Source organism: Stenotrophomonas sp. 2619, from assembly GCF_040548725.1.
In the GTDB taxonomy this organism is placed as follows: domain Bacteria; phylum Pseudomonadota; class Gammaproteobacteria; order Xanthomonadales; family Xanthomonadaceae; genus Stenotrophomonas; species Stenotrophomonas maltophilia_AP.
In genome coordinates this window covers 168,844-215,959 of the sequence record NZ_JBEPSF010000007.1, presented here as the reverse complement: position 1 = coordinate 215,959, position 47,116 = coordinate 168,844, and the positions used below count along the sequence as shown (strand labels likewise).

Genomic DNA, 47,116 nt, shown 5'->3' with positions numbered 1-47,116 from the left:
GGACACGCCGTGAACCCATCCCTGGGGGCTCGTGGGCGCCATCCATGGCGCCCAACGGTCCCGCCACCCCACCCCGACCCACCCCGCCGAGATGGTCGGTGACGGTGGGTCCCGGCCGCTGGCCGGGGCGGAAATCGGCACGGGCGGGATGGTTTCGGTCATTCGGGTTGACCGCGTTCAAATGGGTATTGGGGGAACGGCGGTAGGTCCCGGCCGCTGGCCGGGGCGGAAACCGGCGCGGGCGGGATGGCTGCGGTCATTCGGGTTGACCGCGTTCAAATGGGTATTGGGGAACGGCGGTAGGTCCCGGCCGCTGGCCGGGGCGGAAACCGGCGCGGGCGGGATGGTTTCGGTCATTCGGGTTGACCGCGTTCAATGGGTATCGGGGGAACGGTGGTAGGTCCCGGCCGCTGGCCGGGGCGAAATCCGGCACGGGCGGGATGGTTTCGGTCATTCGGATTGACCGCCATTCAAATGGGTATCGGGGGAACGGCGGTAGGTCCCGGCCGCTGGCCGGGGCGAAAACCGGCGCGGGCGGGATGGTTTCGATCTTCGCGCTGGCTGGGTCGCAATGGCTCCGGGTCGCCGTGGCCTTCTGTTTTCGTTGCCGGACGCCGCGCGGCTACCGGCGTAAAATGGGGCGATGAATACCCCCCAGGACTCCAGCCTCGGTCGCGAGGTTGCTTACCCGTCGCAGTACGATCCCGCGCTGCTGTTTCCCATTCCGCGCCGTGGCGCGCGTGAAGAGATCGGTCTGGACGAGGCGGCGCTGCCGTTCGTCGGGCATGATCGTTGGCAGGCCTATGAGCTGAGCTGGCTGGACCGGCGCGGCAAGCCGCGGGTGGCGGTGGCCACGGTCAGCGTGCCGTGCACGTCGCCCAATCTGATCGAATCCAAGTCGTTCAAGCTGTACCTCAACTCGCTCAACAGCACGCGCTTCGACGATGACGAGGCCGCGCGGCGCCAGATCACGGCCGATCTTTCCGGGTGCGCCGGGGCGGTGGTGACGGTACGGTTCGGGGTGCCGATGCTGGTCGAGGCGGCCGAGGGCGAGTCGCTGGACGAGCTGGATGTGGCGATCGCGTGCTACGGGCCGCCGGCGCCGGCGTTCCTGTCGGCCGACGCCGCCCAGGTAGTGACCGAGACGTTGAGTTCGGCGCTGCTGAAATCCAATTGCCCGGTGACCGGGCAGCCGGACTGGGCCAGTGTGAGCATCCGCTACCACGGGCCGCAGATCGACCGCGAGGGACTGCTGAAGTACCTGGTCAGCTACCGCGAGCACGCCGAGTTCCACGAGCAGTGCGTGGAGCGGATCTTCAGCGAAATCACCCAGCGCTGCGCACCGCAGTGGCTGGAAGTGGAAGCGCGCTACACCCGCCGCGGCGGCCTGGACATCAACCCGTGGCGGGCCAGCCCCGGCATCGAGCTGCCGGCCCGCACCGTCCGCGACCTGCGCCAGTAGAGCGACCCCACGGGTCGCTGCCCCGGAACCCGGCACCGCCCGGTAGAGCGACCCCATGGGTCGCTGCCTCGGAACCCGGCACCGCCCGGTAGAGCGACCCCGTGGGTCGCTGCCCGGGAACCGGGGCATCACGCGCAGCCACCCATGGGGTGGCTCTACCGGAACCGGGGCATCACGCGCAGCCACCCATGGGGTGGCTCTACCGGAACCGGGGCATCACGCGCAGCCACCCATGGGGTGGCTCTACCCCCGGCAATGTGGCCGCCCGTCGCCGTTCGGCGCGTCTTCACATCCACGCCATGCCCTATTAACACGGGCTGTGACAACGTCGCTCCCATGTCGTCAATGAAGACGGGAGTGTGTGGATGAGTACCGATAAGAAGGCCGATTTCTCCGGTGTCACCTCTAGCGTGGACAGCACCGCGCAGAAGGTCGAAAAGGCGGATTTCTCCGGCGTTACCGCTTCGGTGGACAGCACCGCCGAAAAGGTTGGGGGCACCTACACCGTGCAGAAGGGCGACTCGCTGTCGAAGATCGCCAAGCAGGAACTGGGCGATGCCAACGCCTGGAAAAAGATCTTCGAGGCCAACCGAGACGTGCTGGAGGACCCGGACAAGATCTTCCCGGGCCAGACCCTCAAGTTGCCGCCCAAAGCCTGAGTCACCCTTGCTTGTAGTCCACTGAATTCCCAGGGAGGAATTACATGAAGAAGACATCCATCAGTACTGCCGTTCTCGCTGCTCTGCTGGCCACCGTGGCATTGACCGGTTGCAAGAAGAAAGAAGACACCGCCGACAACAATGCGCAACCGGCGGCGGCAACTACTCCGGCTGAACCGGCACCGATGACGCCGGCAGCGCCCGAACCGATGGCCGCTGCGGCCGGCGTCAACGTCACCGCCGTGACGGTGGGCAAGACCGCTGCCGCCGACAAGAGCGTGGCCACGACTGCGCTGTTCGCGCCGAAGGACGACATCATCGTCTCGGTGCGCACCGATGGCGCGGCCAACAATGCCAACATCGCCGCCAAGCTGACCTTCCAGGACGGCCAGGTCGCGGGCGAGCAGAACCAGTCGTTCACCACCACCGGTGCCGAGACCACCAACGTCACCTTCAAGAATGCCAAGGGCTGGCCGGCGGGCAAGTACCGCGCGGAAGTCACGGTAGATGGTAAGGCGGCAGGAACGCCGCAAGAGTTCGAGGTCAAGTAAGCCGCCAGCCGACTCTCTCCCGGCAACAGGCTCACGATGGACGCAGCCGCGAGGCTGCGTCTTTTTTGTTTGAACTAGTGGTTGCGGTCGGAACTGTGTTAAGTGTTGCTCTCAGGTAAGAGCTCTCAGGAAGAGAAAATGAGTGTCGCTAGGTTGCTGCCGCTTCTGATGGTCCCGGTAATTTTTCCGGCAAATGCTCAAAAAGTGACGTACATACATACCGATGCTTTGGGTAGTCCGGTCGCAACTACTGATGAGCAGGGCAATCTGCTCGAGCGATTCGCATATGAGCCTTTTGGCCATTCCGTTGGCGACGGTGATTCCGATGGGCCTGCATTTGCGGGCCATGTACGAGATGGTTCGACCGGCTTAAGCTAAACATGCAACAGCGATATTACGCACCTGACGTAGGACTGTTTCTCAGCGTGGATACTGTTACGCCCCATGGTGGCCGGCCGTCCCAGTTCAATAGATACCGCTACGCGAATGGGAACCCGTATTCCTTCACGGATCCAGATGGGCGCGTTGCGATCGTAACGCGCATGAAGGATGGATCTATAAACATTGATCTTCCTACCAAATTCACCGGCGCTGCCGCGTCGCCAGAGAACGTTGCTACGTTCAAGGAACAGGTGTCTTCGATGTCTGGCACATATAGCGTGGATGGCAAGCAAACCCGCGTCACAGTGGGGGTTTCGGACATCACCAAGAATACGCCGCGCTCAGCTAGAAATGAGGTCAAGCTCGTTGAGGGTGAGACCTCTCACTCAACAGGCAGGAGTTTCGCGGAGCTTGGCGGAAAACGCAGTGAGATCAACGTTCTTGATCGATTTTCCAGGGGTGTAGTTCCTCATGAAGTAGGCCATCTTGGGGGCGTGGATGACCTTTATGACAAAACTACTGGTCGGCCTGACCCCGCCCGAGGAAATGGGGTGATGAATAGAGTTCCTGGAATCGTCGATGATTTCCTGATTAACGGAATGATCGAGTCCAGTTCAAATGTTCAAAAACGGGAAAGATAGGTATGAAGAGCTTCTATCGCTGCGTCAGTCTTATCGCCGTCTTGGCGCCGCTTTCATCCTTCGCGCAAGATGCAAACCTCTGGGCCTACAGTTGCGACCACTTTCTCCATGGCGCCTGCTTGCGAATTCCTAGTGGGATGTCAGTGAATTACGAGGCGCCCGCGGACTTTGGACTCCATCGCGTGCAGGTGGAGGGGCGTGAGGTGGTACTTGTATACGAGGGGGATGCACCCAGTAGACGGCCAGCAGACACCCCCGCAGATCTGAAGCTGACTGCTCCCGGCTATCAGCTCTATGCGTTCAAGGTGAGCGAGGGAAAATCAGTTCGCTACGACCTGCACGTTTCCTCCGCCAAGTCAGAGGTGATGCCGTTGCACTTGGTGGCAAGAACGACAGGCGCAGTGGAGCAAGCTGCCTTGGCTGCAGTGCTTGGTGGCTTCCGTGTATGCAGTTTCAAACGAAATCGCACCGATCAGACGCTTGTGTGCCCCAGGCGCAGTATGTGGGGACAGGCGCTTTCCGAGTGGGCAACTGGCAAAGCTTCCGCGAAGGCGCAGGCGTCGGCGGACTGAGTCTCCGACGATACGCGCGCACATCCAAGCCTGCACCGAACCGGGTCTCACGCCACTTTCGCGCCCGCCGCCATCGGGCCGCCACCCGCCGCGTAGATCGATGTGTTCCAATACGTTTGCGTATGGTCCGGCTTTGCTCCCGAGAGCTGAAAACGCGACAATGCGGGGGTTTCCCGCCGCACGCACCGCTGGGTGGCGCGCTCCTCGGGGAAAGTGCGGGCCACGCTCTGCGGTGCCCTGCGCGCGACACGGTTGCACGCGGCCCGGCATCGCCGTCGGCCATCATTCACGAGATCCGCAAGAGAGCCCTGATCCCCCATGTCCAGTTCGCCCAAGATTCTCTACACGCTCACCGATGAAGCCCCGTTCCTGGCGACCCAGTCGCTGCTGCCGATCGTCGAGGCCTACACCGCCACCGCCGGCATTGCCGTTGAAACCCGCGATATCTCGCTGTCCGGCCGAATCCTGGCGCTGTTCCCGGATTACCTGAAGGACGACCAGAAGGAAGTGGACCACCTGGCCGAACTGGGCCAGCTGGCGACCACCCCGGACGCCAACATCATCAAGCTGCCCAACATCAGCGCCTCGGTGCCGCAGCTGAAGGCGGCCATCAAGGAACTGCAGGACCAGGGCTTCGCCCTGCCGAACTACCCGGACGTGCCCACCGACGACGTCTCGCGCGACATCAAGGCGCGCTACGACAAGGTCAAGGGCAGTGCGGTGAACCCGGTGCTGCGCGAAGGCAACTCCGATCGCCGCGCACCGCTGTCGGTGAAGAACTACGCGCGCAAGCACCCGCACCGCATGGGCAAGTGGTCGACCGAGTCCAAGTCGCATGTGGCGCACATGGACGGCGGCGATTTCTACGGCAGCGAAAAGTCGGCCACGCTGGCCACCGCCGGCAGCCTGAAGATCGAACTGCAGCAGGCCGATGGCACCACCGTCGTGCTGAAGGAAAAGACCGCGGTCAAGGCCGGTGAGATCGTCGATGCCGCCGTGATGAGCCGCAACGCGCTGGCCAGCTTCGTGCAGGCGCAGATCGCCGACGCCAAGGCCAAGGGCGTGCTGTTCTCGCTGCACCTCAAGGCCACCATGATGAAGGTCTCCGACCCGATCATGTTCGGCGTGGTCGTCGAAGAGTTCTACAAGGACGTGCTGGCCAAGCACGCCGACGTGCTCAAGCAGGCCGGTTTCGATCCCAACAACGGGATCGGCGACTTGTATGCGCGCCTGCCGCAGCTGCCCGAAGCCCTGCAGGAAACCATCAAGGCCGACCTGGCTGCCGAGTACGGCAAGCGCCCGGGCCTGGCGATGGTCAACTCCGACAAGGGCATCACCAACCTGCACGTGCCCAGCGACGTCATCGTCGACGCCTCGATGCCGGCGATGATCCGTGACTCGGGTGGCATGTGGAATGCCGACGGCAAGCTGCAGGACACCAAGGCCGTCATCCCCGACCGCTGCTACGCCGGTGTGTACCAGGCCGTCATCGATGATTGCCGCACGCACGGCGCGTTCGATCCGGCCACCATGGGCTCGGTGCCCAACGTCGGCCTGATGGCGCAGAAGGCCGAGGAATACGGCTCGCACGACAAGACCTTCCAGATCCCGGCCGACGGCACCGTGCGCGTCACCGACGAGGCGGGCAGCGTGGTGTTCGAACACGCCGTGCAGACCGGTGACATCTGGCGCATGTGCCAGACCAAGGATGCCCCGATCCAGGACTGGGTGAAGCTGGCCGTCAACCGTGCCCGCCTGAGCAACACCCCGGCGGTGTTCTGGCTGGATGCCGCGCGTGCGCACGACGCGCAGGTGATCGCCAAGGTGGAAACCTACCTGAAGGACCACGACACGTCCGGCCTGGACATCCGCATCCTGACCCCGGTGGAGGCCACGGCCTTCTCGCTGGACCGCATCCGCAAGGGTGAGGACACCATCTCGGTGACTGGCAACGTGCTGCGCGATTACCTCACCGACCTGTTCCCGATCATGGAGCTGGGCACCAGCGCCAAGATGCTGTCGATCGTGCCGCTGATGGCCGGTGGCGGCCTGTTCGAGACCGGTGCCGGTGGGTCGGCGCCCAAGCACGTGCAGCAGTTCGTGGAAGAGGACTACCTGCGCTGGGATTCGCTGGGCGAGTTCCTGGCCCTGGCGGCCTCGCTGGAGCACCTCGGCAACCGTTACGACAATGCCGGCGCCACGGTGCTGGCCAAGACCCTGGACCAGGCCAACGGCCAGTTCCTGGACAACGACAAGTCGCCGTCGCGCAAGCTGGGTGGCATCGACAACCGCGGCAGCCACTTCTACATCGCGCTGTACTGGGCCCAGGCCCTGGCCGCACAGGACGACGATGCCGCGCTGAAGGCCCGCTTCGCCCCGCTGGCCAAGGCACTGGCCGACAACGAGCAGAAGATCGTCGAAGAGCTGGCTGCGGTGCAGGGCAAGGCCGTGGATATCGGCGGCTACTACCGTCCGGACGTGGCCAAGGCCTCGGCCGCGATGCGCCCGAGCACCACCTTCAACGGCGCGCTGGCTGCGCTGTAAGGTCTCGATGCCGCACCTGCGGTGATCGACAAAAACCCGCGCTTCGGCGCGGGTTTTTTGTTGGGCGTCGCTGCGCCCGGCCCGCGCCCTGGAACCCGCCGGACTGTGATGTTGGTCGAGGGGCGCGCCCCGGGGCATGAAGGCCGCGTCAACGCCAGTGGTACGGAACTTGCCTTGTCGCCACAGCGTCTGCCCGCCCTCGCACGGCGCACAAACGTCAGTTCAATCTGTGCGATGCATCACTTAAGCCCCGGTATTGATGGCATAGCCTATCGACGATCTTTTCTGCAGTAAGTGTGATCTCTCACAACGCAGGGGAAGGCGATGGCCAGGGTGCTGGTGGTCGGATCGGATATCCAGGGGGAGCACGCCTTGTTGCAGCGCCTGCGCTCGGCCGCTGCACTGCCGGCCGACACCGTGCGCAGTTGCCGCGACCTGGATGACTGCGATCTATTGGTGATCAAGGACACACCCGCGTTGCGCAATGCCGCGCTGCGCATGGTGCGCGAGCGGCCGAAGATCCAGTTCTGGATCGAAGACCAGCATGGCCACCTGCGCCATGGCCAGGGCGATGAGCACGCGGTGCTGGACGACCATGCCATCGAGCACGCACTGCGCCAGATGCCGCCCGCACCGGAACCGATCGAGGAGCCCATCGCCGCCCGCAGCGCGAAGGCGATCACGCGCGTGCTGCGTGAGAGCCTGCAGTCGCGGCATGGCCACGCCGTGCTGGCGCTGGACGGCCTGCCGCTGCTGCTGGTGGATTTCGAACAGGACCAGATGGTGGTGCCCGACGGCAGCGACAACGTGGCGATGGCGCAGGCCCTGTCGGACAGTTTCGAGCACCTGGCCCTGCACGGCATCGCCGCCAAGCGCTACCAGCAGCTGGCCGGCGAGTTGCCACGGCAACCGCTGCGCCCGCTGTTATGGCAATGGGGCCAGCATCCAGCACACTGGCACGATCTGGATGCACGCCTGCGCCAGCAAGCCCGCGTGCGCCTGCTGCGCTGGCCCGACTTCCGCGTACTGGGCCACCAGCACGACAGTTTCCGGTTGTGTTCGTTGTTGCTCAAGCGCGCCTGTAGCGTCGATGAGTGCGCCACGCTGCTGGAGATCCCGCGCGAGGCTGTATGTGCCTTCGTGCACCCGGCCTATCTGTGCGGGTATGCCGCGCTGGAAGCGCCGACCGCAGGCATGCGCATGGCGGGCGGCGCGGGCGATACCGGCGGCCTGCTGGCCCGCATGTGGCGCAGCGTGCGCCAGCGCAGCGGAGGCTGACGTGCGCGAACACAAGATCGTGGTGCTGGGCAGCATGGGATGTGGAAAGTCGACGCTGGTGCGTGCCATCGCCGCCGGTGCGGTGATCAACACCGACGTGCACAACAGCGACCGCCAGGGCGCGGACAAGGCATCGACCACGGTGGCGATGGATTACGCCGATATCGACCTCCCCAATGGCGACCGTCTGCGTCTGTACGGCACGCCCGGGCAGCAGCGCTTCGATTTCCTCTGGCCGATCCTGCTGCAGGGGGCCAGTGGCGTGGTGCTGCTGCTGGATGCCACCCGCGATACCGTTACTGACGAGCTCGCCGCGTACTTGGCCGTATTGCATCAGCACGCCGCGCAGGTGCCGGCGGTGATCGGCGTGTCGCGGCTGGACCTGGCCCCGCAGTTCGATCTGGAGGCCTGCGCCGTACATACCGGCCAGCAGGGCCGTTGGCTGCCGGTGGTGCCGGTGGATGCACGTGATCGCGAACAGGGACTGTGCCTGATGGACGTACTGATGAGCGAAATGGAAGCCGGCGCCCTGGTGGCCGCGCATGGCTGATGGACACGATGCGCGCCGCCTGGACCCGGCGTTGCGCGAGCGACTGGGCAGCCACCTGCAGGGCTTTGCCGATGACATCAACGGGGTACGCAGCGTGGTGCTGGCCAGCGTGGATGGCTTCGCGCTGGTGCCGGCCGCGGGCACGCACGGCAACGGCGAGCGCCTGGCCGCGATGACCAGCGCGATGCTGGCGCTGGCCGCCGCGGTGGGTCGCGAGCTGGCGCTGGGGGAACTGGAAGTGCTGATGCTGGAGGCCGGCGAGGGCAAGGTGCTGATGCTGGCCCTGCCCGCCATGCCGGCGCCGCTGCTGCTGATGACCGCCTGCGACGCGCGCTGCGTGATCGGCAAGGTGCTGTGGAGTGCGAAGGAATGTGGCCGCAACATCATGGCCGAACTCAGCGGATCACGAGCCGATCCGCAGGGGAACACGGGGCTCGACAACCAACGGGGTGCAACATGGCAGGACTCGACGATACCTTGAACGCGCTGATGACCATCGATGGCGCGCAGGCAGTGGCACTGGTCGATTACGAAAGCGGCATGCTGCTGGGGGAGGCCGGTTCGGGGATGGACATGGAGGTGGCCGCAGCAGGCAACACCGAGGTGATCCGGGCCAAGATGAAGACGGCCGCGTCGCTCAATCTCAACGACACCATCGAAGACATCCTGATCTCGCTGGGCAAGGCGTACCACATCCTGCGCCCGGTCTCGCGCAAGAAGGGCCTGTTCCTGTACCTGGTCCTGGACCGCAACAAGTCCAACCTCGCCCTGGCGCGCCGCAAGGTGCAGGACGTGGAAGCCGAACTGGCGCTGTAAGGTTCCCTCCGCCGTCGGCCGCGCCGTGGTGGCGGCCGGCGGCGTTTTTTTGGGTCTTCGCCGCCATGTGGGGCAATCAAAAGCGTGCTTTCGACCCTTTCCAGGCGCGGCCGTTGGTGGGTCGGGCGCTGGGTCCCTATGCCCTTTCCGGCGAATGTCCTCCGGCGTCGGCCTGCGGCCGCCACCTCATCCTTTACTTCGCCTCCAAGGGCATAGGGACCCAGCGCCCGACCCACCGACCAGCGCCAGAAAAGCCTGGCTTCCCCTGCTTGCCGCAAGCCGAGCCCCGTAGCGGCCGGTAGGCTCCTGGGCAAAATAAAGGAGGAGGCCGCTTCGCGGCCGGGGGACATTTGCACCAGGGGCCCATCGGCTGCTACGGGGCCCTCACGCTCGCGATCGGCCCGATCGGAGACCGAAGCCGATCCAAACAGCGCCTGCGCACCCGGCCACCCGCGTAGCGTCGTGCTCGCTCTGCGACGGCACTTGCAACAAGACGCTCCCCCCTCAGATGGGAGAAGAACCTCTTTTTCCCGCTACCGCAGGCAGCGGCGGCTGTCGTATGGTGACCGCTGGTCCCTTCGGTGCGATGGCATGGCTGCCGCCGATATTCCCGATCCGGGCGCGCTGGCCACAACGCTGGCGCTGCTGATCCGCGATGGCTTCGAGCATTACCACGCGCGCTTTGCGGCCGTCACCCAGCGGGCGCGGCTGCGCTTTGGAACGCGTGACTGGGCCGGTGCCCGGCAGGACGCCGTCGAGCGCATCGGCCTGTACGACCAGTGCATCGCCCAGACCGTGGATGCCCTGCGCCGCGGCGCCGGCGAGCAGGTGGGCACCCGCACGCTGTGGCTGCACGTACGCCAGGCCTACGCCACGCTGCTGGAGGGCCTGATCGACGCCGAGCTGTACAAGACCTTCTACAACACTCTCGCGCGGCGGCTGTTCGCCACCCAGGGCGTCGATGCGGCCATCGAGTTCATGGCCATGGATGTCGAACCGTCCGACGCGATCACCCACCCGGTGGCCCGGCACAGCTACACCCTGTCGGCCACGCGCCCGGCCGAAGCCTTGCTGCGGGTGTTGGGCGACTACCGGTTCGACGTACCGTATGCGCACCAGTTGCGCTGCGCGGCGGCGATCGCGGTGCGGCTGCAGGATGACCTGGCGCATTGGGGGGATTACCCGGTGCGCAGCATCGAACTGCTCGATACCGTGTTCTACCGCGAACGCCGCGCCTACCTGGTGGGCCGCGTGTTCGGCGAACATCGCTTCTCGCCGTGCGTGATCGCCTTGGTCAACGATCAGCATGGCCTGCGCGCCGAAGCGGTGCTGACCCGACGCCGCGACGTGGCGCACCTGTTCGGCGTGTCGCGCAGCTATTTCCAGGCCGACCTGGCCACGGTGGGCGATGCGGTGGTGTTCCTGCGCAGCCTGCTGCCGGGCAAGCCCATCGATGAAATCTACACCGTGCTGGGGCGCGCCAAGCAGGGCAAGACCGAGCGCTACCGCACCTTTTTCCGGCATTTCCAGGACCATCCCACCGAACAGCTGGTGCATGCCGACGGCACCCCGGGCATGGTCATGGCGGTGTTCACGCTGCCCAGCTATCCGCTGGTGTTCAAGCTGATCCGCGACCGCTTCGCCTGGCCCAAGACGATGTCTCGGCAGCAGGTGGAAGAGAAGTACGCGCTGGTCTTCAACCTGGACCGCGTAGGCCGCCTGCTGGATGCGCAGCCGTACCGCCACCTACGGTTTCCGCGTGCGCGTTTCGCCCCGGCGTTGCTGGAGGAACTGTTGACCCAGTGCCGCAGCAGCGTCAGCGAAGACGGAGACGACGTGGTGGTGACGCTGTGCTACGTGCAGCGCCGGTTCCGCCCGCTCAACCTGTACCTGCGCGAGCAGGCCAGCGAGGCCCGGCGCAACGCGGCGCTGGACTACGCGCAGGCGATCACCGACATGGCGCGCAACAACATCTTCCCCGGCGACATGCTGCCGAAGAACTTCGGCGTGTCCCGGCATGGGCGCGCGGTGTTCTACGACTACGACGAACTGTGCCTGGTCAGTGACTGCAGCTTCCGCGCCTGGCCCACGCCTCGCAATGCAGAGGAAGCGCTGGCCGACGAGCCCTGGTTCCAGATCGGCCCGCGTGATGTGTTCCCCGAGCGCTTCTGGATGTTCATGGGTCTGCCGGGTCCCGAACTGGCAGCGGTGCGCGAGCACTCCGCACATCTGTTCGATCCTGCATGGTGGCAGACCCTGCAGGCGCGGTTTGCCGCCGGTGATTTTCCCGATACGCCGCCTTACGCGGAAAGCCATCGGTTGGCTTGATTGGAAACGGCACGAATGCTGCGCTAGGCTCGACGCATCCACAAGGAGCAGGTGCGATGCGTTCATCCCATATTCTTGCGTTGGCCCTCGCCGTCGGTGGCGTCGGCCTGTCGATGCTGCCCGACGCCCAGGCGCAGTCCCGGCGCGCGGTGCGTGAGCAGGCCGAAGCGGCCATGGTGCTGACGGGCCAGATTCAGATCGGCACCGAAGGCCAGGTTGAGCGGTTCCAGCTCGACAAGCGCGATCAGGTCGACGAGGCCATTGCGCGCTTCGTCGAAGGCGCCGTGCAGAGCTGGCGATTTGCGCCGGTGCAGGTGGATGGCCGCGCCGTTCCCGCGCGCACGCCGGTCAGCATCCGCCTGGGGGGCAAGAGCCTGCCGGACGGCAAGCAGCAGATCACCCTGCTGGCCGCCAACTTCGAGGAGTACAAGGAGGACGCCGTGGACCGCGTCACCAAGCGGCAGGTGCGCGCACCGGCCTATCCCGAGGACGTCTATCGCGCAGGCGGCCGTGGCGACGTGCTGCTGCTCGTGCAGGTGGGGCGCGACGGCAAGGTCATGGACGTGGCGACCGAGCAGGTCAACCTGCGCGTGGTGGGTACCGAGGCGCAGATGCGCAGCATGCGCGAGAAGCTGTCCCGCGCCTCGATGGCCGCGGCACGCACGTGGACCTTCAAGACGCCTACGGCCGGTGAATTCAAGGATGCGCCGAGCTGGACACTGCGGGTGCCCATCCACTTCGCGTTGCACGACGAGCGCGAGCGTTATGGCAGGTGGGATGCGTACATTCCGGGCCCACGCCAGCAGGCGCCGTGGCGTGCCGACAAGGCCCTGGGTGCCGATGCCAATGCCGACCTGCTCCCGCAGGGCGGCGTGTTCATGGCAGATGCGGCGCGCCAGGGGCCGCAGCTGCTCACCCAGCTGGGCGGCTGACCCGCACGGCAGCGGCGGCGGGCCCCGCCTGTCGCCCGCCCGGTGCCCTCATGCGCCGCCGCGCTGGGGGACGTCCGGATACACCACGACCCGGTTGCGGCCCTGTTCCTTGGCCATGTACAGCGCTTTGTCGGCCAACCGCAGCGCCTGCTGCGGGTCGTCGTGGTAGCTGGGGTAGTGGGCCACCCCCAGCGACACGGTCACCGTACCCACGTCCTCGAACACTTCGGCGGCCACCTGCACGCGCAGGCGTTCGGCGATCCGCGCGGACGCCTCGGCGTCGATGCCCGGCAGCAGGATCAGGAACTCTTCGCCGCCATTGCGGCAGAGCAGGTCGGTGTCGCGCGAGTCGTCACGCATCCGCTGCGCGATGCGCAGGATCACCGCGTCGCCCACCGCATGCCCGAAGCGGTCGTTGATGGTCTTGAAGCGGTCGATGTCCAGCGCGATGATCCCGAACGGCTGCCCGCGCGCCTGCCAGTCTTCCAGCCCCTGCTGCAGGCCGCGTCGGTTCTGCAGCCCGGTGAGCGGGTCGGTCATGCTGGCGCGGTTGAGCTTGCCGATGCGGTCCTGCAGCAGGTTGAAGCTGTACAGCAGGGCCTGCTTGAGGTGGGCCACCTCGTAGTACCAGGCACGGATGCCGGTGACATGGCGGATGGCAATGCCGGTGTCGCGGTTCTGTACGTTGCGCGCCAGCTGCCACAGCGGCAGCGAGATGCGCCGCGCGAACCACCAGGTGATCAGCAGCGACAGCACGCCGAGCGGAATCGCATTCCAGATCACCGACTTCATCAGCGTGGCCAAGGCCGCCAGCGTGGCATCGGTGGGACGCTGGGCCACCACGCCCCAGCCGACGATCGGCACCGGCGCATAGCCGGCCAGCATCTGCACGCCGTGGCTGTTGCGCACCTGCTGGGCGCCGGTGTGGCCCTGGGTGACCGCCAGCACTGCCGGGTTCTCCAGCGCGAACTGGCCCACCCGGTTGGGTTCGATGTGGTACAGGATGCGGCCGTTGCGGTCGACCACGTACAGGTAGGAGCCGTCGCGGTAGTAGTGCTTGCCCAGCAGCGTCTGCAGGATGCTGCGCTCGCGCAGGTAGATGGTGCCGCTGACGTAGCCCTGGTATTGGCCCTGCGCGCTGAAGATGGGATGGGAGATGGCGACCAGCAGGCGCCCGGTGGCCGACTGGTAGGGGTCACTGATGAAGGGCTCGCGCCGTTCCAGCGCGTCCTTGTTGCCGCGGCTGTTAAGGGTGATGCCCTGCAGGGCCAGGCTCTGCGGCGAGGTGGCCAGCACGGTGCCGGCCGGATCGACGATCAACACCGAATTGAAGCTGTTGGTCTGCAGCTGCAGGCGCGCTGCTTCGGCTTCCAGTTCGCGGCGGTCGTGCGGGCGCTGGCCGAGTGCGGTGGCGCTGTAGGCCAGCTGCTGCTGCGCGGACTGGATGAAGTTCTGGGTGGTTTCGGCCAGCTTGCTGGCATAGACCCGGTTGGCTTCCAGGGTGGTACCGATCAACTGCTCGCGCTGCACCCGGTAACTGGCGTGCAGGGTATTGGCCAGCGCCACCAGGGCACTGAGCAGGGCCAGGCCAAGGATCAGCTTGCCAAGGTTGAGGCGGGTGGAAAACGGGCGCATGCGGGGCTTCGGACTGGCAGGGTGCAGCGCCAGCCGGGATGCGGATGGAACGGCAGCGGCGGAGCAATCAGGAGCGCAACATCCCACCCCCGGGCGGACTACGGGTCACGCCGCGGATTATTGCGGATTACGGCCCGCCGTGGGTGAAGCGCGCGGCCGCAGGCCTTCAGCGTTCCAGTCGTCTGCGCAGTACGCTGCGCACCTGCGCGGCCGTGTTGGCATCCAGCGCGCCCAGCACGCCGCGTGCGTGGGCGGGCACATGCGCGGCGGTGTCCGGGTCGGCGTCGAATACGTAGTGGTCGAAGAGGGTGCGCCAGTGTTCACGCTGCGGCGGCGGAAGCTCGCGCAACGCCAGCATGGCCAGCATCAACGCGTTCATGGGCGCATCCATCCATGCCGGCACCGGGCGCCACCAGTAGTTCACCAGCACGTTGAAGGTGTCCAGCCCTTCCATGTGGTGCCACCACAACGAGGGGATGAACACCGCATCGCCCGGTCCCAGTTCGGCCACCTGCGCATGTGCCAACGCCTGGGCAAAGCGCGGAAAGCGGTGCAGGTCCGGCGCGGCGAAGTCGACCAGGCTGATGGCCTGACCGGCAGGGGTGAAATCCAATGGGCCGACGTACAGGTTGTCGATCTGTTCCGGAGCAAACAGGGTCACCCGGCGTCGGCCGGCGGCCACGCAGGCCAGGTTGTCCGGTACATCCTGGTGGGCGGCAATGCGCGAGCGGTTGCCTATCCAGATGCTGGCCAGCGGGTCCTCGACGCCGAGCGCCAGGGGGTTGCACGCGCCGAAGCCGGGCAGGAAGCTGTCCAGCGTGGTCGAGGCCACATAGATGCCAGGCGGGTCGGGGTCGGGCTGGTACTTGAGCAGGGTATCGAGCACCACCTTCAGGGCGATCTGCTCACGGCGGAAATTGAAGCCGCTCATGTCCGCGTTGTAGAACAGCCGCCCCTGCGCCTGTGGCGGCGCGGTGGTGGCGGTGACCGGCATCTGGCCGTGGTCGAACTGCTTGAGGTGTGCCACCGCTGCGGCCGCCGATGTGCGTGCCGCAGCCACCATCGGCCAGTGCGCCACCAGCCCGCGCAGCACCTTGGGCGTGGTCCAGCCGGGCAGCTGCGTGTGCAGCTGCGCCGGGTCCAGCCCCTGCACTTCCTCGATCCGGCCTGTCATCGCGCCGTGGTTCCTGTGCTCAGAACTTGTAGCGTACCCCGAACATGTAACGCGGCCCGGTCTGGGTGGCGTAGCGCAACATGTTGGTGTGGCGCGCATAGGTGCGCATGGTTTCGTCGGTCAGGTTGATCGCCTCCAGGCTCAGCGTGAGCTGGTCGCTCACCGCGTAGCTGATGTTGAGGTCCAGCTGGCCGTAGGCATCGGTGTAATTCGGGTTCGGGCCCTGCCCGCCGATGCCGTTGAGGAACGTGTCGCGCCAGTTGTAGGCCGCACGCACCTGCCAGTTGTACTTCTCGTAGAACAGCACCAGGTTGGCCGAGTCGCTCAGGCCGATCATCGGGTACTGGTCGCCCAGGCTCAGGTTGTCGAAGGTCAGCCCGGATTTCACCTTGGTGTAGTTGGCCGCCAGGCCGAAACCGGTCTGCCCGAACAGCTGCTGCACGCTCAGTTCCCAGCCGTCCAGGTGGTCCGAGCGCTGGTTGGCCGGCACGGTGATGTCGAACCCGGCAACCGGGTCGCCGGGCTGGCCGACGATGGTGCCGGTGCGCTGGCCGGCCGAGTTGGTGCCGGTGGCGGTCACGCCCGGGTCGCCGTCATGGTTGGCGAAGATGTAATCGCGGATGCAGGGCATGTCGGTCACGCCGCACCCGGAGGCCAGCGCCTCGTTCCAGTAAGTGCCGCCCACCGGGGTATGCAGCCCGGCGCTGTTGTCGCGCACGATGGTGTTGCTGATGAAGTTCTTGATGTTCTTGCGGAAGAAGCCCAGCGAGGCATAGCTGGATTCGCCGTAGTACCACTCCAGCGACAGGTCGAAGTTGTCCGCCAGCAGCGGCTCCAGCCCGGGGTTGCCGCGCGAGCCGGTGCCGCCCTGGGTACGCACGATGTTGTCGAAGCGACGGCCGCTGTCGATCTGGGTCCAGCCGGGGCGACCAATGCTGCGGCTGTAGCTGCCGCGCAGCGCCAGCGCCTCGGTGATGTCCAGTTTGAGGTCCACGTTGGGCAGCACGTAGTCGTACTTGCCCTTGCCACCAATGAAGGTGCCCTCGGCCGCGTAGCCCAGGTTGAACTCGTTGGCCGAGCCCCAGTTGATGCTGGTCGGCACGCGCACCAGCGCGGTCGATTCCACCTCGGTCTGCTCGTAGCGCACGCCGGCCGCCACGTGCAGCGGCATCGACCAGTCGAACGTGGTGCGGTACTGCAGGTAGGCGCTTTTGGAGGTTTCGGTGGTGCGGATGTCTTCGGTGTATTCGGTGGGGGCCAGGTAACAGGTGGGGCAGGGCGGCTCGCCATTGGCGGCCACCTGGCCGGCACGTTCGCGCAGGCGGTCGAAATCGAACACCAGGAACTGGCCGGTCAGGCGCGGGTCGCCGTGCCCGGAGAACGCATCGAAGTACTTGGCCATGTCGTCGGCGTACCAGATGCTGTCGTCATAGTCGGCCGGGTTGCCCAGCCCGCCCCAGCTGTCGCGCTGCATGATGGCCGAGGCCGAGCGGTTTTCCACCTTGGTATGGCCGACGCCGAAATCCAGGGCCGAGTAGTCGGCGAACTTGAACGTGCCGCTGCCCTGGTACTGCTGCACCTTGGACTTGTTGTAGCTGTTCTGGAATACCGAACCGGTGACCAGCGCCTGGTTGGCCTGGACACCACCCGGTGGCAGCGCGATGTTGATGATCGGCAGGTCGCCACTGTAGTCCACGGTGGTCTTGCCACGCACGAAGGCCGCCACGCCGAGCACGCCGGCCGAGCCATACGGGCTGTCCGGCTGCGATTCGGCGGTGGCATTGTGGGCGTCGAAGGACAGGCTCAACGCGTCGTTGACTTCCCAGGCCACGTTGAAGCCGAGCGCGTCCATGCTGTTTTTGGTGGCCAGCTTCATGCCGCCCATCGACACGTCCGAGTTGACCATGTCTTCGCTGTAGATGATCGGCGCCGCTATCGGGCCATTGGTCCAGGTGCTGTCGCCGGGGCCGTAGTTGAACCACACCGACAACTCGCTGCGCTGCTGCTGCACCTTGTTCTCCACGTAGGTGTAGTCCAGCGTGGTGGTGACATTGTCGGCCGGCTTCCACTGCAGGGTGGCCTGCGCGTTGGTGCGTTGGCGCTGCACGCCGTTGACGTTGTAGGCGGTGTTCTGCGGGCGGGCGTAGATATCGGTGGCGTCGGGGCGGTTCTGGATGCGGTCCGAATAGCCCTGGCCCGGTTGCGGCAGCGCACGCCAGTCGCTGCTTTCGCTGCCCTGGAAGGTGGCCCAGCCTTCGGCCACGGTGGCCTGGTTGAAGCCCGAATCGCGCTCCTGGTGACTGGCGCTGAGGGTGACGCCGAAGCGGTCGTCGGCGTAGCGCTGGCTGAAGATGCCCGACAGCTCGCCGGTGATGTTGGCGCCCTGCAGGGTGCGCGGCAGGTTGTCGTTGGAGCTGTCGTTGACCGCCTTCAGGCCCAGGCTGATCACCGGTTCGGCGTCCAGCGGGCGCAGCGTCTTGATGTTGATGGTGGCGCCGATGCCGCCGGTGGGGTTGTCGGCGCGGGTGGTTTTGTACACCTCCACTGCCGAGATCGATTCGGAGGCGATGTTGGCGAAATCGAACGAGCGCGAGCCGGACAGCCCGCCGCCGCCGTTGCCCAGGTTCGACGCGGGCATCTGGCGGCCGTTGAGCAGCACCAGGTTGAAGTCCGGGCCGATGCCGCGCACGGTCACTTTGGAGCCTTCGCCGCTGGATGTGCGGTCGATCGACACGCCGCTGATGCGCTGCAGCGATTCGGCCAGGTTGGTATCGGGGAACTTGCCGATGTCCTCGGCGACGATGCCATCGACCACACCCTGGCTGTCGCGCTTTAGGTTCATCGACGAGGTAAGACTGCCGCGGATGCCGGTGACCTGCACCGCGTCCAGCGTAGTCGGGTCGGGCGCTTCGCCCGTGGCCGGGCGGGCCGGATCCTGCGCCCAGGCGGGGCTGGCCAGCACGGCCAGCAGCGCGGAAGTGAGCATCGCCTTGCGGGGTACGACCTTGTACGTCTTCATGAAAGCTCCCTCCCCAGGGAAATCGATAATGGCGTCCTACGGCGTGATGGCGTGGTTCAACAGCACACGGGCCGGATTGGGAGCTATGGTTGACAGCGTTGTCAACAAACGCCCCTGCCTCTGTACATCCCGCCGTTCTGGAAGGTACGTCCAGCGCTGTCATCCGGGCCGTATCGGCGACCGGTAAAGCACCGTGGCGCAGGGCCTGCGGTGTGTTTGATGGCTTGCTCCGTGCTGCCGCTGCAGCATGCAGACGGCGTTGTGCAGTGCAGAACGAAACTGCGCGGATGCCCGAAGCAGGCACGCCTGTCGCTGTCGTGCAGGCCATGTCCTGTCTGCTGACAGCGCTGGACAATCGATGGCGAAGCGGGTTCCATGTGTGGCCGCCGAATGGCTGGCATACCCTTCAACAAGGACATGCAATGGACAACCCTGCTGCAGTGCGCGGGCAACACGTGCAAAGCAACCGCGTGGCCCTGACGGTCGTCACCGCGATCTTCTTCATGTGGGGCTTCCTGACCTGCCTCAACGACATCCTCATTCCCCACCTCAAGGCGGCCTTCGCGCTCACCTGGGTGCAGGCGATGCTGGTGCAGTTCACCTTCTTTGGTGCGTACTTCCTGATGTCGCTGCCGGCGGGCCGGCTGGTGGCGGCCGTGGGCTACAAGCGCGGCATCGTGGCCGGGCTGGCCATCGCCGGCGTGGGCGCGCTGCTGTTCTGGCCGGCCGCGCACGCGCATGTGTACGGGTTGTTCCTGGCGGCGTTGTTCGTGCTCGCCACCGGCATCACCGTGCTGCAGGTGGCGGCCAACCCGTACGTGGCGCTGCTGGGGCCCGAGCAGACCGCGTCCAGCCGGCTGACCCTGGCGCAGTCGATGAACGCACTGGGCACCACGCTGGCCCCGCTGTTTGGCGGCCTGCTGATCCTGTCGGCCGAACCGCGCACCGATGAAGCACTGGCGCTGCTGCCGCAGGCCGAGGCGCTGGCCTACCGCGCCGCCGAAGCGCAGTCGGTGCAGCTGCCGTACTTCGGCCTGGCGGTGGCGCTGTTCGTGCTGGCCGCGGCCATCTGGATGTTCCGCCTGCCGGCGATCCCGGGCGTGGAGGAAGGGGCCACCGGTGGGCGCATCGGCGACGCGCTGCGGCATCCGCACCTGCGCTACGGCGTGCTGGCGATCTTCTTCTACGTGGGTGCCGAAGTATCCATCGGCAGCGTGCTGGTCAACTTCCTGTCGATGCCGGGCATTGGCGAAGGGCTCACCGAGCAGGAAGCCACGCGCTATGTGTCGTTGTACTGGGGCGGCGCGCTGGTGGGGCGCCTGGTCGGTACCGTGCTGCTGGCCCGGCTGGACCCGCGCCGCCTGCTGGGCATCTTCGCGCTGGTGGTGATGGCGCTGCTGGCGGTCACCATGCTGGCCGGTGGCGGGTTGGCCAAGTGGGCGGTGGTGAGCATCGGGCTGTTCAACTCGATCATGTTCCCGACCATCTTCGCGCTCGCCATCGCACGGCTGGGCGCGCTGACCGGCAAGGGCTCCAGCCTGCTGGTGATGGCCATCGTGGGCGGGGCGGTGGTACCGCTGGCGATGGGCTGGGTGGCCGACCACCACGGCCTGCAGCTGTCGTTCCTGCTGCCGATGCTGTGCTACCTGTACATCGTGTTCTACGCGTGGCGGGGCTCGCGCCACGCCGCGTAAGTACGCGTCTCAGCGTCGCCGCGGCGCGTGGGTCGATTCGCGCACCAGCACCGCATGGTCCACCGTGACCATGCGGCCGGCGTCGGGCGACCGGATGTGGTCGATCAGCTGTTCGGTGGCCAGCCGGCCCATGTGCGAGGTGGGCTGCCGCACCGTGGTCAGCGCCGGGTAGATATGCCCGGCGATGGGCGTGTCATCGAAGCCGCATACCGACAGGTCGCGCGGCACACGCAGGCCACGCTGGCCGGCCACGCGGTAGACCGCGGCGGCCATGTCATCGTTGGCCGCGAAGATGGCCGTCGGCGGTTGCGCCAGGTCGAGCAGCGTGTTGGCCGCCTCGATCCCGGACTCGAATGAAAACTGCCCGTTGACCACCAGGGCCGGGTCGTAGGCGATGCCGTGCTCACGCAGCGCCTGGCGGTAGCCGGCCAGGCGCCACTGGCAGGCACCGTGCGCGCGCGGGCCCTTGATGTGGCCGATGCGGCGGTGGCCCTGCGCCACCAGGTGGCCAATCAGTTCCACCACGGCCGTGGTTTCATCCATGCGCACGCCGATGCGGCCCTCGGGGTGGCGCGGGGCGATGCTGGCGAAGGGAATCTCGTGCTCCTCCAGGTAGGCCAGCACCACCGCATCGTCGGTCAACGGTGGAATCAGCACCACGCCATCGGGCCGCGAATTCTCGAACAGTGCCGCCAGGTCAGGCAGGGTGCTGCGGCCAACGCCGACCGGACCCAGGATCAGGTTGTAGTGGGTGGCGTGGCAGGCTTCGAGCATGCCGTTCTGGATTTCCATCAGGTAGTTGCGCGACGGATTGTTGTAGACCAGCGCCAGTGCATAGGAGCGCTGCCCGGCCAGGCTGCGTGCCGAGAGGTTGGGCTTGTAGCCCAGCCGCGCCACGGCGGCGGTGACCCGCTCGCGCGTTTCGGCGCGCACGTTGGGCTCGTTGTTGAGCACGCGGGACACGGTCTTGATCGAAACGCCCGCGACTGCGGCGACATCCTCGATTCGACTACGCATGGTGCGGTGGATCCTATGTGGGGGCAGGTCGGCAACTGCCGATGGTAGTGCGGCAACGTCGCGTGGAGGTTGCCGAGGCAGGCCGATGGTGCCATGCCGCGATGGCTTGTGGCGCGCCGTTGAATTTCGTGCGGCGTTGCAACACCCCGCGGCGGATCGATGCAGGCCGTCGTGCGGTAATGCCTGTCGTAGCGGGACACACGCCCTGCGCGGGCCTTCCAATGGTTGACAGCATTGCCGGGTGTTTGTATGACAGCGCTGTCAGACGGGGGCGTTGAACCGATCCAAATGCTCGCCGGCACCCCGTCGTCGCCCATCGCGCGTGGTTGTCATCCGCGCGGCGCCCACCCCGATCGCGCGTCATTCCACCGGAGGTAGTTGTCCGTGAACAGCCCCAACAAGACCCTTCTTGGCAGCTGCCTGCTGCTGGCCCTGGCCGCACCGGTGGCCGCTGCGCCCGCCAGTGGTGAGCGCCTGCAGGACTGGCCGCGGGTGACCAGCGCGATCGCCAGCGATGCGGCCATCGAGGCGCGGGTGAAGCAGATCGTGGCGCAGATGACACTGGCGCAGAAGGTGGGGCAGATGACCCAGCCGGAGATCAAGACCATCACCCCGGCGCAGGTACGCCAGTACTACATCGGTTCGGTGCTCAATGGCGGTGGCTCGTGGCCGGGCATGAACAAACACGCCAGCGTGGCGGACTGGTTGACGCTTGCCGACGCCTACCGTGCGGCCTCGCTGGCCACCGATGCGCGCACGCCGGTGCCGGTGATCTGGGGCACCGACGCGGTGCACGGCCACAACAACGTGTACGGCGCCACGCTGTTCCCGCACAACATCGGCCTGGGCGCGGCCGGCGATGCAGAACTGATCGAGCGCATCGGCGAAGCCACTGCACGCGCCACCCGCGCCACCGGCATCGACTGGGTGTTCGCGCCTACCCTGGCCGTGGCGCACGACCCGCGCTGGGGCCGCACCTATGAAAGCTTCTCGTCCGACCCGGCACGCGTGCGCGAATACGCCCGCGCCTACGTCAAGGGCGCGCAGGGCCGTTTCGGCGATGACGGCAACGTGGTGGCCACGGCCAAGCATTACATCGGCGACGGCGCCACCGACAACGGCCGCGACCAGGGCGAGGCGCTGGTGGACAAGGCCACCATGGTCAACGTGCACGGGCAGGGCTACTACGGCGCGCTGGGCGAAGGCGTGCAGACGGTGATGGCCTCGTTCAACAGCTGGAACGACCGTACCGGTCGCGTCGACTACGGCAAGATGCACGGCAACAAGGCACTGCTCACCGACGCCCTGAAAGACACGATGGGCTTCGACGGGTTCGTCGTCTCCGACTGGAACGGCATCGCCCAGGTGCCGGGCTGCCGCAACGACAGCTGCGCCCAGGCGATCAACGCCGGCATCGACATGGTGATGGTGCCCGACGACTGGAAGGCGTTCATCGCCAACACCATCGCGCAGGTGGAAAAGGGTGAGATCCCGATGGCGCGCATCGACGATGCGGTCAGCCGCATCCTGCGGGTCAAGCTGCGCGCCGGCCTGTTCGAGCACAGGCCGTCGGACAGCCGCCATGCCGGTGACGCCAACGCCGTGCAGCACCGCGCGCTGGCGCGCCGGGCGGTGCGGGAGTCGCTGGTGCTGCTCAAGAACGAGGGCAGCGCGCTGCCGCTGCGCCGCAATGCGCGGGTAATGGTGGTGGGCAAGAGCGCCGACAGCCTGTCCGACCAGGCCGGTGGCTGGTCGCTGACCTGGCAGGGCACCGAAAACACCAACGCCGATTTCCCCAACGCCGATTCGGTGCTGGGCGCACTGCGCGCCGAACTGGGTACGCAGCAGGTGGCCTACAGCGCCGACGGCAACGGCCTGGATCCGACGCAGTTTGACGTGGTGGTGGCGGTGGTGGGCGAGACCCCCTATGCCGAAACCAACGGCGACATCCTGGCCTCCGATTCGGTCAGTCACAGCCGCGCCTACCCGCAGGATCTGGCGGTGCTGCGCGCGGCCCAGGCCAGTGGCAAGCCGGTGGTCACCGTGTATTTCTCCGGCCGCCCGATGTACACCAACGACCTGCTCAACCTGTCCCAGGCGTTCGTGGCCGCGTGGCTGCCGGGCAGCGAGGGCAAAGGCATCACCGATGTGCTGGTGGCCGGCAAGGACGGCAAACCGGCGCACGACTTCCGCGGCCGGCTGAGCTTCCCGTGGCCGGGCGTGCCGTGCCCGGCACCGATTGACCGGCCGGACCCGAAGCGCCCGCCGCTATTCGCGCTGGGCCACGGTTTGGCCTACAACGCGCCCGGTGCGCTGGCGCGCCTGCCCGAAGCCAACCCGGACAACTGCGGCGAAGTGACCACGCTGCCGATCTTCAACCGCGCCGATACCCCGCCGTTCGCGCTGCACGTGGCCGCCAACGGTGCCACCCAGCCGCTGGGCAACGACCTCAACGCCACGTTGCGCTGGCCGACCGCCACGCCGGTGGTGCAGGTGCGCACCGTGCAGGTGAACACCCAGCAGGATGCCAAGGAAGTGACGTGGCTGGCACCGGCGCAGTTGATCGCGCGCAGCACCTCGCGGCGCAACCTGGGCGCGCTGGCCCGCAACCACGGCGCGCTGCAGTTCGACGTGCAGCTGGTGCAGCGCCCGGCATCGCCGGTGACGGTGAGCATGCAGTGCGGCACCGGCTGCGAAGGGGGCGTGGATATCGCCCCGCTGCTGGGCAAACTGGCGCCCGGCCAGAAGCAGACCGTGACCGTGCCGCTGGCGTGCTTTGCCAAGCGCGGCGTGGACCTGGGCGCGGTGGAAGCGCCGTTCGTGGTGAGCGCCGACGCACCGTTCGCGGCGGCATTCACCCAGGTGCGCGTGTCGGTGGATGCAGACAAGGCGGCGGGCGTGGTGCGCTGCCCGTAACGCGCCACCGTCGAATTCTGGTCAGCACCGCGTAACTCTGCGGCGCTGGGCCGGGTCCTGGTGTTGGTGCGGCGGTGTATTGCAACTTCTTGCATGGCCCGCACGGGATGCCGCCGTTCAAAATCGTGGGTTTCGAAGAGACCCACCGTTCATGCGACGCCTACTGAAAACGCTGCGGGTCATGCCCTGTGCGGTGCACCGCCCGCATTTCATCGAGCCGCACCTTGCACGAACGCAGCAGCTCCTGCAGGACGGTGACTTCGCTTCTGCCGATGCCGTGCTGGCGAGCCTGCCGGCCGAGACTTACGAGTCTCTGGTGTGGCGCATATGCCGGGATCGCCGCGCCCCTCACTGGATGACGACGTGGTCTGCGCAGCAGCCATGCTCCCCTCACCCCCCGCTGATAGCGGCGTACATGGATGTGTGGGGCGCGTGGGTGGTGCGGGGCGAGACCTATGCGAATGCCATTTCTTTCCTGCGCCGAAGACGCTATCCGAAGATCATGGCACAGGCCTACGAGAAGTTTGTCCGGATCGTCGAGCACGATCCTGACAACGCCATGGCGTTGGCGGGTTTGATTCACTGTGACGTCGTCATAGGCATCGGTGAAGGACAGCGCGATGCCTGGCTCAACGGGCTGCTTGAGGCGGGGCACTTTCACGGTCCCGCCATTCGTCAGTATGCCCGGGGAACCCTTCCCAGGTGGGGTGGATCGCATGACGAGCATGTGCAGTTCGCCGGGTGGATCGTGGAGCACGCACCTGCCGGGAGCTGCTCGCATGTCGTGGCGGCGCAGGCCATACTGGATGACGCGTTCACTGCGTCCGAAGAGATCACCGATATCCGGAAGATCGCCGGACACCTTGCCGACGATGCGGTCGCGGCGTGGTTGCGCCGCGCCCTCCTGAAATGGGCCGACGCTACTCCGGCTACGCTGGCTGCCCGCATCGGGGAAATCGGCACCCGCAGTGACGATGACTACGATGGAGTATGCCTTGAAACATTCGCGCTTGCCGCGTACTTCGCCGGTGCGAACGAGGAATCACGACTGCTGTTCAAGGCGCTGCGCGGACGGTTGCAGATCGACGACTGGGAGAACTTCATTCCGCCCATGCCGATGTGGTTGTACGCCATCACGTCGAAGCGACGCGGTGCGCGACGGGTTCATGATCGCGTGTGCCGCGCCTTGGGGCTGGACCCGCGCGAGGTATGCATGTAATGCGAAAAAGGCCCCGCGATGCGGGGCCTTTTTCTGTTCGCCTGAAACGCGTATCAGCGCTTCATCGAACCGAAGAACTCGTCGTTGGACTTGGTGTTCTTCATCTTGTCGAGCAGGAATTCCATTGCGGCCATTTCATCCATCGGATGCAGCAGCTTGCGCAGGATCCAGATCTTCTGCAGCAGTTCCGGTTCGATCAGCAGGTCTTCGCGACGGGTGCCCGAGCGGTTGATGTCGATCGCCGGGAACACGCGTTTTTCAGAGATGCGACGGCTCAGGTGCACTTCGCTGTTGCCGGTGCCCTTGAACTCTTCGTAGATCACCTCGTCCATCTTGCTGCCGGTATCGACCAGCGCGGTGGCGATGATGGTCAGGCTGCCGCCTTCCTCCACGTTGCGCGCGGCGCCGAAGAAGCGCTTCGGACGGTGCAGGGCGTTGGCGTCCACACCACCGGTGAGCACCTTGCCGGAACTGGGCACCACGTTGTTGTAGGCACGTGCCAGGCGGGTGATCGAGTCGAGCAGGATCACCACGTCCTTCTTGTGCTCGACCAGGCGCTTGGCCCGCTCGATCACCATTTCGGCAACCTGCACGTGGCGCGCAGCCGGTTCGTCGAAGGTGGAGCTGATGACCTCGCCGCGCACGGTGCGCTGCATTTCGGTCACTTCTTCCGGGCGCTCGTCGATCAGCAGCACGATCAGGTGCACGTCCGGATGGTTGGTGGTGATCGCCGTGGCCACCTGCTGCATCATCATCGTCTTACCGGCCTTGGGCTGGGACACGATCAGCGAACGCTGACCCTTGCCCTGCGGTGCCATCAGATCGAGGATGCGGCCGGTGATGTCTTCGGACGAGCCGTTGCCGCGTTCCAGGGTGAAGCGCTTGCGCGGGAACAGCGGGGTGAGGTTTTCGAACAGCACCTTGTTCTTCGACGCTTCCAGCGGCTCACCATTGATGGTGTCCACGATCGACAGCGCGAAGTAACGCTCGCCGTCCTTCGGGAAGCGGATGCGGCCGGACAGGTGGTCGCCGGTGCGCAGGTTGAAGCGGCGGATCTGGCTGGGCGAGATGTAGGTGTCGTCCGGGCCGGCCAGGTAGCTGGCTTCGGCGGCACGCAGGAACCCGAAGCCGTCCGGCAGGATTTCCAGCACGCCGTCGGCGGCAACGCCGTCGCCGTGGCGGGTGAGCACCTTGAGCAGGGCGAAGATCACGTCCTGCTTGCGGGCACGTGCCACGCCTTCGGAGATCTGCAGCTGCTCGGCGATTTCCAGCAGCTTCTGTGCCGGCATGCGCTTGAGATCGCTCAGCGAATAGACCGGGAAGCCTTCGGGCACGTTGGCCTGCTGGCTGCGCACGAACGGCTGCTGTTCGCCGTTGTCCTGCGGCATGCCGTCGTCGTTGTAGCGATCGCCACCGCGGTTGCGGTCACGGCGATTGCGGAAACGATCACGGCGGTTGCCCTGACCCTGACCCTGACCCTGGTTCTGGCCTTGGCCTTGACCCTGCTGGTACGGGTTCTGCCCGCCCTTGGGGGTGTTGTTGTTGTTGCCGTTCTGGTTGCGCTGGCCACCGTCGCCGGTGTCCTGCTGCGCATTGCCCTGGGCAGAGGAGGCGTCGCCCGTAGATGCGGCCGGTGCCTGCTGCGGCGCCGACGGAGCGGCGACCGGCGCCGGCGCGTCAGGCGCGGCAGCCAGGGGCAGGGCGGATTGATGTGCGGGGGGAGAACCCGCCTCGGCACCGGTGTTGGCGGCGGCCTTGGCGACGCGCGGCTTGCGCACGCGCTTCTCGGCGGGCGCGTCGGCGCTCCCGGGTTCGGAAGTAGTGATATCGGACAAGTGCTGGATTCCTCGCTAGAAGGTGCGAGCGCCCGGCAGGGCAGCGAACGTTGGGAAAGGATTCTGGAAAGAACGTCGTCCAGAAGATGCGGCGCGCGAATGCGGCCGGATGCTGCCGACACTAACACCGGCTCGCGGCGGTGCGCAAGCCGGGTGGGGCAGGGTCATTCATGCGGGGCAGGGCCCGCGGGCAGCCGGCAGGGACCGGCTGCCTGCTGCGATCAGGCCAGCGCCTTGTCCAGCATGCCGGCCAGCTGGGCCTTGCCGACCGCGCCGATCTGCTGCGCCTGGACCTGGCCGTCCTTGAACACCAGCAGCATCGGGATCGAGCGCACGTGGTACTTGGCGGCCAATGCGCGGTTCTGGTCCACGTTGACCTTGGCGATCTTGGCGCGGCCGTTGTAGGCGTCGGCCAGTTCGTCCAGGGCGGGGGCGATCATCTTGCACGGACCACACCACTCGGCCCAGAAATCGACCAGCACCGGTTCCTTGGAATTCAGCACTGCGCTATCGAAGTCGGCATCGCCGACATGTACAACCTTGTCGCTCATCTTGGTTTCTCGTCTGGAAATGCACCCGGCGGGGCCGGAGGAGGTTGAATTTGGACGCCACCGGAGGGTGCCGTCCGCGTCTGCTGCCTCGTGGCCGCGAGGGCGGCCAGCGGTGCGCCAGGTGGATGCCTGGTCGCTCACGGCGGGCAGTGTACCCCTATCGTCGCGGCCGGGCAGGTGCTGCCTGAAACCCAGCATCCTGTGATCGGCGCCCTGCATTGACGGGGCAGTCCTTCTCTATATGCGGCCGCGCGCGACCGCCTCCAGTGGGCCGGACGCCTCCGTTCAACTGGCGGCAGGCGCGGTGAAAACGCGTGAAATCCGGAGGGCTGGCGCAGGGCAACGGCGGAGACAGCCCGCCTCCGACCGGCTGTCTCAGCCGTCCTTGCGACGGCGGAGGCCGGTTTGCCGCCGACATTGCGCTAAACTGCGCCATTGTGCGGCGCCCCTGGACCGGTAGGTCCGGCCCCGTCCAACCCCGGCGCAGGGCCCGCAATGGCGACGGTGCCCCCCAAGATTGCAAGCCTCCCGCGCACCGCTGCCGGGGCGGCCTTACCAAGACGGACACATGAGCGACAAACCGCTGACCGATTTGACCTTCTCCTCCTTCGAGCTGCACCCCGCCCTGCAGGCGGGCCTTGAAGGAGCCGGATTCACCCGTTGCACGCCCATCCAGGCGCTGACCTTGCCGGTCGCGCTGCCCGGCGGCGACGTCGCCGGCCAGGCCCAGACCGGCACCGGCAAGACCCTGGCCTTCCTGGTCGCGGTGGTGAACCGCCTGCTGACCCGCCCGGCACTGGCCGACCGCAAGCCGGAAGACCCGCGCGCGCTGATCCTGGCCCCCACCCGCGAACTGGCCATCCAGATCCACAAGGATGCGGTCAAGTTCGGCTCGGACCTGGGCCTGCGCTTCGCGCTGGTCTACGGCGGTGTGGATTACGACAAGCAGCGCGAGATCCTGCAGCAGGGCGTGGACGTCATCATCGCCACCCCGGGCCGCCTGATCGACTACGTCAAGCAGCACAAGGTGGTCTCGCTGCACGCCTGCGAAATCTGCGTGCTCGACGAAGCCGACCGCATGTTCGACCTGGGCTTCATCAAGGACATCCGCTTCCTGCTGCGCCGCATGCCCGAGCGCACCACGCGCCAGACGCTGCTGTTCAGCGCCACGCTCAGCCACCGCGTGCTGGAGCTGGCCTATGAGCACATGAACGAGCCGCAGAAGCTGGTGGTGGAAAGCGAGTCGATCACCGCCGCGCGCGTGCGCCAGCGCATCTACTTCCCGGCCGACGAAGAAAAGATCCCGCTGCTGCTGGGCCTGCTGTCGCGCAGCGAAGGCGCGCGCACCATGGTCTTCGTCAACACCAAGGTGTTCGTCGAGCGCGTGGCCCGTTCGCTTGAAAAGGCCGGCTACCGCGTGGGCGTGCTGTCCGGCGACGTGCCGCAGAAGAAGCGCGAGAGCCTGCTCAACCGCTTCCAGAAGGGCCAGCTGGAAATCCTGGTGGCCACCGACGTGGCGGCCCGCGGCCTGCACATCGACGGCATCAAGTACGTCTACAACTACGACCTGCCGTTCGACGCCGAAGACTACGTGCACCGCATCGGCCGTACCGCGCGGCTGGGCGAAGAGGGCGATGCGATCAGCTTCGCCTGCGAACGCTACGCGATGGGCCTGCCGGATATCGAGGCCTACATCGAGCAGAAGATCCCGGTTGAAGCGGTCACCAGCGAAATACTGACCTCGCTGCCGCGCCCGGAACGCGCGCCGGCCGAAGCGGGCGAGGACGGCGACGAGAACGAGAGCGTCGGCCAGATCTTCCGCGAGGCACGCGAAGCGCGTGCGGCCGAAGAACAGCGTCGTGGCGGTGGCAGCAGCGGTCGTGGCGGCAAGCCGTCGGCCGGTGGCCGTGGCGAACGCCGCGCGCCGGGCGAGCGCAGTGCCGATGGCAAGCCGCGCCGCGAGCGCAAGCCGCGCGTGGAAGGCGAGGCCCCGGCCGAGGGTGAGGTCAAGCCGCAGGTCGCCGTGGCCCAGGCCGCCGTCGCCGTCGCTGCGGCCGACGCGCCGAGCGCCGCGGGCAGCCCGGCCGTGGAAGGCGAGCGCGCACCGCGCAAGCGTCGTCGTCGTCGCCACGGCCGTCCGGTCGAAGGTGCCGAAGGTGCCGCACAGCCGGTGACCCCGGTGCAGGTAACGGCCAAGCCGATGCGCGCTGCCGCACCGGCCGCCGATCCGGGCGCGTCGTTCCTGACCCGCATCGGGCGCAAGATCCGCCGGATGCTGTCCGGTAGCTGATCGGCATTGACGATCAGCGGGTGGCACCCGACCGTGGGTCGGGTGGCATGCCCGGCGTGCCGACCCACGGTTGGCACCTTCCGGCCACCCCTACCTGCACGCCGCCATCCTCGTCCTGCATAATCAGGGGATGAGCGTCCTGCGTTTTGACAATGTCAGCAAACAATATGCCGGCGGCCACCAGGCACTGGTGGACGTCAGCTTCGATGTCGCCCCTGGGGAAATGCTGTTCGTCACCGGTCACTCCGGTGCGGGCAAGAGCACCCTGCTCAAATTGATCCACCTGGACGAGCGGCCCAGCCGCGGCGCGGTGATCTTCAATGAGCGCAACCTGCTCAAGGTACGGGGCGGCAACATTCCCCGGCATCGTCGCGAGGTGGGCGCGGTCTACCAGGACCACCGCCTGCTGATGGACCGCAGCATCGCCGAGAACGTTGCCCTGCCGCTGATCCTGCGGGGCACCCGCCGCGCCGATATCGGCAAGCGCGTGCGCTCGGTGCTGGAGCGGATGGGCCTGGGTCACCGCGAAAAAGCGCTGCCGTCGCAGCTGTCGGCGGGTGAGCAGCAGCGCGTGGGCATCGCCCGCGCGATCGTCAGCGAACCCCGGCTGCTGGTCGCCGACGAACCCACCGGCAACCTCGACCCCACCCTGGCGGCAGAAATCATGGCGCTGTTCGCCGAGCTTCCCGAGCGCGGTACCAGCGTGCTGGTGGTCAGCCACGACCTGGCCCTGCTCCGGCACATGCGCAAGCGCGTGCTGATCCTGGACCACGGCAAGCTGATCGACGACATCTCGCCGCAGGACCTGGCCGAATGAACGCACCCACCAACAAGGAAGCCGCGGCACCGTCGCGCCTGGGCGTGTGGCTGCATCACCACGGCCACAGCGTGGTGTTCAGCCTGGGCCGTGCCTGGCGCAAGCCATGGGCCACGCTGCTGACCATCATGGTGATGGCGCTGGCCCTGGCCCTGCCGTTGGGCCTGTCCATCGCGCTGGACAACCTCACCCATTTCGCCGGCAGCGTGCAGCAGTCGCGCGACATCAACCTGTTCCTGAAGACCGACATCGACGCGGCCGCCGCCGGGCAGGTCGCCGATTCGCTGCGCGGCCGGGCCGACGTGGCCAACGTCACCCTGCAGACGCCGGATCAAGGCCTGCAGGAACTGCGCGAGGGGGCGGGGCTGGGCGAGGCGATCGATGCGCTGCACGACAACCCGCTGCCCACGCTGTTGATCGTTACCCCGAAGGCGGGCGCCGATGACGCGCGCCTGGCGCAGTCGCTGGAAGGCCTGCCGCAGGCGGACCTGGTGCAGCACGATGCGCTGTGGCGCAAGCGCCTGGACGCCTGGCTGGGCTTCGGTGCGCGGCTGGTGCAGGTGCTGTCGGTGCTGCTGGGCCTGGGCGCGGCCCTGGTGGTGGGCAATACCGTGCGGCTGGACATCCAGGCGCGCCGCGAGGAAATCGGCGTGCTGCAGTTGCTGGGCGCCAGCGACGGTTTCATCCGCCGCCCGTTCCTGTACCTGGGCGCGTGGTACGGGCTGGGCGCCGGCGCGGTGGCGCTGGCGCTGATCGGCGTGGCCGGGCTGGCCTTGCGCCTGCCGCTGGCCGCGCTGTCTGAAAGTTATGCCAGCCCGTTCGTGTTGCACGGGTTGGACCTGCTGCATTCATCGTTCGTGCTGGTCGGCACCGTGGTGCTGGGCTGGCTGGGCGCGTGGCTGGTGACGGGGCATTTCCTGCGCCAGACCCGACCGACCGAAACCTGAGGCCCGCATGCGCCCGCAAGCCCTGAAGCACCTGGTCGACGATGCACCGCGCGTGATGGTGGTCGACGGCTCCAAGCTGGTCCGCAAGTTGATTGCCGATGTGCTGCAACGCGAACTGCCGGCGGTGGAGGTGGTGGGCTGCGCGAGCATCGAAGAGGCGCGCAACGCGCTTGAAGCCGGGCCGGTGAACCTGGTCACCACCTCGCTCACGCTCAGCGATGGCGACGGCCTGGCGCTGGCGCGGCTGGTCCGCGAAACCGCCGGGCAGGCCTACGTGCCGGTGATCGTGGTGTCCGGCGACGCGCAGCAGCACCTGGAACAGCGCCGCTTCACCGACTACGTCACCGATTATTTCGACAAGGCGCTGGGCCATGAGGCGCTGGCCACGTTCATTCGTGGCTATGTGCAGCCGGAAACCATTCCCGGCGCCACCATCCTGTATGTCGAAGACAGCCGCGTGGTGGCCGAGGCGACCAAGCGCATGCTCGAACGCCAAAGCCTGCGCGTGCTGCACGTGATGACCGCCGAAGAAGCCTTCGCGCTGCTCACCGCCGAATCGCTGGGCCGCAGCAGCCACCGCATCGACCTGGTGCTCACCGACGTCACCCTCAAGGGCGAGCTGAGCGGGCTGGACGTGGTCGAGCGCGTGCGCGTGGATTTCGGCTATGGCAAGCGCCGCCTGCCGGTGCTGGTGATGACCGGCGACGGCAACCCGCTCAATCAGTCCGGCCTGCTGCAGGCCGGCGCCAACGACCTGGTGCAGAAGCCGATCGAAGAGCGCCTGCTGGTGACCAAGGTCCTGTTCCAGCTGCGCCTGTCGCGGCTCAATGAAAAACCCGTGGTGCGATGAACGACGAGGCAACCCCCAGCATCCAGCTTGAACCGAGCTGGAAGGCGCGTATTGGCGAATGGCTGCTGCGTCCGGACATGCGTGACCTGTCCAGTTTCCTGCGCCAGCGCAAGGCGGCCGGCGCGCAGGTGCTCCCGCCTGGCCCGCAGATCTTCGCCGCCTTCGATGCCACCCCGTTCGATCAGGTCAAGGTGGTGATCCTGGGGCAGGACCCGTATCACGGTCCCGGCCAGGCCCATGGCCTGAGTTTCTCGGTGATGCCCGGCGTACCGGTGCCGCCGTCGCTGCTCAACATCTACAAGGAAATCGAAGCCGACCTGGGGATCCCGCGCCCGGACCACGGCTGCCTGCTGCCGTGGGCGCGCCAGGGCGTGCTGCTGCTCAATGCGGTGCTGACCGTGGAGGCCGGCCAGGCCGGTGCGCACCAGAAGCGCGGCTGGGAAGGGTTCACCGACCATGTCGTGGACACCCTCAACCGCGAACGCGACGGGCTGGTGTTCATGCTGTGGGGCAGCTACGCGCAACAGAAGGGCAAGGTGATCGACACCGCCCGCCACCGGGTATTGAAGGCGCCGCATCCGTCGCCGTTGTCGGCGCACCGCGGTTTCCTCGGTTGCCATCATTTTTCGATGGCCAATGACTATCTGCAGCGCCGCGGCCAGGCCCCCATCGACTGGTCGCTACCGCCGCGCGCGGCACTGTAATCCGGCGCGGCCACTGACCGGCCGCCGCCCGTTACTCGGTCAACATTTCCATGATCGCGCGCGCCACCTGGCGTTTGCGCGCGGGCATGCGCCGCAGCAACGAGAGAATCTCGGTTTCCTGGGCGGTACGTGCCGCTTCCACCGGCAACGCGTCCGGCAAGGGCAGGTCCACGCCGTCCTCCGGACGCCCGGGACCGCGCCCCGTCGCCAGCCATTCAAAATGGACTTGCGTCACAATTGCGATGCAGGCAAGGTGTTGCACGCTCGGGAATGTTCCGCCTTCCCGTTCCCACTGCGCCACGGCGCTGCGTCGCACGCCGGCCGCCAACGCCAACTGCGCCTGTGACAGGCCAGCCGTTAGTCGGGCTCGCCGGATTCTGTCGCACATGACCTGCATTTAATGCCCCCTTTCCCTGTTCGGTAAGCCGTGCTTCCCTGGAAGTGATTCTTTTCCCGCGTGTACAGAATTGCTGTCGTCGACTGCTGCATCAGGGGTATTCGTCCGACGCCGGCCCGCCAGCAAGCGCCACTGTCCCCCTATTTCACGCCGTCTTGTTTGACGGAATTTTGGTTGCCCCGCATTAATCGGCCCGAACCGGACATAAACGCATTCCCAAGCGGGAAACGGCACCGGCAGGGCACGATCAGAACGACGACGGAGTAACTCCGCCGTCACGGTCGAACTCTGCCAAAAATCGGCGGAGACGCATGTATGGTTAATGTGAAAGGCGTGAACGTTCCGTCAGTGCGTTGGCAGTCATGGCTGCTCCTTGCACTACTGGCGGTGCTTTCATGCCTGGGCCAGGCCCGGGCGCAATCGGCCTGTACCGCCGGTGCCTGCGTCAGCGCCGGTCCGCGTCTGGCTTCGATCGATTCCACCCAGAGCCCGGTACTCAACCTGCTGTTCGGCGCGCTGTTGCCAGGCACCAGCCTCAACCTGAGCGTGGCCGACTGGAACAACCTGGCTGGCGCCAACATCAATCTCAACGCACTGCTGACCCAGCTCAATGGCGGGGTGGTGGTGAGTGATCCCAGCCAGGTGCTCAACGCCAACATCACCCTGGGCCAGCTGCGCGCGGCGATGGTGCAGGTGCTGCAGGCCGACGGCCAGACTGCGGCGGCCAACGTGCTCAACGCACTGCCGCTGGGCGTGGCCGGCACCACCGGCAACATCCGCCTGGCCGACCTGCTGCAGATCGCACTGCCCACCGGGTCGCTGGCGACCGTGCGCCTGAACGTGCTGGACCTGCTCACCGGCGGCGTGCAGCTCTACAACTTCCGCAACGTGCTCACCACGCCCACGCCGATCACGGTCAACACCGCGGCGCTGGGTCTCAACGGTGTCACCAACGTGCGCCTGTGGCTGCAGGTGATCGAACCGCCGGTCTACACCTGCGGCACGGTGGGGGCGGCGTTCCACAGTGCAGCCATCCGCATCAAGCTCGACCTGGATCTGGTGCAGGGGCTCAACACCGGCACGCTCAGCGCCGCGCTCAATGGCCTCAACCTGCTGGGGGTGTCGCTGTCCAACACCAGCATCAGCGCCGACGTACTGCACCTGCAGCTGTATGCCGACGTGGCGCGCGCCGAAGGCTCGATCTCGGCGGTGAACCTGGTGGGCAACGCAGTCACCCTGCAGGCGCGGCCGGGCCTGGTGAACCTGTATGTCGGCCAGATCAGCGACGCCACCTTCTTCAACCGCAGCACCGTGCTGACCGAGACGGCACTGACCGCTGCCACGCTGACCTCGCTCAGTGTGAAGGTGCGGGTGGCGGCCAACGTGCTGGGCCTGCTCACCCCGATCGCCGACATCACCGTCCCGCTCACGGTCAGCGTGCGCAGCTTCGCCACCGCCACGCCCGGGCTGCAGAGTGCCAGCTTCACCGGCCCCTACCCACAGACCCGCACCCTGACCGCCGGCACGGTGAGCGCGGCCACGATGGTGTCCACGCTGGTCAACTCACTGAACATCCAGGTCACCAGTGGCAACCCCACTGTGACCCTGCTCGGCGGCATCGCGCTGCCGCTACCGGTGGCCGACCTGGTCAACGGCATCGTCAACACGCTGCTGACGCCCATCCGCTCCGCCGTCAACGTACTGGTCACCCCCGTGCTCACTGCCGTGCTCGGGGGCCTGGTCGACAACCTGCTGGCGCTGCTGGGCATCCGCATTGGCCAGGCGGTGTTCACCGTGGAGGGCATCACCCAGGCCTGCGCGGCGACGCTGCAGCTGGTCAAGGACCTGCAGCCCACCAGCGACACCGGCCGCTTCAACCTGTCCATTACCTACAACGGCAGCACGGTGGGTTCGGCCAGCAACGTGGGCAACAACGGCGCCACCGCGGCGGTGACCACCGTGCCCGGCGGCAGCTATGCGTTGGCCGAAGCGGCCGCCGCCGGCACCACGCTGGCGCGCTACGCCAGCAGCTGGCAATGCACCGACCAGAACAACACCGTGGTGTCGTCCGGCAGCGGTGGCAGCTTCACCCTGCAGGCACCGGCGATGACCGCCACTGCCGTGACCCTGGTGTGTCGCATCACCAACCGCACGCGCCAGGCCGAACTGTCGATCACCAAGAGCGACGGCAGCGGCACCTACACACCCGGCGGTACCGCGACCTACACGCTGCTGGTGCGCAACGACGGGCCGGACCCGGTCACCAACGCGGTCGTGGCCGACAGCCTGCCCAATGGCATCACCCTGCGTGGCGCCTGGACCTGCAGTGCCACCAGCGGCAGCACGTGTGCGGCGGCCAGTGGCGGTGCGGTGGGCGGCAACGCGGTCAGCGTGGGGGTGAACCTGATCAATGGGGGCCAGGCAACGATCAGCGTGCCGGTCAGCTTCAGCAGCAACCCGGGCGCGTACTAGCACCCGGGCCGTAGCGCAGTGGGCGTGGGGATGACCCCGCGCCGGGGATGGACACGATCACCGCTTCGAGGATGAGCGCATGGCAGCAACCCGCAGGCAGGGCAGGGCACGCAGGGCATCGGCGGGCATCGCGCACGCGGTGGGGCTGTTGGCGTTGCTGCTGTCTCCCACGCTGCTTGCGCAGAGCTACCCGAACCCGCTCAACAACACCGCCACGGTGACCGCGCCGGCCGACGTGGGCGACCCGACCCCGGGCAACAACACTGCCACCGATACCAACGCGCTGGCCCTGCAGGCGCAGCTGAGCGTGACCAAGACGTTGCTGAGTGCCAGCCCGGTGGCCGCCGGCGGCGCGGTGCAGTACCGCATCCAGGTGAGCAATGCCGGCCCTTCGGCGGCGCAGGGCGTGGGCGTGGTCGACACCGTGTCGGCGCTGCTCACCAACGTGGCCTGGAGTTGCCAGCCCACCACCGCGGCATCGTCGTGCGCGCAGTCCAGCGGCACCGGCAACGCCGTCAACGTGCAGGTCAACGTGGGCGTGGGCGACAGCGTGGTGCTGCTGGTCAACGGCGCCGCGCCCAGCGCCACCCCGGCCACGGTGCCGGCCAACAGCGTCACGCTGGTGCTGCCCACCGGTACCACCGACCCGACCCCGGGCGACAACAGCGCCACCACCCCGGCCGTGCCGGTGCAGGCCAACGCGCTGGTGGCCAACAACGATGTGTTCGCCACGGCGATTTCCTCAGCCACCGGTGGCACGACGCCCACGGTGCTGGGCAATGACACGCTCAACGGCGCGCCGGTGGTCGGCACCTCCCTGATCATCGCGCTGCAGAACGCGCCGGCGGGATTCACCATCAACAGTGCCGGCGTGATCACGGTGCCGGCCGGCGCCACCGCCGGTGCCACCAGCCTGACCTACCAGATCTGCGAGAACGCATCGCCGACCAACTGCGCCACCGCCACGGCCAGCGTTGTGATCGGCCCGACCGCCGTGAACGACAGCTTCAACGCCACCGGCGGCGCGCCCTCGTTCGCCGGCAACGTGGGCAGCAACGACAACGCACCGGCCGGTGCGGTGTTCAGCGCCATCGGCACGCCGCCGGCCGGGCTCACCGTCAACAGCGACGGCACCTTCACCTACGCGCCTGCCGGTGGCATCGCCGCGCCCACGTCGTTCCAGTACCAGGTCTGCCTGCCCGCGCCGAACGGCAGCGTGTGTGCCACCGCCACGGCGGCCATCGTGGTCAATGCCAACGCACTGGTGGCGGTCGATGACACCTTCGCCACGCCGATCCCGGCCGGCACCGGCGGGCTCACCCCGACCGTGCTCACCAACGACACGTTCAATGGCGGTGCCGTGCCGCTGGGCCAGGTGGCGCTGAGCCTGGTGGGCGCGCCGACGGGCTTTGCCATCAATGCCAACGGCACCGTGCAGGTGCCGGCCACCGCCGCGGCCGGTCCGCTGGCGCTGACCTATCGCTTCTGCGAAACCGCCTTGCCCGCCAACTGCGCCACGGCCACGGCTACCCTGGTGGTGAGCCCGGATGCGGTGAACGACACGGTGACCACGCCCGGCGGCGGTCAGCCGGCCACCGGCAGCCTGGCCGGCAACGACAACATCGCCAGCGGTTCCACCTACACCCTGGCCACCGCACCCGCCCGTGGCACGGCCGTGGTCAACGCCGACGGCACCTTCAGCTACACCCCGTCCAACGCCAACACCGGGCCGGATTCGTTCACCTACCAGGTGTGCCTGCCGGACCCGAACGGCAGCGTGTGCGACATCGCCACGGTCAGCGTGAACGTGCAGGCCAACCAGATCGCCGCCGTCAACGATGTGTTCACCACGCCGCTGTTGCCGGGCGCCACCACCGCGGTGAGCGTGCTGGGCAACGACACCCTCAATGGGGTGGCGGTGCTCCCGGCCTCGGTGCTGCTCACCCTGAGCGGTGCGCCGGCCAACTACACCGTCAACGCCAACGGGCAGGTGCAGGTGCCGGCCGGTGCGGCGGCAGGCGCGGTGAGCTTCGATTACCAGATCTGCGAGATCGCCACGCCCACCAACTGCGCCACTGCCAGCGTGCAGCTGGTGGTCGCCCCCGATGCGGTGGACGACACGTTCGTGGCCACGGCGGGCATCGCACTGACCGGCTCGGTGGCGGGCAACGACAACGTGGGCGTGGGCGCACAGTTCAGCCTGTTGGCCGTGGCCGCGCATGGCACGGTGACGGTCAACGCCGATGGCACCTTCAACTACACCGCGCAGCCGGCCTACATCGGTCCGGACAGCTTCCGCTACCAGGTGTGCCTGCCGGCGCCGAATGCGGGCGTGTGCGATGCCGCCACCGTGACCGTCAACGTGGGTGCCGCCGTCATCGTGGCTGGCAACGACGACTTCACCGCCGCGCCGCTGACCAGTGCCGGTGGACTCACCGCCAGCGTGCTGGTCAACGACACCCTCAACGGTGCCGCCATCCTGCCTGCACAGGCCACGCTGTCGCTGATCAATGCACCGCCCGCCGGTTACACACTGACCGCCAACGGCCAGCTGCAGGTGCCGGCCGGCGCGCCGGCCGGGCCGATCAGCCTGACCTACCAGCTGTGCCAGGCCGGCACCGGCAACTGCGCCACCGCGAGCATCGCGGTCGTGATCGCGCCCGACGCGGTGGCCGATGCGTTCACCACCCAGGTGGCGCGCGCGGTCAGCGGCAACGTGGCGGTAAATGACAGTGTCGCTGCGGGCACCACCTATGCCGTGACCGGTGCCACGCCGGCCGGGTTGCTGTTCAACCCCGATGGCAGCTTCACCTACACCCCGCTGCCGCAGTACACCGGCACCACCACGTTCACCTACCAGGCGTGCCTGGCCGCGCCGTTCGCTGGCGTCTGCGATACCGCCACGGTCACCCTCAACGTCAACGCCGGCACGCTGGTGGCCAATGACGATGACTTCCGCGGCGCGATCATCAACCCGACCAGCGGCGGCACCACCAACAGCGTGCTCGGCAACGACACCATCAACGGCGCGGTTCCGCCGGCCCCGGCCGATGTGATCCTGAGCCTGGTGGGCGCACCGGCCGGCTATGTGATCAACAGCAACGGCACGGTGTCCGTCCCCGGTGGCGCGGCCGCCGGTGCAGTCACCTTCTCCTACCAGCTGTGCGAAGCGGCCCTGCCCAGCAACTGCGCCACCGCTGCGGTGCAGTTGCTGCTGGCGCCGGTGGCGGTCAATGACACGGTGAGCACGCAGGTGGGCGTGCCGGTGACCGGCAACGTGGCCGGCAACGACAACGTACCGGCCAACGCCAGCTTCAGCCTGAGCGGCACCGCGCCGGCCGGGCTGGTGTTCAACCCGAATGGCACCTTCACCTACACGCCGCCGGTGGGTACCCAGGGCGCGGTCACCTTCGCCTATCAGGCCTGCCTGCCCGCACCGGACACCACCGTGTGCGCCGGCGCGTCGGTCACGGTCAACGTCAATGCCGGCACGCTGGTGGCCAACGAAGATGACCTACGTGCCACGCCGATCAATCCTGCCGTGGGCGGCAGCACGGCGTCGGTGCTGGGCAACGACAGCCTCAATGGCACCGTGCCGCCGGCGTCGGCCGATGTGCTGCTCACCCTGGTGGGGGCGCCTTCGGGCTATACGCTGGGCAGCGATGGCGTGCTCGCCGTTGCCAGCGGCGTGCCGGCCGGTGCGGTCACGCTGACCTACCAGCTGTGCGAAGCGGCGCTGCCGGGCAACTGCGATACCGCCCAGATCCGCCTGCTGGTTGTGCCGTTGGCGGCGGCCGATGTGTTCTCCACCCCGGCCGGGCAGCTGTTGGCCGGCAATGTGGGCACCAATGACAACGCACCGGCCGGTGCGGTGTTCCGCGTGCCCGGCGCGGTGCCGGCGGGCCTGCAGTTCGGTGCCGATGGCAGCCTTCAGTACACCCCGCCGGCCAACTTCACCGGCCCGGTCACCTTTACTTATGAGGTCTGCCTGCCCGCGCCCGACAGCGCGCAGTGCAGTACCGCCACCGCCACCATCAACGTCAATGCCGGCACCCTGGTGGCACGCGACGACGACATCAGCGCCACGCCGCTCGCCCCCGGTGGCACCAGTGCCAGCAGCGTGCTGGTCAATGACACGCTCAACGGTGTGACCCCGCCGGCCGCCGCCAGTGTGCTGCTGAGCCTGATCGGTGCGCCGGCCGGTTACGCGCTGGATGCCAACGGCCTGTTGCAGGTGCCCGCTGCCGCCACCAGTGGCGCGGTGGTGCTCACCTACCAGGTCTGCGAAGCGGTGCTGCCCAGCAACTGCGCCAGTGCCACCCTGCGCCTGGTGGTGACGCCGTCGGCCAGCAACGACGCCTTCTCCACCGCCGCCGGGCAGCCCCTCAACGGCAGCGTGGGCGACAACGACAACGTGCCGCCCGGCGCACTGTTCAGCGTGGTCGGCCCGGTGCCGGCCGGGTTGAGCTTCACCGGCTCGGGCAGCTTCACCTATGTGCCGCCGGTGGGCGTGACCTCGCCGGTGACCTTCGATTACCAGGTCTGCCTGCCGGCGCCGAACGCGGCGCTGTGCGCCACTGCCAGCGCCGCCATCACCCTCACCGTGGGCAGCTTGGCCGCCACGGGCGATGATTTCAGCAGCACCCCGATCAGCCCGGTGAGCGGCGGCAGCACCACCTCGGTGCTGGCCAATGATTCGCTCAACGGCATCACCCCGCCGGCGGTGGCCAACGTGCTGCTGTCGCTGGTGGGCGCACCGGCCGGCCTGGCCATTACCGCCGAAGGCGCGGTGACCGTGGCCGCCGGCACCCCTGCCGGGGTCAAGAACCTCACCTACCAGCTGTGCGAGGCCGCCGCGCCCGGCAACTGCGATACCGCGACGATCCGCCTGGTGGTGGCGCCGTCCGCGCTGGACGATGCGCTGTCCACCGCAGCCGGGCAAGTGCTTACCAGCAGCGTGGCCACCAACGACAACGCGCCGGCCGGTGCGGTCTTCCAGGTGGTGGGCACTGCGCCCGACGGCCTGGTGCTGGCCAGCGATGGCAGCCTGGTCTACACCCCGCCCGTCGGCTTCAGCGGCGCGTCCACCTTCGCCTACACGGTCTGCCTGCCGGCACCCGATGCGGGCGTGTGCGCCACCGCGAACGCAACGCTCAACGTCAACAGCGGCACGCTGGTGGCGGTGGCCGATACCTTCGCCACGCCCATCGCGCCGGGCACGGCGTCGCCCACCGTGCTGGCCAACGACACCCTCAACGCCGCCACGCCGTTGCCGACCGACGTGGTGCTGTCGCTGGTGGGCGCGCCTACCGGTTTTGCGATCGCCGCCGACGGCACCGTCAGCGTGGCCACCGGCACCGCATCCGGTGCCACCACGCTCACCTACCAGATCTGCGAGGCCGCCGCGTCGGCCAACTGCGCCACCGCCAGCGTGGCCCTGGTGGTCGCTCCGGCACCGGCCAACGATGCCTTCGCCGTGCAGGCCGGGCAGACCCTGAGCGGCACTGTGTCGGGCAACGACAACATGCCGATCGGATCGGTGTACGCGCTGCAGGGCACGCCGCCGGCCGGGGTCACCTTCAACGCCGATGGCAGCTTCACCTATGCACCGCCGGCGGGCACCACCAGCCCGGCCAGCTTCACGTACCAGGCCTGTTTGCCTGCGCCGAACAGCGCCGTGTGCGGCACCGCCACGGCCACGTTGAACATCAACAACGGCCTGCTGGTGGCGGCCGATGACAGCTTCGGTGCGATCGCACCGGGTGCCAGTACGCCCAGCGTGCTCGGCAACGATGCGCTCAACGGGGTGACCCCGCCGGCCGCGGCCACGGTGTCGCTGTCGCTGGTGGGCGCACCGGCCGGTTTCACCCTTAACCCCACCGGCACGCTGTCGGTGGCAGCCACCGCGCCCACCGGCGCCATCGTGCTGGTCTACCAGGTCTGCGAAACCGCGGCGGCCAACAACTGCGCCACGGCCAACATCGCGCTGGTGGTGCGCCCGGTGCCGGTCAACGACGTGATCGCGGTGCAGTCTGGCCAGCCCAACTCCGGGAACGTGTCGGGCAACGACAACATGCCGGCCGGCTCCACCTGGAGCGTGGCCGCGCCGCCGCAGGGGCTGGTCTTCAACAGCAACGGCAGCTTCACCTATACGCCGCCGGCCGGCACCCTCGGACCGGTCACCTTCAGCTACCAGGCCTGCCTGCCGGCGCCGGATGCCGCGGTGTGCGGCACGGCGACCGCCACCTTGAACATCGCGGTGAACGCGGTGGAGGCCAACGACGATACGTTCGCGGCGCCGATCACCGGTGGTTCGGCCACGCCCAGCGTGCTCAGCAACGACGCCCTCGATGGGGTCACCCCGCCGGCCTCTGCCGATGTGCAGCTGTTGCTGGTGGGCGCGCCGCCCGGGTTTGTGATCAACAACGACGGCACCGTGCAGGTGCCAGCCGGTGCTGCTGCCGGTGCCACCGTGCTGAACTACCAGCTGTGCGAGGCCGCGTCGCCGACCAACTGCGCCGCCGCCGTGATCCGCTTCGTGATCACCCCGGCACCGCAGAACGATGCATTCGCCGTGCAGGCCGGTGGCACGCTTGCGGGCGTCAGCGTGGCTGCCAACGACGGCATGCCGGCCGGGTCGAGCTGGGCGGTGCAGGGCACCCCGCCGACCGGCCTGCAGTTCAACGCCAATGGCAGCTTCACCTACACCCCGCCGGTGGGCACCACCGGGGCGGTCACCTTCACCTACCAGACCTGCCTGCCCGCACCCAACGGCGGCGTGTGCGGCCTCGCCACGGCCACGGTGAACGTCAACCTGGGCACGCTGGTGGCTGGCGATGACAGTTTCGTCGGCATCGTGCCCGGCACCGCCACGCCCAGCGTGCTGGCCAACGATGCGCTCAACACGATGAGCCCGCCGGCAGCGGCGAGCGTGCAGCTGAGCCTGGTCGGTGCGCCGGCCGGCTACGCCATCGCCGCCGATGGCACCATCACCGTGCCCGCCGGCGTCACCTCCGGCCCGGCCACACTGACCTACCAGATCTGCGAAACCGCCGCGCCGTCCAACTGCGATACCGCCACGGTGTCGCTGGTGATCAGCCCGGCCGCGCAGAACGACGCGTATGCGGTGCAGGCCGGCGGCTCCATCAGCAACGGCAACGTGGCCGCCAACGACAACCTGCCGGCAGGCTCGACCTGGGCGCTGCAGGGCGCCACGCCGGCCGGGCTGACCTTCAACGCCGATGGCACCTTCACCTACACCCCGCCGATCGGTACCCCCAGCCCGGTGGTCTTCACCTACCAGGCATGCCTGTCGGCGCCGAACGCCGCGCTGTGCAGCACCGCTACCGTCACCCTCAACATCAGCAACGGCACCCTGGTGGCGGTGGACGACACCCTCAGCGGCGTCGCCGCAGGCGGCACCACCAGCGTCAGCGTGCTGGCCAACGACACGCTCAATGCGGTGAGCCCGCCGCTGCCGGCCAGCGTTGTACTGAGCCTGGTCGGTGCGCCGGCCGGTTACACCCTCAATGCCGACGGCACCCTGAGCGTGGGCAGCACCGTGACATCGGGCACCACCACGCTCACCTACCAGATCTGCGAAGCCGCCGCGCCGACCAACTGCGATACCGCCAGCATCACCGTCATCGTCAGCCCCACGCCGCTGAACGATGCCTTCTCGGTGCAGGCCGGGCAGACGTTGAGCAACAGCGTGGCGACCAACGACAACCTGCCGGCGGGGTCGACCTTCACCGTGCAGGGCACCGCGCCGGCCGGGCTGACCTTCACCCCCGACGGGTCGTTCACCTACGCCCCGCTGCCCGGCACGCCGAGCCCGGTGACCTTCACCTACCAAGCCTGCCTGCCGGCACCGAACGCGTTGTGCGCCACCGCCAGCGTCACCCTCAACATTGCCACCGGCACGCTGCTGGCCGGCAACGACACGCTCAGCGGCGTCGCACCGGGCACCACCTCGGCGGCCAGCGTGCTGGCCAACGACAGCCTCAACGGGGTGTCGCCGCCGGCCGCGGCCAACGTGCTGCTGACGTTGGTGGGTGCACCGGCAGGCTTTGCGATCACGCCCACCGGCACCGTGTCGGTGGCCACCGGCGTCAGCGCCGGGCCGACCACGCTCACCTACCAGATCTGCGAAGCCGCCGCGCCGGGCAACTGCGCCACCGCCAGCGTTACCGTCATTGTCAGCCCGACCCCGCAGAACGACGCGTTCTCGGTGCAGGCCGGGCAGACGCTGAGCAACAGCGTGGCCACCAACGACAGCATGCCGGCCGGCTCCACCTGGGCCGTGCAGGGCATGCCGCCGCCGGGCCTGACCTTCAACCCCGATGGCAGCTTCACCTATGCGCCGCCGGCCGGTGCGGTGTCGCCGGTGGGCTTCACCTACCAGACCTGCCTGCCGGCGCCGAACGGCAGCCTGTGTGCCACCGCCACGGTGGCGCTGAACATCAACAACGGCACCCTGAGCGCAGGCGATGACACGCTGGTCGGTGTGTTGCCCGGCGCCACCACCGGTACCAGCGTGCTGGCCAACGACAGCCTCAACGGCGTGTCGCCGCCGGCCGCGGGCGATGTGCTGTTGAGCCTGGTGGGTGCGCCGGGTGGCTTCACGCTCAACCCCGACGGCACCATCACCGTGGGCAGCGGCGTGGGCTCCGGGCCGACCACCATCACCTACCAGATCTGCGAAGCAGCTGCGCCGTCCAACTGCGATACCGCCAGCGTCACCGTGGTGGTCACCCCGGCGCCGCAGGACGACGCCTACGCCGTGCAGGCCGGGCAGACCCTGTCCAACACCGTGGCCGCCAACGACAACACGCCACCCGGTGCGCAGTTCACGCTGCAGGACACTGCGCCGGCCGGCATGACGTTCAACGCCAACGGCAGCTTCACCTATACCCCCGCGATCGGCGTGGTCGGCCCGGTCAGCGTGGCCTACCAGGTCTGCCTGCCGGCGCCGAATGCCAGCCTGTGCGGACGCGCCATCGTCACCATCAACATCAACAACGGCCAGCTGGTGGCCGGCGATGACACGTTCACCGGCGTGGCCCCGGGCAGCACCTCCGGGCCCAGCGTGCTGGCCAACGACAGCCTCAACGGGGTGTCGCCGCCGGCCGCGGGCGACGTGCTGCTGAGCCTGGTCGGTGCGCCGGCGGGCTTCAGCATCGGCACTGACGGCAGGATCAGCGTGTCCACCGGCGTCACCTCCGGTGCAACTGCGCTCACGTACCAGATCTGCGAAGCCGCCGCGCCCGCCAACTGCGACACCGCCAGCGTGACCGTGGTGGTCAGCCCGGCCCCGCAGAACGATGCGTACTCGGTACCGGTCGGGCAGACGCTGGCCAACACCGTGGCTGGCAACGACAACATGCCGGCCGCGGCGGTCTATACCGTGCTGGGTGCAGCACCGGCCGGCCTGACCCTGGCCAGCACCGGTGCGTTCACCTACACCCCGCCGGGCGGCACGCCCAGCCCGGTCAGCTTCACCTACCAGGCCTGCCTGCCGGCGCCGTATGCGGCCAGCTGCGGCACCGCCACGGTCACCATCAACATCAACAACGGCACGCTGGTGGCCGGCGATGATGTGCTCACCGATGTGCTGCCCGGTGCCACCTCGTCGGCCAGCGTGCTCGCCAACGACCGCCTCAACGGGGTCAGCCCGCCGCCGCCCGGCGACGTGATCCTGAGCCTGGTGGGCGCGCCGGCCGGCATCACCATCAACCCCGATGGCACGATCAGCGTGGGTACCGGCGTTGCCTCCGGCGCCACGCTCATCACCTACCAGGTCTGCGAAGCGGCCGCGCCGGCCAACTGCACCACCGCCGGCGTCACCCTGGTGATCACCCCGGCCCCGCAGAACGACAGCGTCACCGCCCCGGCCGGGCGCCCGACCCTTGGCAACGTGTCGTCCAACGACAACACGCCGCCGGGCGCGCTCTACACCCTCACCAGCGGCGCGGTGGCCGGCCTGGTGTTCAACGCGGATGGCAGCTTCAGCTACACGCCGCCGTCGGGCACCACCGGGCCGGTGATCTTCACCTACCAGGTCTGCCTGCCGGCGCCGTACAGCGCACAGTGCGGCACGGCCAGCGTCACGCTCACGCTGTCCGGGTCGGCCAACGTGGTGCTGTCGGTCAACGACGATTTCACCGCTACGCCGGTGGACCCGTCGGTGGGCGGCACCATCGCGCGCTCGGTGCTGGACAACGACAGCTTCAACAACGTGTCGCCGCCGCCGGTGGGCAGCGTGGTGGCCAGCCTCACCGGCAGCACGCCGGGCTACACGATGAACAACCAGGGCCAGATCATGGTGGCCGCCGGCGTGCAGCCGGGCCAGGTGCAGCTGGCCTACCAGCTGTGCGAGAACGGCGTGCCGACCAACTGCACCACCGCCATCGCCACGGTGCTGGTGCAGGGGCCGGTGGGTGCGCTGCTGGCGGTGGATGACAGCGCCGGTCCGATCGGGCCGGCCGGGCAGGCACGCGTGGTGAATGTGTTTACCAACGACACCTTCAACACCGCGCCGCTGGACCCGGCCCAGGTGAGCTTCGCGCCGGTGACCACCAATGCGCTGACCTTCAGCGCGGACGGCTGGGTGGACGTGGCCGCCGGGCTGGCACCGGGCAGCTACAGCACCACCTACACCCTGTGCCTGCTCAACCAGCCCACCGTGTGCGACACCGGCACGGTGAGCGTGACCGTCATCGCCGCCGCGCCCGGCGTGGATGCCGAGGATGACCAGGTGCAGGTGCCGCAGGACGGCGTGATCGAAATCGACGTGCTGGGCAACGACCGCGTCAACGGCACGCCGATCGATCCGGATACGGTGACGGTGACCATCACCGCGCCGC

29 protein-coding genes and 3 pseudogenes (1 of these 32 cut by a window edge) are annotated in these 47,116 nt (G+C 67.6%); 24 read left to right on the top strand and 8 right to left on the bottom strand.

Going from position 1 to position 47,116, the window contains the following annotated elements; all coding sequences use genetic code 11:
• Positions 1-643: 643 nt before the first annotated feature.
• The 14 genes and pseudogenes from queF (at position 644) to ABIA71_RS09375 (ending at position 12,714) form a co-directional block, all read left to right on the top strand.
• Positions 644-1,462 carry an NADPH-dependent 7-cyano-7-deazaguanine reductase QueF gene (queF, locus tag ABIA71_RS09435; RefSeq protein ID WP_354284994.1) on the top strand — a complete coding sequence of 273 codons (819 nt, stop codon included), beginning with the start codon at positions 644-646 and terminating at the stop codon, positions 1,460-1,462.
• A gap of 365 nt (positions 1,463-1,827) precedes the next feature.
• Entirely contained in the window at positions 1,828-2,121 is a 294-nt protein-coding gene (locus ABIA71_RS09430; RefSeq protein WP_038685816.1) for a LysM peptidoglycan-binding domain-containing protein, read from the top strand.
• Between the two features lie 44 nt (positions 2,122-2,165).
• A complete protein-coding gene (locus ABIA71_RS09425) occupies positions 2,166-2,672 on the top strand; it encodes a hypothetical protein (RefSeq protein ID WP_159498142.1) in 507 nt (168 codons plus the stop codon).
• Positions 2,673-2,810: 138 nt separating this feature from the next.
• The gene (locus tag ABIA71_RS20860) at positions 2,811-3,050 is read left to right on the top strand and encodes a hypothetical protein (protein WP_502961223.1); all 240 of its coding nucleotides are present in this window, start codon (positions 2,811-2,813) and stop codon (positions 3,048-3,050) included.
• Positions 3,051-3,052: 2 nt separating this feature from the next.
• Positions 3,053-3,133 (top strand): annotated as a pseudogene (locus ABIA71_RS20855) (hypothetical protein); the annotation flags it as partial.
• Positions 3,134-3,214: 81 nt separating this feature from the next.
• On the top strand, positions 3,215-3,694 hold the full coding sequence (locus tag ABIA71_RS09415; protein WP_236546121.1) for a hypothetical protein: 480 nt from the start codon (positions 3,215-3,217) through the stop codon (positions 3,692-3,694).
• 2 nt (positions 3,695-3,696) lie between these two features.
• Positions 3,697-4,266, top strand: coding sequence for a hypothetical protein (locus tag ABIA71_RS09410; RefSeq protein ID WP_236546120.1), 570 nt, complete (start codon positions 3,697-3,699; stop codon positions 4,264-4,266).
• Positions 4,267-4,584: 318 nt separating this feature from the next.
• The gene (locus ABIA71_RS09405) at positions 4,585-6,810 is read left to right on the top strand and encodes an NADP-dependent isocitrate dehydrogenase (protein ID WP_159498140.1); all 2,226 of its coding nucleotides are present in this window, start codon (positions 4,585-4,587) and stop codon (positions 6,808-6,810) included.
• A gap of 324 nt (positions 6,811-7,134) precedes the next feature.
• Positions 7,135-8,088 (top strand): hypothetical protein, encoded by a 954-nt coding sequence (locus ABIA71_RS09400; RefSeq protein WP_354284993.1) that lies wholly within the window; start codon positions 7,135-7,137, stop codon positions 8,086-8,088.
• A 1-nt stretch (position 8,089) separates the two neighbouring features.
• On the top strand, positions 8,090-8,638 hold the full coding sequence (locus ABIA71_RS09395) for a GTP-binding protein (RefSeq protein ID WP_354284992.1): 549 nt from the start codon (positions 8,090-8,092) through the stop codon (positions 8,636-8,638).
• Positions 8,631-9,044, top strand: a pseudogene (locus ABIA71_RS09390) (roadblock/LC7 domain-containing protein); the annotation flags it as partial. The gene ABIA71_RS09395 and the pseudogene ABIA71_RS09390, both read left to right, overlap by 8 nt.
• 50 nt (positions 9,045-9,094) lie before the next feature.
• Positions 9,095-9,454 (top strand): hypothetical protein, encoded by a 360-nt coding sequence (locus tag ABIA71_RS09385; protein WP_038685821.1) that lies wholly within the window; start codon positions 9,095-9,097, stop codon positions 9,452-9,454.
• Positions 9,455-10,045: 591 nt separating this feature from the next.
• Entirely contained in the window at positions 10,046-11,782 is a 1,737-nt protein-coding gene (gene aceK, locus ABIA71_RS09380; protein ID WP_354284990.1) for a bifunctional isocitrate dehydrogenase kinase/phosphatase, read from the top strand.
• Between the two features lie 56 nt (positions 11,783-11,838).
• A complete protein-coding gene (locus tag ABIA71_RS09375; RefSeq protein WP_354284989.1) occupies positions 11,839-12,714 on the top strand; it encodes an energy transducer TonB in 876 nt (291 codons plus the stop codon).
• A gap of 48 nt (positions 12,715-12,762) precedes the next feature.
• On the opposite strand, the gene ABIA71_RS09370 is transcribed toward ABIA71_RS09375, so the two are convergent.
• From ABIA71_RS09370 to ABIA71_RS09360, 3 genes are all read right to left on the bottom strand, one after another.
• Positions 12,763-14,349 carry a sensor domain-containing diguanylate cyclase gene (locus tag ABIA71_RS09370; RefSeq protein ID WP_354284988.1) on the bottom strand — a complete coding sequence of 529 codons (1,587 nt, stop codon included), beginning with the start codon at positions 14,347-14,349 and terminating at the stop codon, positions 12,763-12,765.
• Between the two features lie 166 nt (positions 14,350-14,515).
• Positions 14,516-15,523 carry a cupin-like domain-containing protein gene (locus ABIA71_RS09365; protein ID WP_354284987.1) on the bottom strand — a complete coding sequence of 336 codons (1,008 nt, stop codon included), beginning with the start codon at positions 15,521-15,523 and terminating at the stop codon, positions 14,516-14,518.
• A 19-nt stretch (positions 15,524-15,542) separates the two neighbouring features.
• Positions 15,543-18,542: a TonB-dependent receptor gene (locus tag ABIA71_RS09360; protein WP_354284986.1), complete on the bottom strand. Its 3,000-nt coding sequence runs from the start codon at positions 18,540-18,542 to the stop codon at positions 15,543-15,545.
• 422 nt (positions 18,543-18,964) lie between these two features.
• Here ABIA71_RS09360 and ABIA71_RS09355 point away from each other — a divergent pair, with 422 nt between their 5' ends.
• Positions 18,965-20,236, top strand: a complete 1,272-nt coding sequence (locus tag ABIA71_RS09355) for a sugar MFS transporter (protein WP_354284985.1) — start codon at positions 18,965-18,967, stop codon at positions 20,234-20,236.
• Between the two features lie 9 nt (positions 20,237-20,245).
• Here the strand turns inward: ABIA71_RS09355 and ABIA71_RS09350 are convergent, their stop codons facing one another.
• Positions 20,246-21,253 carry a LacI family DNA-binding transcriptional regulator gene (locus ABIA71_RS09350; protein WP_354284984.1) on the bottom strand — a complete coding sequence of 336 codons (1,008 nt, stop codon included), beginning with the start codon at positions 21,251-21,253 and terminating at the stop codon, positions 20,246-20,248.
• Positions 21,254-21,637: 384 nt separating this feature from the next.
• Here ABIA71_RS09350 and ABIA71_RS09345 point away from each other — a divergent pair, with 384 nt between their 5' ends.
• Both ABIA71_RS09345 and ABIA71_RS09340 read left to right on the top strand, forming a co-directional pair.
• Entirely contained in the window at positions 21,638-24,169 is a 2,532-nt protein-coding gene (locus ABIA71_RS09345) for a glycoside hydrolase family 3 protein (protein ID WP_354284983.1), read from the top strand.
• Positions 24,170-24,320: 151 nt separating this feature from the next.
• Positions 24,321-25,388 carry a hypothetical protein gene (locus ABIA71_RS09340; protein WP_354284982.1) on the top strand — a complete coding sequence of 356 codons (1,068 nt, stop codon included), beginning with the start codon at positions 24,321-24,323 and terminating at the stop codon, positions 25,386-25,388.
• Positions 25,389-25,441: 53 nt separating this feature from the next.
• Here ABIA71_RS09340 and rho read toward each other — a convergent pair whose 3' ends face one another.
• The gene (gene rho, locus ABIA71_RS09335; protein WP_354284981.1) at positions 25,442-27,223 is read right to left on the bottom strand and encodes a transcription termination factor Rho; all 1,782 of its coding nucleotides are present in this window, start codon (positions 27,221-27,223) and stop codon (positions 25,442-25,444) included.
• A gap of 221 nt (positions 27,224-27,444) precedes the next feature.
• Positions 27,445-27,774 carry a thioredoxin TrxA gene (gene trxA, locus ABIA71_RS09330; RefSeq protein ID WP_038685830.1) on the bottom strand — a complete coding sequence of 110 codons (330 nt, stop codon included), beginning with the start codon at positions 27,772-27,774 and terminating at the stop codon, positions 27,445-27,447.
• A 568-nt stretch (positions 27,775-28,342) separates the two neighbouring features.
• Here trxA and rhlB point away from each other — a divergent pair.
• From rhlB to ung, 5 genes are all read left to right on the top strand, one after another.
• Positions 28,343-30,064, top strand: a complete 1,722-nt coding sequence (gene rhlB, locus ABIA71_RS09325; protein ID WP_354284979.1) for an ATP-dependent RNA helicase RhlB — start codon at positions 28,343-28,345, stop codon at positions 30,062-30,064.
• Positions 30,065-30,194: 130 nt separating this feature from the next.
• A complete protein-coding gene (ftsE, locus tag ABIA71_RS09320; RefSeq protein ID WP_038685832.1) occupies positions 30,195-30,881 on the top strand; it encodes a cell division ATP-binding protein FtsE in 687 nt (228 codons plus the stop codon).
• A complete protein-coding gene (ftsX, locus tag ABIA71_RS09315; protein WP_354284977.1) occupies positions 30,878-31,828 on the top strand; it encodes a permease-like cell division protein FtsX in 951 nt (316 codons plus the stop codon). Before ftsE ends, ftsX begins: the two co-directional genes overlap by 4 nt.
• A 7-nt stretch (positions 31,829-31,835) precedes the next feature.
• Positions 31,836-32,678, top strand: a complete 843-nt coding sequence (locus tag ABIA71_RS09310; protein WP_128097100.1) for a response regulator — start codon at positions 31,836-31,838, stop codon at positions 32,676-32,678.
• Positions 32,675-33,382: a uracil-DNA glycosylase gene (gene ung, locus ABIA71_RS09305; protein ID WP_354284974.1), complete on the top strand. Its 708-nt coding sequence runs from the start codon at positions 32,675-32,677 to the stop codon at positions 33,380-33,382. Before ABIA71_RS09310 ends, ung begins: the two co-directional genes overlap by 4 nt.
• Positions 33,383-33,413: 31 nt before the next feature.
• On the opposite strand, the gene ABIA71_RS09300 is transcribed toward ung, so the two are convergent.
• Together ABIA71_RS09300 and ABIA71_RS09295 are read right to left on the bottom strand one after the other, a co-directional pair.
• Positions 33,414-33,554 carry a hypothetical protein gene (locus ABIA71_RS09300; protein ID WP_236546334.1) on the bottom strand — a complete coding sequence of 47 codons (141 nt, stop codon included), beginning with the start codon at positions 33,552-33,554 and terminating at the stop codon, positions 33,414-33,416.
• Between the two features lie 30 nt (positions 33,555-33,584).
• Positions 33,585-33,770: pseudogene (locus ABIA71_RS09295) on the bottom strand (helix-turn-helix domain-containing protein); the annotation flags it as partial.
• A gap of 342 nt (positions 33,771-34,112) precedes the next feature.
• Here ABIA71_RS09295 and ABIA71_RS09290 point away from each other — a divergent pair.
• Both ABIA71_RS09290 and ABIA71_RS09285 read left to right on the top strand, forming a co-directional pair.
• Positions 34,113-36,251, top strand: a complete 2,139-nt coding sequence (locus ABIA71_RS09290) for a hypothetical protein (protein WP_354284972.1) — start codon at positions 34,113-34,115, stop codon at positions 36,249-36,251.
• A 79-nt stretch (positions 36,252-36,330) separates the two neighbouring features.
• A protein-coding gene (locus ABIA71_RS09285) for an Ig-like domain-containing protein (protein WP_354284970.1) crosses the window boundary here: on the top strand, positions 36,331-47,116 show its 5' portion. It continues 1,529 nt past the right edge of the window; only the first 10,786 of its 12,315 coding nucleotides appear in the window; it begins with the start codon at positions 36,331-36,333; the stop codon falls past the right edge of the window.

Excerpts from the sequence above, each read along its gene's own strand:
- queF (WP_354284994.1), top strand. The coding sequence starts at position 644 with ATGAATACCCCCCAGGACTCCAGCCTCGGTCGCGAGGTTGCTTACCCG.
- ABIA71_RS09365 (WP_354284987.1), bottom strand. The coding sequence starts at position 15,523 with ATGACAGGCCGGATCGAGGAAGTGCAGGGGCTGGACCCGGCGCAGCTG.
- ung (WP_354284974.1), top strand. The coding sequence starts at position 32,675 with ATGAACGACGAGGCAACCCCCAGCATCCAGCTTGAACCGAGCTGGAAG.
- ABIA71_RS09400 (WP_354284993.1), top strand. The coding sequence starts at position 7,135 with ATGGCCAGGGTGCTGGTGGTCGGATCGGATATCCAGGGGGAGCACGCC.
- trxA (WP_038685830.1), bottom strand. The coding sequence starts at position 27,774 with ATGAGCGACAAGGTTGTACATGTCGGCGATGCCGACTTCGATAGCGCA.
- ABIA71_RS09415 (WP_236546121.1), top strand. The coding sequence starts at position 3,215 with ATGAAGGATGGATCTATAAACATTGATCTTCCTACCAAATTCACCGGC.
- rhlB (WP_354284979.1), top strand. The coding sequence starts at position 28,343 with ATGAGCGACAAACCGCTGACCGATTTGACCTTCTCCTCCTTCGAGCTG.
- ABIA71_RS09350 (WP_354284984.1), bottom strand. The coding sequence starts at position 21,253 with ATGCGTAGTCGAATCGAGGATGTCGCCGCAGTCGCGGGCGTTTCGATC.
- aceK (WP_354284990.1), top strand. The coding sequence starts at position 10,046 with ATGGCTGCCGCCGATATTCCCGATCCGGGCGCGCTGGCCACAACGCTG.
- ABIA71_RS09340 (WP_354284982.1), top strand. The coding sequence starts at position 24,321 with ATGCGACGCCTACTGAAAACGCTGCGGGTCATGCCCTGTGCGGTGCAC.
- ABIA71_RS09430 (WP_038685816.1), top strand. The coding sequence starts at position 1,828 with ATGAGTACCGATAAGAAGGCCGATTTCTCCGGTGTCACCTCTAGCGTG.
- ABIA71_RS09425 (WP_159498142.1), top strand. The coding sequence starts at position 2,166 with ATGAAGAAGACATCCATCAGTACTGCCGTTCTCGCTGCTCTGCTGGCC.
- ABIA71_RS20860 (WP_502961223.1), top strand. The coding sequence starts at position 2,811 with ATGAGTGTCGCTAGGTTGCTGCCGCTTCTGATGGTCCCGGTAATTTTT.
- ABIA71_RS09385 (WP_038685821.1), top strand. The coding sequence starts at position 9,095 with ATGGCAGGACTCGACGATACCTTGAACGCGCTGATGACCATCGATGGC.
- ABIA71_RS09310 (WP_128097100.1), top strand. The coding sequence starts at position 31,836 with ATGCGCCCGCAAGCCCTGAAGCACCTGGTCGACGATGCACCGCGCGTG.
- ABIA71_RS09355 (WP_354284985.1), top strand. The coding sequence starts at position 18,965 with ATGGACAACCCTGCTGCAGTGCGCGGGCAACACGTGCAAAGCAACCGC.
- ftsX (WP_354284977.1), top strand. The coding sequence starts at position 30,878 with ATGAACGCACCCACCAACAAGGAAGCCGCGGCACCGTCGCGCCTGGGC.
- ABIA71_RS09375 (WP_354284989.1), top strand. The coding sequence starts at position 11,839 with ATGCGTTCATCCCATATTCTTGCGTTGGCCCTCGCCGTCGGTGGCGTC.
- ftsE (WP_038685832.1), top strand. The coding sequence starts at position 30,195 with ATGAGCGTCCTGCGTTTTGACAATGTCAGCAAACAATATGCCGGCGGC.
- ABIA71_RS09360 (WP_354284986.1), bottom strand. The coding sequence starts at position 18,542 with ATGAAGACGTACAAGGTCGTACCCCGCAAGGCGATGCTCACTTCCGCG.
- ABIA71_RS09370 (WP_354284988.1), bottom strand. The coding sequence starts at position 14,349 with ATGCGCCCGTTTTCCACCCGCCTCAACCTTGGCAAGCTGATCCTTGGC.
- ABIA71_RS09405 (WP_159498140.1), top strand. The coding sequence starts at position 4,585 with ATGTCCAGTTCGCCCAAGATTCTCTACACGCTCACCGATGAAGCCCCG.
- ABIA71_RS09410 (WP_236546120.1), top strand. The coding sequence starts at position 3,697 with ATGAAGAGCTTCTATCGCTGCGTCAGTCTTATCGCCGTCTTGGCGCCG.